This window comes from Nonomuraea sp. B19D2 (assembly GCF_040137845.1).
Taxonomy (GTDB): domain Bacteria; phylum Actinomycetota; class Actinomycetes; order Streptosporangiales; family Streptosporangiaceae; genus Nonomuraea.
Window position 1 is genome coordinate 220342 of the sequence record NZ_JBEFAK010000001.1, and the last position, 56526, is coordinate 276867.

The 56526-nt window shown below is 69.5% G+C and carries 53 protein-coding genes and 1 pseudogene (2 of these 54 cut by a window edge); 24 read left to right on the forward strand and 30 right to left on the reverse strand.

Going from position 1 to position 56526, the window contains the following annotated elements; all coding sequences use genetic code 11:
* The 3 genes from ABN273_RS01235 to ABN273_RS01245 form a co-directional block, all read right to left on the reverse strand.
* On the reverse strand, positions 1–1464 hold the 5' portion of the coding sequence (locus ABN273_RS01235; RefSeq protein ID WP_349446702.1) for a hypothetical protein. The gene continues 642 nt to the left of window position 1, outside the view; the window shows 1464 of its 2106 coding nt (coding positions 1–1464); its start codon is at positions 1462–1464; its stop codon lies off the left edge, out of view.
* A 105-nt stretch (positions 1465–1569) separates the two neighbouring features.
* Positions 1570–2691 carry a hypothetical protein gene (locus ABN273_RS01240; protein WP_349446703.1) on the reverse strand — a complete coding sequence of 374 codons (1122 nt, stop codon included), beginning with the start codon at positions 2689–2691 and terminating at the stop codon, positions 1570–1572.
* Between the two features lie 75 nt (positions 2692–2766).
* On the reverse strand, positions 2767–3447 hold the full coding sequence (locus tag ABN273_RS01245) for a CAP domain-containing protein (RefSeq protein ID WP_349446704.1): 681 nt from the start codon (positions 3445–3447) through the stop codon (positions 2767–2769).
* Between the two features lie 385 nt (positions 3448–3832).
* Here ABN273_RS01245 and rplM point away from each other — a divergent pair, with 385 nt between their 5' ends.
* From rplM to glmM, 3 genes are read left to right on the forward strand one after another with little or no spacing between them, the layout of a single operon-like run.
* A complete protein-coding gene (rplM, locus tag ABN273_RS01250) occupies positions 3833–4276 on the forward strand; it encodes a 50S ribosomal protein L13 (protein ID WP_349446705.1) in 444 nt (147 codons plus the stop codon).
* A gap of 26 nt (positions 4277–4302) precedes the next feature.
* Positions 4303–4827, forward strand: coding sequence for a 30S ribosomal protein S9 (gene rpsI / locus ABN273_RS01255; RefSeq protein ID WP_349446706.1), 525 nt, complete (start codon positions 4303–4305; stop codon positions 4825–4827).
* 1 nt (position 4828) lies between these two features.
* Complete coding sequence (glmM, locus tag ABN273_RS01260; protein ID WP_349446707.1) at positions 4829–6175, forward strand: phosphoglucosamine mutase; 1347 nt, start codon at positions 4829–4831, stop codon at positions 6173–6175.
* A 46-nt stretch (positions 6176–6221) separates the two neighbouring features.
* Here the strand turns inward: glmM and ABN273_RS01265 are convergent, their stop codons facing one another.
* From ABN273_RS01265 to coaA, 6 genes are read right to left on the reverse strand one after another with little or no spacing between them, the layout of a single operon-like run.
* A complete protein-coding gene (locus ABN273_RS01265) occupies positions 6222–6938 on the reverse strand; it encodes an ABC transporter permease (protein WP_349446708.1) in 717 nt (238 codons plus the stop codon).
* A gap of 49 nt (positions 6939–6987) precedes the next feature.
* Positions 6988–7902 carry an ABC transporter ATP-binding protein gene (locus tag ABN273_RS01270; RefSeq protein ID WP_349446709.1) on the reverse strand — a complete coding sequence of 305 codons (915 nt, stop codon included), beginning with the start codon at positions 7900–7902 and terminating at the stop codon, positions 6988–6990.
* The gene (locus ABN273_RS01275) at positions 7899–8759 is read right to left on the reverse strand and encodes an ABC-2 transporter permease (protein ID WP_349446710.1); all 861 of its coding nucleotides are present in this window, start codon (positions 8757–8759) and stop codon (positions 7899–7901) included. The genes ABN273_RS01270 and ABN273_RS01275 overlap by 4 nt, the downstream gene beginning before the upstream one ends.
* Entirely contained in the window at positions 8752–9660 is a 909-nt protein-coding gene (locus ABN273_RS01280) for an ABC transporter ATP-binding protein (protein ID WP_349446711.1), read from the reverse strand. The genes ABN273_RS01275 and ABN273_RS01280 overlap by 8 nt, the downstream gene beginning before the upstream one ends.
* 39 nt (positions 9661–9699) lie before the next feature.
* Complete coding sequence (locus ABN273_RS01285) at positions 9700–10626, reverse strand: DUF389 domain-containing protein (protein WP_349446712.1); 927 nt, start codon at positions 10624–10626, stop codon at positions 9700–9702.
* Positions 10627–10683: 57 nt separating this feature from the next.
* Complete coding sequence (gene coaA, locus ABN273_RS01290) at positions 10684–11586, reverse strand: type I pantothenate kinase (protein ID WP_349447165.1); 903 nt, start codon at positions 11584–11586, stop codon at positions 10684–10686.
* 195 nt (positions 11587–11781) lie between these two features.
* Between coaA and ABN273_RS01295 the strand changes: the two genes are divergently transcribed.
* From ABN273_RS01295 to nshR, 13 genes are all read left to right on the forward strand, one after another.
* Positions 11782–13185 (forward strand): alkaline phosphatase PhoX, encoded by a 1404-nt coding sequence (locus ABN273_RS01295; protein WP_349446713.1) that lies wholly within the window; start codon positions 11782–11784, stop codon positions 13183–13185.
* Between the two features lie 13 nt (positions 13186–13198).
* Entirely contained in the window at positions 13199–13549 is a 351-nt protein-coding gene (locus ABN273_RS01300) for a holo-ACP synthase (protein WP_349446714.1), read from the forward strand.
* A gap of 9 nt (positions 13550–13558) precedes the next feature.
* Positions 13559–15004, forward strand: a complete 1446-nt coding sequence (locus ABN273_RS01305) for an NAD(P)H-hydrate dehydratase (RefSeq protein WP_349446715.1) — start codon at positions 13559–13561, stop codon at positions 15002–15004.
* Positions 15005–15114: 110 nt separating this feature from the next.
* Entirely contained in the window at positions 15115–16248 is a 1134-nt protein-coding gene (gene alr / locus ABN273_RS01310) for an alanine racemase (protein ID WP_349447166.1), read from the forward strand.
* Between the two features lie 45 nt (positions 16249–16293).
* Positions 16294–17346 carry an alpha/beta fold hydrolase gene (locus ABN273_RS01315; protein WP_349446716.1) on the forward strand — a complete coding sequence of 351 codons (1053 nt, stop codon included), beginning with the start codon at positions 16294–16296 and terminating at the stop codon, positions 17344–17346.
* Entirely contained in the window at positions 17343–17801 is a 459-nt protein-coding gene (gene tsaE, locus ABN273_RS01320; RefSeq protein ID WP_349446717.1) for a tRNA (adenosine(37)-N6)-threonylcarbamoyltransferase complex ATPase subunit type 1 TsaE, read from the forward strand. The genes ABN273_RS01315 and tsaE overlap by 4 nt, the downstream gene beginning before the upstream one ends.
* Positions 17802–18011: 210 nt before the next feature.
* Positions 18012–18665, forward strand: a complete 654-nt coding sequence (locus tag ABN273_RS01325) for a hypothetical protein (RefSeq protein WP_349446718.1) — start codon at positions 18012–18014, stop codon at positions 18663–18665.
* A 3-nt stretch (positions 18666–18668) separates the two neighbouring features.
* Complete coding sequence (locus tag ABN273_RS01330) at positions 18669–19205, forward strand: class F sortase (RefSeq protein ID WP_349446719.1); 537 nt, start codon at positions 18669–18671, stop codon at positions 19203–19205.
* Between the two features lie 32 nt (positions 19206–19237).
* Positions 19238–20167, forward strand: coding sequence for an aminoglycoside phosphotransferase family protein (locus ABN273_RS01335; protein WP_349446720.1), 930 nt, complete (start codon positions 19238–19240; stop codon positions 20165–20167).
* Between the two features lie 27 nt (positions 20168–20194).
* Entirely contained in the window at positions 20195–20839 is a 645-nt protein-coding gene (tsaB, locus tag ABN273_RS01340) for a tRNA (adenosine(37)-N6)-threonylcarbamoyltransferase complex dimerization subunit type 1 TsaB (protein ID WP_349446721.1), read from the forward strand.
* A gap of 11 nt (positions 20840–20850) precedes the next feature.
* The gene (gene rimI, locus ABN273_RS01345) at positions 20851–21282 is read left to right on the forward strand and encodes a ribosomal protein S18-alanine N-acetyltransferase (protein WP_349447167.1); all 432 of its coding nucleotides are present in this window, start codon (positions 20851–20853) and stop codon (positions 21280–21282) included.
* Positions 21275–22306: a tRNA (adenosine(37)-N6)-threonylcarbamoyltransferase complex transferase subunit TsaD gene (gene tsaD, locus ABN273_RS01350; protein WP_349446722.1), complete on the forward strand. Its 1032-nt coding sequence runs from the start codon at positions 21275–21277 to the stop codon at positions 22304–22306. The genes rimI and tsaD overlap by 8 nt, the downstream gene beginning before the upstream one ends.
* Before the next feature lie 34 nt (positions 22307–22340).
* Positions 22341–23150 (forward strand): NshR/TsnR family 23S rRNA methyltransferase, encoded by an 810-nt coding sequence (gene nshR / locus ABN273_RS01355; RefSeq protein ID WP_349446723.1) that lies wholly within the window; start codon positions 22341–22343, stop codon positions 23148–23150.
* 12 nt (positions 23151–23162) lie between these two features.
* On the opposite strand, the pseudogene ABN273_RS59345 reads toward nshR, so the two are convergent.
* From ABN273_RS59345 to ABN273_RS01400, 9 genes and pseudogenes are all read right to left on the reverse strand, one after another.
* Positions 23163–23925: pseudogene (locus ABN273_RS59345) on the reverse strand (NAD(P)/FAD-dependent oxidoreductase).
* A gap of 178 nt (positions 23926–24103) precedes the next feature.
* Positions 24104–25084, reverse strand: coding sequence for a Gfo/Idh/MocA family protein (locus ABN273_RS01365; RefSeq protein WP_349446725.1), 981 nt, complete (start codon positions 25082–25084; stop codon positions 24104–24106).
* 4 nt (positions 25085–25088) lie between these two features.
* A complete protein-coding gene (locus ABN273_RS01370; protein WP_349446726.1) occupies positions 25089–26291 on the reverse strand; it encodes a methyltransferase domain-containing protein in 1203 nt (400 codons plus the stop codon).
* Between the two features lie 9 nt (positions 26292–26300).
* Positions 26301–27125, reverse strand: a complete 825-nt coding sequence (locus ABN273_RS01375) for a class I SAM-dependent methyltransferase (protein ID WP_349446727.1) — start codon at positions 27123–27125, stop codon at positions 26301–26303.
* Entirely contained in the window at positions 27118–28515 is a 1398-nt protein-coding gene (locus ABN273_RS01380) for an NDP-hexose 2,3-dehydratase family protein (protein WP_349446728.1), read from the reverse strand. The genes ABN273_RS01375 and ABN273_RS01380 overlap by 8 nt, the downstream gene beginning before the upstream one ends.
* Positions 28512–29651, reverse strand: coding sequence for a DegT/DnrJ/EryC1/StrS family aminotransferase (locus ABN273_RS01385; RefSeq protein ID WP_349446729.1), 1140 nt, complete (start codon positions 29649–29651; stop codon positions 28512–28514). The genes ABN273_RS01380 and ABN273_RS01385 overlap by 4 nt, the downstream gene beginning before the upstream one ends.
* Complete coding sequence (locus ABN273_RS01390; RefSeq protein WP_349446730.1) at positions 29648–30841, reverse strand: macrolide family glycosyltransferase; 1194 nt, start codon at positions 30839–30841, stop codon at positions 29648–29650. The genes ABN273_RS01385 and ABN273_RS01390 overlap by 4 nt, the downstream gene beginning before the upstream one ends.
* A gap of 14 nt (positions 30842–30855) precedes the next feature.
* Positions 30856–31998, reverse strand: coding sequence for a cytochrome P450 (locus tag ABN273_RS01395; RefSeq protein ID WP_349446731.1), 1143 nt, complete (start codon positions 31996–31998; stop codon positions 30856–30858).
* A complete protein-coding gene (locus ABN273_RS01400; RefSeq protein ID WP_349446732.1) occupies positions 31998–33104 on the reverse strand; it encodes a cytochrome P450 in 1107 nt (368 codons plus the stop codon). Before ABN273_RS01400 ends, ABN273_RS01395 begins: the two co-directional genes overlap by 1 nt.
* A 60-nt stretch (positions 33105–33164) precedes the next feature.
* Between ABN273_RS01400 and ABN273_RS01405 the strand changes: the two genes are divergently transcribed.
* Positions 33165–33644 (forward strand): hypothetical protein, encoded by a 480-nt coding sequence (locus ABN273_RS01405; protein WP_349446733.1) that lies wholly within the window; start codon positions 33165–33167, stop codon positions 33642–33644.
* Positions 33645–33912: 268 nt separating this feature from the next.
* Here the strand turns inward: ABN273_RS01405 and ABN273_RS01410 are convergent, their stop codons facing one another.
* From ABN273_RS01410 to nocL, 11 genes are read right to left on the reverse strand one after another with little or no spacing between them, the layout of a single operon-like run.
* The gene (locus tag ABN273_RS01410; RefSeq protein ID WP_349447168.1) at positions 33913–35553 is read right to left on the reverse strand and encodes a VOC family protein; all 1641 of its coding nucleotides are present in this window, start codon (positions 35551–35553) and stop codon (positions 33913–33915) included.
* Positions 35553–36776, reverse strand: a complete 1224-nt coding sequence (locus ABN273_RS01415; protein WP_349446734.1) for a cytochrome P450 — start codon at positions 36774–36776, stop codon at positions 35553–35555. Before ABN273_RS01415 ends, ABN273_RS01410 begins: the two co-directional genes overlap by 1 nt.
* Positions 36777–36791: 15 nt before the next feature.
* On the reverse strand, positions 36792–37781 hold the full coding sequence (locus ABN273_RS01420) for a thiopeptide-type bacteriocin biosynthesis protein (protein ID WP_349446735.1): 990 nt from the start codon (positions 37779–37781) through the stop codon (positions 36792–36794).
* Complete coding sequence (locus tag ABN273_RS01425; protein WP_349446736.1) at positions 37768–40365, reverse strand: lantibiotic dehydratase; 2598 nt, start codon at positions 40363–40365, stop codon at positions 37768–37770. Before ABN273_RS01425 ends, ABN273_RS01420 begins: the two co-directional genes overlap by 14 nt.
* Positions 40362–41822, reverse strand: coding sequence for a nitroreductase family protein (locus ABN273_RS01430; RefSeq protein WP_349446737.1), 1461 nt, complete (start codon positions 41820–41822; stop codon positions 40362–40364). The genes ABN273_RS01425 and ABN273_RS01430 overlap by 4 nt, the downstream gene beginning before the upstream one ends.
* Positions 41798–43633, reverse strand: a complete 1836-nt coding sequence (locus ABN273_RS01435; protein ID WP_349446738.1) for a TOMM precursor leader peptide-binding protein — start codon at positions 43631–43633, stop codon at positions 41798–41800. Before ABN273_RS01435 ends, ABN273_RS01430 begins: the two co-directional genes overlap by 25 nt.
* Positions 43630–45402, reverse strand: a complete 1773-nt coding sequence (locus ABN273_RS01440) for a hypothetical protein (RefSeq protein WP_349446739.1) — start codon at positions 45400–45402, stop codon at positions 43630–43632. Before ABN273_RS01440 ends, ABN273_RS01435 begins: the two co-directional genes overlap by 4 nt.
* 2 nt (positions 45403–45404) lie before the next feature.
* A complete protein-coding gene (locus ABN273_RS01445; protein WP_349446740.1) occupies positions 45405–46691 on the reverse strand; it encodes an AMP-binding protein in 1287 nt (428 codons plus the stop codon).
* On the reverse strand, positions 46661–46876 hold the full coding sequence (locus tag ABN273_RS01450) for a hypothetical protein (protein ID WP_349446741.1): 216 nt from the start codon (positions 46874–46876) through the stop codon (positions 46661–46663). The genes ABN273_RS01445 and ABN273_RS01450 overlap by 31 nt, the downstream gene beginning before the upstream one ends.
* Complete coding sequence (locus ABN273_RS01455) at positions 46873–47574, reverse strand: alpha/beta fold hydrolase (protein ID WP_349446742.1); 702 nt, start codon at positions 47572–47574, stop codon at positions 46873–46875. The genes ABN273_RS01450 and ABN273_RS01455 overlap by 4 nt, the downstream gene beginning before the upstream one ends.
* A 6-nt stretch (positions 47575–47580) precedes the next feature.
* The gene (gene nocL / locus ABN273_RS01460; protein WP_349446743.1) at positions 47581–48747 is read right to left on the reverse strand and encodes a 3-methyl-2-indolic acid synthase; all 1167 of its coding nucleotides are present in this window, start codon (positions 48745–48747) and stop codon (positions 47581–47583) included.
* 341 nt (positions 48748–49088) lie between these two features.
* Here nocL and ABN273_RS01465 point away from each other — a divergent pair, with 341 nt between their 5' ends.
* From ABN273_RS01465 to rfbA, 7 genes are all read left to right on the forward strand, one after another.
* Positions 49089–49238, forward strand: coding sequence for a thiocillin/thiostrepton family thiazolyl peptide (locus ABN273_RS01465; protein WP_349446744.1), 150 nt, complete (start codon positions 49089–49091; stop codon positions 49236–49238).
* Positions 49239–49380: 142 nt separating this feature from the next.
* Positions 49381–50619, forward strand: a complete 1239-nt coding sequence (locus tag ABN273_RS01470; protein ID WP_349446745.1) for a coproporphyrinogen-III oxidase family protein — start codon at positions 49381–49383, stop codon at positions 50617–50619.
* On the forward strand, positions 50616–51572 hold the full coding sequence (locus tag ABN273_RS01475; RefSeq protein ID WP_349446746.1) for a lantibiotic dehydratase C-terminal domain-containing protein: 957 nt from the start codon (positions 50616–50618) through the stop codon (positions 51570–51572). The genes ABN273_RS01470 and ABN273_RS01475 overlap by 4 nt, the downstream gene beginning before the upstream one ends.
* 17 nt (positions 51573–51589) lie before the next feature.
* Complete coding sequence (locus ABN273_RS01480; RefSeq protein ID WP_349446747.1) at positions 51590–52303, forward strand: class I SAM-dependent methyltransferase; 714 nt, start codon at positions 51590–51592, stop codon at positions 52301–52303.
* A 2-nt stretch (positions 52304–52305) separates the two neighbouring features.
* On the forward strand, positions 52306–53418 hold the full coding sequence (locus tag ABN273_RS01485) for a nucleotide disphospho-sugar-binding domain-containing protein (protein WP_349446748.1): 1113 nt from the start codon (positions 52306–52308) through the stop codon (positions 53416–53418).
* A gap of 513 nt (positions 53419–53931) precedes the next feature.
* Entirely contained in the window at positions 53932–54729 is a 798-nt protein-coding gene (locus ABN273_RS01490) for an AfsR/SARP family transcriptional regulator (protein WP_349447169.1), read from the forward strand.
* Between the two features lie 140 nt (positions 54730–54869).
* On the forward strand, positions 54870–55742 hold the full coding sequence (gene rfbA, locus ABN273_RS01495) for a glucose-1-phosphate thymidylyltransferase RfbA (protein ID WP_349446749.1): 873 nt from the start codon (positions 54870–54872) through the stop codon (positions 55740–55742).
* 164 nt (positions 55743–55906) lie between these two features.
* On the opposite strand, the gene ABN273_RS01500 is transcribed toward rfbA, so the two are convergent.
* Positions 55907–56526, reverse strand: partial view of an apolipoprotein A1/A4/E domain-containing protein gene (locus ABN273_RS01500; RefSeq protein ID WP_349446750.1) — the end only. Its footprint extends 1270 nt past the window's final position; 620 of the gene's 1890 nt are visible here — the last part of the coding sequence; its start codon lies off the right edge, out of view — the gene reads right to left on this strand; it ends in the stop codon at positions 55907–55909.

Here is a 56526-nt window from a genome sequence, read left to right on the forward strand (position 1 = left end):
GTAGGCGAAGAACCCGCCGGTGGCCACCCCGGCCAGGGCGAGGGCGCCCAACGTGACGAACAGGGCGCGCTTGCTCCTGCCGGGCGGTGCGGGCGGCGGGGGCGGGGTCTGGAACGGAGGCTGTTTGAACGCTCCAGTCGGGTACGCGGGGCCGCCACCTGGGGGAGGCGACTTCTGCCCCCAGGTGTCCCGGGGAAACGGGAGGTCGGGCAGTTTGGCCTCGTCGGGCGAGGTCGGCGGCCAGACGGCTACGTCGCCGGGCTCCGCCGGCCGGACCAGCGCGTTGGCCGGGTCGGAGAGCGAGATCGGCGGAGTGTCGCGTTTGGCGGCTTTGGGGTCGAAGTAGTGGGCCGGTTGCCTGGTGTTGTGGGGGGACTTCTCCGGTGGTCCTGCGGGGCCCTCGTGGGCCAGTGGCCGGGTCTCCTCCTGCGGCGGGGCGACCGGGGCGGCGAGGGGGACGCTGCTCGCCTGCTTGGACGGAGGGGCGTCGTCCGGCTTGGCGGCGCCGGAGGCGGGCGAGTGCTGAGTGCCTTCGGGCTGCTGCGGGGAGGCGGCTCCTGCGTTGGGAGCGGCTTCCTGAGCGGACGGCTGGGCGGACGCTTGCTGGGCGGACGCCTGTTGGGCCGCTTCCTGTCGCGCTGTTTCCGGGTCGGAGTAGTGGGCCGGGCCGGTGAAGCCCTCCGGGTTGGTGGCGTTCGGGTCGAAGAGGGCGCCCGGCTCGTCGTTGTCGGGCTCGGCCACCAGCTCGCCCGTTGCGGCGGGCCAGGGCGGCATGGCGTGCGGGTCGCTGATGGGCGCGGGCCATGCCGGCATGCCCGCCGCGGCGGCGGTGAACGCCGGCGGGGGCTCCCAGGGCGGCGCGCCGGGCACGATGGGCTCGCCTGGCCAGGCGCCGGGCTCCGCATCCGCCTCCGGCTCGGCCCACGGCCGGATCGTGCGTGCCTGGTCGGCCCTCTCCCGATCGACCGGCGGATGCTCCGACTGGCCGGAGGGCGTGCGACCTGGGCGGTCGGCTGGTGGGAGGCCTGGGCGGGCCTGGTCGGAGAGCGGGATGAACGGCCGTAGCCCGCCCGGCCGGGTGGGCTCGGCTTCGTCGGCGAACCAGTCGTACGGTGCGGCGTCGTCTGCCGAGATCTCCCACGGCTGCGTGCCGGGCGGCTCGTCCGGATCGGGCAGGTCCGGCGGCGGTCCCTGGAAGATGGGAATGGCAGGCCGCTCCCCGGCGTCCGGCGCCTTGCCGGGCGGGCTGGACGCCGCGTCGTCGGCGGAGTCACTTGCCGCGTCCTCGGCGGTACTACGCGCCGCGCCATCGGCGGAGCCGCGCGCTGCCTCGTCGGCAGGAGCGAACGCCGATGGCGTGTCTTGCCCGCTGGTCTGCCCGAAGCTCGGCGGTGGCGTCACTGGGGCGGCCGAGTCATCGGCTTCCCTGCGATCGTGCTCGGACCCGGGTTCCTGGCCACGCATAAGGGGGAGCCTAGCGAGAGTAGCGAGATCGTTATGTCGGTATGAGCGTTCCCAGAGGGATCCCGCATCCCGTTTGGCTGCCTAACGCGCTCAAAGACCGATTCGCTACAGGGGGCTTCCGGTCAGCGTTCGGTTGTCCAGGGCCTTGAAGACCGTCGCCTTGGTGATGTCGTTGATGGCGGCGAAGAGCTGCTTGGAGCCCTTCTTGTCCGGCTTTGTACCGTCCTTGTTCTGGAACCAGACCATGATCGCGTAGTGGCCGTGCGTCCAGATCTTGGCCCCGCCGGCACCCGAACCGAGCTGTTTGGTGACACTGTCCTTGCCTGCCAGCGGCTTCACGTAGTTGGTCGTGCTGCCGACCTTGGCCACCTTGGCCGCGGACTTGCTGGTCTTGAGGTTGGCCACGCCGATCGTGCCGATCACCTTGCCGGACTTGTCGCGGAAGCTCGCGCGTACGAGCTGGGTGCACTTGCCGGACTTGAGGGCCTTCTTCAGTGCGTCGCCCAGGGCGCCGTCACTGCACTTCTTGTCCTTGCTGGTGATCGTCATCTCGTACGCCCGGCCCGAGACGGTGAACTTCTTCTTCTTGCCGAAGATCTCCTTGACCGTGATCGGCTCGGGGTCCGTGGAGCGCTCGGCCGCGAAGCCGTACTTGCCGGGAGGGGCCGACGGGAGCGGCGCGGAGGTCTGGCGCGGGGTGGAGGTCTGGGCGGTGACGGGCCCGTCGGCGTTCCACATCAGCACGAGGCCGCCGCCGAGCAGGCCGAGCACGGCGATGCCGCCGATGGCGAACCACAGCGGGGCGCGCGAGCGCGGGCCCTCGTCGTACGGGCTCCAGCCGACCCGGCTCTGCGGCGCCTTGTCGGACCTGCTCTGAGACGTCTTCTCGGACTTGCTCTGAGGCGGCTCGTCGGAGTCACCGGCGGCGCGCTCCTTGCGGGAACGGCGGGAACGCTTCGGAGCTTCGGCGCCACCGGGAGCATCCGGCTCGCCGGGCCCGTCCAGCCAGCCCGGACCGTCCGGGCCACCGGGCGCGGGGGGACCGGCGTGCGAGCCTGGAGCTCCTGGGCCGCCGGGGCCGCCCGGGCCCTCAGGGCCGCCGGGAAAGCCGGGACCCCCCGGGCCCTCAGGGCCGCCGGGAAAGCCCTGAGCAGGGGGAACACCCGGACCGCCCGGCGTGCGGGGACCGCCTTGAGCGCCCCGGCCGTTGCCCGCAGGTTGGAACATGCTCCCCATCCCGTAGGGGGCGCCGTTTTCACGTCCTTCGGGAAAACCCATGCGGCGACATTACCGTGATGTTCGTCATCGGGTTCCGAAGTCCTGAGTCCACCATGGCCCGTCCGAGCCTGACGCGACGCCCACGCCGATGGCCTTCAGGTCGCAGTCGAGGATGTTCTTGCGGTGGTCACGGCTGTCGAGCCAGCCGCGCACCGCCTCTTCGGCGGTGCTGTATCCGGCGCCGATGTTCTCCGCGGCGCCCCAGTGGTATCCGGCGCGCTCCATCCGGTCCCACGGGGAGGAGCCGTCGGGGGAGTTGTGGCCGAGCTGCCTGGTGCTCGCCATCTCCAGCGAGTGCGTACGCGCGGAGCGGGTGAGCGCCGCGTCCACCCTGAGCGGCCCGCAGCCGTGCCTGGACCTGGCGGAGTTCGTGAGCGAGACGACCTTGGCCGCCAGTCCCGGCAGCACCTGCACGCCGGTGCTGCCGTCGCTGAGCATCGCCGGGTTGTCCTGGCTGTTGAACCCGGGGATCTGGCCCTCGGGCGTCCTGGTGACCCTGGGAGTGGTCCTGCCGTGCGGCGTGCTCTTGGTGGTGAGCTTCCTGGGGATCATCTCGGCCTGCTGCTGCGCCTTCTTGGCCGCCGTCGGCGCGGGGTTGACGGTGGCGGCGGCGGGCGGGATGGTCTCGTTGAGGTAGACGTGGCGGGCCGGGTCGGCGTCGTCGGTCAGCCGGCCGATCAGTACGCCCGTGAAGAGCACGGCCATGAGGCAGGCGAGCACCCCCAGGTGATTCCGGCGCCGAGCGCCTCGCTGGGTTGGCCGGGGGTGAGAGTTCTGCCACATACCGCCGCTAACGATAGGGATGTCTGGTCTTGGGAAAGAAGAGGTCCCAGGGAAACGAAACCGAACCGTTCTGCGGTCAGGTAAACTCACTCCGGGTTACCGGTCATTTTGACCTGCGCGCCTATGGGCGGGTAGCTTAGGTTCGTTGTGTGCATAGGTCCCGCGAGACCAATGCGCGGCGCGTCCGGCGTCATCTCCCGTGTTGCGGAGACGGAAGGTCCGGGCCGTCGTGTGCCCGCACCGACCGACCAATGTAGCTGTCACATCTGACAGCGCCGAAGACGCGAGCATAAAGAAGGCTACGACCGTGCGCACGTACTCACCGAAGCCCGCCGACGTCCAGCGTCAGTGGTACGTCATCGACGCGACCGATGTCGTGCTGGGCCGGCTGGCCAGCCACGTCGCGACCCTGCTCCGCGGCAAGCACAAGCCGATCTTCGCTCCCCACGTCGACACCGGTGACTTCGTCATCGTCATCAACGCGGACAAGATCGCGCTCAGTGGCAACAAGCTTGAGCAGAAGAAGGCGTACCGCCACTCGGGCTACCCGGGCGGTCTGCGTTCCGTCAGCTATGGCGAGCTCATGGAGAAGCGGCCGGACAAGGCCGTCGAGAAGGCCGTCAAGGGCATGCTTCCGAAGAACTCCCTCGGCCGGAAGATGGCGAAGAAGCTGAAGGTCTACGCGGGTTCCGAGCACCCGCACCAGGCCCAGCAGCCGGTGCAGTTCCAGATCACCCAGATCGCCCAGTAGTAGTTCGAAAGATTTAGAGGAGAACCGTGGCTGAGCCCACCGGTGTCGAGACGGCCGTCGTCGAGGCCGAGCTGGAGGAATTCTCCGGCGAGGACTTCCCGTCCGAGTACACCACCGAGTCCGCCGCCAGCGCCGACGCGCCCGTCCGCAAGCCCGTCACCACGGGCAACTCGTACGGCACCGGCCGCCGCAAGGAGGCGATCGCCCGCGTGCGCATCGTCCCCGGCACCGGCAAGTGGACGATCAACGGTCGTTCGCTGGACGTCTACTTCCCGAACAAGGTCCACCAGCAGATCGTCAACGAGCCCTTCGTGGTGCTCGGCGCCGAGGAGGCGTTCGACGTCATCGCGCGCATCGACGGCGGTGGCGTGACCGGCCAGGCCGGCGCGCTGCGCATGGGCCTGTCCCGCGCCCTGGCGATCCTGGACGTCGAGGTCAACCGTCCGCCGCTGAAGAAGGCCGGCTTCCTCACCCGTGACGCCCGCGCCACGGAGCGGAAGAAGTACGGCCTCAAGAAGGCCCGCAAGGCTCCGCAGTACAGCAAGCGCTAAATTGGCGCGCCTTTTCGGCACCGACGGGGTACGTGGGGTCGCCGGCCGCGACCTCACGGCGCAGCTCGCCATGGACCTTTCGGTCGCGGCGGCTCACGTCCTCGGCGATGCCGGCGCGTTCGCCGCCACCGGGCGCCGACCGGTGGCGGTCGTAGGCCGGGACCCGCGTGCCTCGGGAGAGTTTCTCGAGGCCGCCGTGGTCGCCGGCCTCGCGGCGTCTGGTGTGGACGTGCTACGCCTCGGCGTGCTGCCCACCCCGGCCGTCGCCCACCTCACCGCCGCGCTCGGCGCCGACCTCGGCGTCATGCTGTCGGCCTCGCACAATCCGGCGCCTGACAACGGCATCAAGTTCCTGGCCCGTGGCGGTTTCAAGCTGTCCGACGCGGTCGAGGACGAGATCGAGCGGCGGCTGGGCGATGAGTGGACCTTTCCCGTCGGCTCCGGCGTGGGCCGGGTGCGGGAGGCGTACGGTGAGGCCAACCGGTACATCTCTCACGTGCTGACCACGATGAGCGCCGCGCTCGACGGGCTCAGCATCGTGGTCGACTGCGCGCACGGGGCCGCGCACATGGTGGCTCCCGAGGCGCTGGTGCGCGCGGGCGCCAGGGTCGAGTCCATCGGCGCCCGGCCCGACGGCCTCAACATCAACGCCGGCCACGGCTCCACCCACCTGGACAAGCTCCAGCAGGTGGTCGTGTCGCGCGGAGCCGACCTCGGTGTGGCCTACGACGGCGACGCCGACCGCTGCCTGGCGGTCGACCACACGGGCGCGATCATCGACGGCGACCACATCATGGCCGTCCTCGCCGCCGCCATGCACGGCGAGGGCCTGCTGGCCAAGGACACCGTGGTGGCGACCGTGATGTCCAACCTGGGCTTCAAGCTGGCCATGCGCGAGGCGGGCATCACCGTGGTGGAGACCGCGGTGGGCGACCGTTACGTGCTTGAGCGCATGAAGTCCGAGGGCTACAACCTGGGCGGCGAGCAGTCGGGCCACGTCATCATGCTCGATCACGCGACCACCGGCGACGGCCTGCTCACCTCGCTCCACCTGCTGGGCGTGGTGGCCAAGTCGGGCGTGCCGCTGAAGGAGCTGGCCTCGGTGATGACGCCGATGCCGCAGATCCTGATCAACGTCAAGGGCGTGGACAAGGGCAAGGCCTCGGCGCCCGACCTCCTGGCCGCCGTCGCGGAGGCGGAGGCGGAGCTGGGGGAGACGGGCCGGGTCCTGATCAGGCCGAGCGGCACCGAGCCGATGATCCGCGTCATGGTGGAGGCCGCGTCGGAGGAGCACGCCACCCAGGTGGCGGACCGCCTCGCCGACGTCGTACGCAAGGTCTGCGCCTGAGCGTCTCTTCGTGACGGCCCGCGGGATGATCCCGCGGGCCGTTCGCTTATTCGTCTCCGGTGAGCGAGAAGACCCGCAACCGCTGGCCTGCCAGCAGGACGCCGACGACCGTGACGACGATGAGGGCGGGTACGGCGAAGCTCAGGGCGACGTCGGCCTGCAGGAAGGCCGAGTCGGAGAGCTGGTCGGCGATCGACTTCGCCCACTCCTGGATCGAGAACTTGCGGGCGCCCGGCATGAAGCCGCCCACCACGCTCTCCCAGACGAGGGCGTAGATGATGCCGATGGTCACCGCGTGCCGGGTGATGACGCCCAGCAGGAAGAAGACGGCGGCGTAGGCGACGCCGGCCACCAGGGCTCCCAGCGCGAAGCCCGGAGCGATGCCGTCCTCGTTGCTGACCAGCAGCCAGGCCGCGAGGTAGGTCGGCACGGCGCCGAACAGGGCCATCAGCGAGACCGCCACCAGGAACTTCGTCTGGACGATGACCGGGCGGGAGATCGGCTTGGACATCAGGTGGATGATCGTGCCGTCGTCGATCTCCGGGGCGATGACGCCCGTGCCCGCGATCAGGCCCAGCAGGGGCAGCATGGTGCCGATGCCGAAGCTCTGCACCAGTTGCACGGCCATCCTCTGGTCGTTCTCCCCGAGCACGCGGAACAGCACGGCCAGGCCGAGCAGCGCCAAGGGGAGCAGGAGCAGCAGGATGATCCGGCGGCGACCGAGCAACGCCCGGTACGTGATGCCCGCAACGACTGTGTTCATGGCCTCACTCCGTTCGGCGGCTCGGTCGCTGGTATCCGTCGCGGGTTCATCAGGTGCTCCGGTTGATCAGGTAGGAGAAGACGCTCTCCAGGTCCTCGTCCGCCGGGGAGACCTGGTGCAGGTGTACGCCCTCCGCCTGGGCCACCCGGGGGAGCAACCAGGCGAAGCGGCGGAACTCGGCGGCCTGGACCTCGATACCGTCGGGGCGGAGGGTGATGCCGCCCGTCGAGTGGTCGCGGATGAGGGCGGCGGCGAGCTTCCTGTCGTCGCTCGAACGGATCATGAACAGGTGGGGCCTGTCGGTCATCAGGCGCCGGATCTCGCGGAAGTTGCCCGACGCCGCGTGCCGCCCCGCCACCAGGACCTCGATGTGCTGGGCGACCCGTTCGACCTCCTCCAGGATGTGGGAGCTGAACAGGATCGTCTTGCCTGCCGTGCCCATGGCCCGGATCAGGTCCATGAGGTGGAGCCGCTGGCGGGGGTCCATGCCGTTGAACGGCTCGTCGAGCAGGAGCACCGGCGGGTCGTGGACGAGCGCCGCGGCCACCTTGACGCGCTGGCGCATGCCCTTTGAGTACGTCTCCACGCGCCGGTCCTTGGGCTCCTCCATCTCGACCGTCGCCAGGGCCTTGCGGGCCGCTTCGATCGGATTGCTCAGCCCGTGCAGGCGGGCGGCGGAGAGGACGAACTGCCACCCGGTGAGGAAGCCATACACGCCCTCCCGCTCCGGAACCAGACCGATATTTCGGTAGATGTGGTGGTTTTTCCAGACCTGAGTGCCGTCCAGCGTGACAGAGCCGCCTGACGGGGCCAGGAAGCCCGCCATCATGTGGAGGAGCGTGGACTTGCCTGCCCCGTTGGGGCCGAGCAGGCCCGTGACGCCAGGGCCGATCGTCATGGTGACGTCGTTGACCGCCACCACGTTGCCGTACCAGCGGGAAACCTGCGACAGCTCGATCTTCACCGCGAGGCCGCCTTCCTGTAGCGCAGCGCGAGGGCGACCAGGGCGAGCGCCACCAGCACCACGAGGATCGCGGCCGAGGCGGGCCCGCTCGGGTAGGCGGCGCTTTCGATGGAGTGCGGCGGGGTGCCGAACAGCCAGGACTGCACGGAGTCCACCAGCCAGAACGGGTTGGCCAGCCAGGCCCACGCGGCCGCGTCCTCGTAGCCCGAGCTGTAGAGCGTCCCGTAGATCATCGGCACCGAAGCCGACGACAGCAGGTAGACGGCGATCACCGAGGCCACCCCGAGCCCGCGCCGCGGCGTGAACGAGGCCAGCGCCAGCCCGAACGCCGACAGCAGCACGGCCAGCACCAGCGCCATGACCACCGAGCCGAGGTACTCCCCGGTGGCCGGCGGCCCGGGCATGTCCACCACCAGCTCGCCGACGTAGATCAAGGTCAGGGGCACCGCCACCAGCAGGAAGAGCGCCAGGGTCATCGCCGCGACCTTGGCGCCCACGTACTCGGCGATCGAGACCGGACGGGACAGGTAGAGCGGCAGCACGCGGTAGCGCAGGTCGGGCGCGACGACGGTGGGCGCCTGCGAGGCCAGGAAGACCGCCACCACAGCCTGCATGATGACGGCGAAGCCGCTGTAGGGGAGGATGCGCTGCTGGGCCAGGGCCATCGTCGCGATGGTCACGACGGCCGGCAGCAGCATGATGGTGAAGAGGGAGAACGGCATGATCTTGCTGCGGGCCGTGCGCCCGAGGCCGAAGATGCCGCGCAGGCTGTGGACGGTCAGCGCCCTGGTCGAGTAGCCGCGGCCGAGCCGGGGTCCATCGTAGTGGCGGTAGCCGATGTCGTAGATCTCAGACACCTGCGGCCTCCTCCCTGAAGACGTCCTCGATGCGGTGACGTCCCTGTTCGAGGCGGATGAGGCAGAGGTCCAGGTCGACGGCGGCGTCCCTGATCGCGTCGAACGTCTCTGTGCCGAGCACCTTGACCACCAGCAGGCGGCCCTGCTGGGAGACGGTCTGCCCGACCTCGGCCAGGCGGGCGGCCAGCGGCTCCAGGCCGTCCTCGACCTCGACCGTGACGGTCTGCGTAGCCTGGGTGAACTCGCCGATCGCCGACGAGCGCAGCAGCCGCCCGGCGTCGATGACGATCACGTGGTCGCAGATCCGCTCCAGCTCCCCCAGCAGGTGGGAGGTGACCAGCACACTGATGCCGAACTCGGTGCCGATGCGCCTGATCAGCGTCAGCATCTCGTCGCGGCCGCGCGGATCGAGGCCGTTGGTGGGCTCGTCGAGGAAGATCAGCTTGGGGTCGTGTACGAGAGCCTGGGCCAGCTTGACGCGCTGCTTCATGCCCGTGGAGTAGCCCCCGACGGCACGGTAGCGCTCTTCTGCCAGGCCGACGTGGCGCAGCACGTCGGCCGCGCGCTCGCGGGCGGCCGTGCGCGGCAGGCCGGACATCTGTGCGAGGTGGACGACCAACTCGGTGGCGGAGACGTCGGGCGGGAGGCACTCATGCTCGGGCATGTAGCCGACGAGCCTGCGGATCTCGGCGCCCTGCGCGGTCACGTCCAGATCGAGCACCTTGGCGGTGCCGCCGGTGGGCGGCAGCAGGCCGAGCAGGATCTTGATCAGTGTCGACTTGCCCGCGCCGTTCGCCCCGACCAGACCGGTGACCCCGGGCCCCACGGTGACCGTGAGTTGATCGACCGCGGTGACGGTGGGGAAGCGTTTGGTCAGCCCCTCGGTGGCGAGGATGTGCATGTGCCCGACCGTACCCGGCGGGCGGGGCCGCCGCCTCGTTCAGACGGATGAACGCCGTCCTACTTGAGGCCAGAATTTCCGCTGGACCAGCAGTGTGCCGGTGCCCGCGATGACCATGCCGAGGATGTTGACCGCCAGCTGCGACACCGAGCCGGCGACCTCCTTCCAGTCGGCGAGCGCCAGCGCGACGGCCACGTAGCCGGCCGCGGGCACCGTGGTGACCGAGATGAAGACGCCGACCAGGGCCGACGACTTGCCCGCCGTGATCGACAGCACCCCGGCCGCGCCGGCGAGCAGCGCCACGATGAACGACCACCGGTCGGGCTTGACGATGAACTGCACCTCCTCGTTCCTGACGAGGTGGCCGATGTCGATCCAGCCGAGCCAGTTCGAGACCAGCGCGCAGGCGAACGTGATCGCGATCGCCACCGTGAATCCGACGACCAGCGTCCTGAACGAGCCGATGACCAGGTGCCACCTGCGGTGCAGCAGCCCGAAGCAGATGGCCGCGACCGCGCCGAACTCCGGCCCGAGGACCATCGCGCCGACGATCAGGATGGGCGAGTTCTGCAGCACGCCGATGCCCGCGAGCTGGGTGGCGATGGCCAGGAACGTGAGGTACGCCCACGTGATGCGGGAGTCGGCGCGCACCTTGTGCGCCAGCTCCTCCCACACCACGGCGTCGTCGGGGTCGCCAGGCGCCTCGTCGACCGCGTCGGCCGCGGCCTTGGACAGCGACAGATCGACCTGCTCGATGGCGATGGAGCCCTCCGTCTCCAGCCACTTGAGCCTGTCCAGCACCTCGTTCGCCGACTCGCGGGCCGCGTCGCAGAGGATCACGTCGCCGACCGGCTCACGGGCCGCGCCGGGCAGGACGACGATGTTGGTGACGCCTGTGCAGTCCCCCAACACCGCCGTCGCCTCTTCGGTGCGTGCGGTGGGGCTGATCAGTCGAAGATGAAGCACGCAGGCCATTGTGGTCTATCTGAGGTTGACGCCGTCTTGTCCGAGTTCTCGGGGCGGTCAGGTCTGGCGGAGGCGTACTCGCCTGACCGAGTGGTCGGCGCCCTTCTGGAGCACGAGGTCGGCACGGCCCCTGGTGGGGGCGATGTTCTCGACCAGGTTGCGCTCGTTGATGTCGCGCCAGACGTTGACCGCGAAGGTGGTGGCCTCGTCGTAGGAAAGCTCCGCGATGTGCCGGAAGTACGACTTCGGGTCCTCGAAGGCGGTGCGGCGGAGCTTGTGGAAGCGGTCGACGTACCAGGTGCGGATGTCCTCGGCCTTGGCGTCCACGTAGATGGAGAAGTCGAAGTAGTCGTTGACCGCGAGGGCCGTGGGCGGGGCGGGTTGGAGGACGTTGAGCCCTTCGATGATCAAGATATCCGGATTTTTCACAACCTGAGTGGCGCCGGGCACTATGTCGTACTCCAGGTGGCTGTAGACCGGCGCGTGGGCCGCGGCCGTTCCTGCCTTCACCTCAGCCACGAACCTGACCAGCGCCCTGCGGTCATAGCTCTCCGGGAAGCCCTTGCGGTGCATGATGCCCTTGGACTCCAGCACCGCGTTCGGGTAGAGGAAGCTGTCGGTGGTGACCAACTCCACGTGCGGGTGCTCGGGCCAGCGGGCCAGCAGCGTGTGCAGCAGCCGCGCCGTCGTCGACTTGCCCACCGCGACGCTGCCCGCGATGCCCAGGATGTACGGGACGCGCTGCTCGGGATGGCCCAGGAACGCGCTCAGCACGCTGCTGCGCTGCTTGGACCCGGTGAAGTGCAGGTTGAGCAGCCGGGTGAGGGGGAGGTAGATGTCGGTGACTTCGGCGAGATCGATGGGATCATCGACGCCGCGAAGCTCTTCCAGCTCGTCTGCGGTGAGAGTCAAGGGCGTGTTCTTGCGGAGCTCGCTCCACTGCTCCCTGCTCAGTTCCACGTAGCCGTTGTTCACCTAGGCAGCGTAGCGATGAGCGACAAACCGGATCATGGCCGGGGCACTCCCCGCGAGATCCACAGCCTGTGGATAAAGACGGGGGATTACCGAGACTCAGTTCGGGGAAAGATGAGGCGTCTTGCTGAAAGACATATATGACGATGTGCCGGCGGCTACTGTTCGGGGCTGGGAGGTCTCATGGACCGTCGTCGCTTCATCGCCAATGTGATCGCCGTCGCCGGGCCTTTCGCCGGCGTCGCCTGCGCGGGCGCGCAGGGGGGCGTCAAGCCCGTGCCCGGGTACGGACGGCTGAAGCCGGTAGCCGACCTGCGTGACGGGAAGGTGCGGCTGCACCTGCCCGACGGGTTCAAGTACCGCTCGTTCAGCGCCGCGGGCGAGAAGTTCAGCGACGGCTCGGCCGTGCCCGGCAGGCACGACGGCATGGCGGCCTTCTCGGGGCCGGACGGCAGCGCCATCCTGATCCGCAACCACGAGGTCAACGGCCCCGTCGGCGCGTTCGGCGACAAGGCCAAGGCGTACGACCCGATGGCCGGGGGCGGCACCTCGACCCTGCGCGTCACCCGCTACGGCGAGGTGATCAAGAGCGCGCCCTCGCTGAACGGCACCATGATGAACTGCTCGGGCGGTCCCATGGCGTGGCGGGCCTGGGTGAGCTGCGAGGAGACGGTCAACGGCCCCGACGTGGCCGACGACTTCTCCGGCGGCGACAACTCCAAGCTCACGCAGAAGCACGGCTACCTCTTCGAGGTGCCGGTCAACCGGGCCGCCAGCGCCAGGCCGATCAGGTCGGCCGGTCGGTTCCCGCACGAGTCGGTGGCGTTCGACCCCTCGACGGGCGCGCTCTACATGACCGAGGACAACTTCTCCTTTCCCTCCGGGTTCTACCGGTACCTGCCGCCGAGGCACCCCGTCCAGGCCGGCCGGCTGCTCGACGGCGGCAGGCTGCAGATGCTCGCCGTCAAGGGCGCCAAGCGCAAGGACCTGTCCGCAGGGCAGCGGGCGGGTACGGCGTACGAGACGGTCTGGGTGGACATCGACGACCCCGACCCGGCCTTCACCGGCAAGCCGGCCAACGACGAGGCCGTACAGGCCGTGGGCCGGCAGGGGCGCGAGGAGGGGGCGGCCATCTTCTCCAGGCTGGAGGGGGCCGTCTTCCACCAGGGCGTCGTGTACTTCGTCTCCACCCAGGGCGGGGACACCGCACCGGGCGACACGCCGCCGTCCGGGTTCGGGAAGGGGCGGGGGCAGGTGTGGGCGTACGAGACGTCGAGCGGGCGGCTCAAGCTCGTCTACGAGTCGCCGCGCTCGGCCGCGCTCGACCTGCCGGACAACGTGACCGTCAGCAGGCGCGGCACGCTCGTGCTGTGCGAGGACGGCGACGGCGACAACTACCTTCGCGGGCTCACGAAGTCGGGGGAGATCTTCGACTTCTGCCGCCTGGAGCCGATCTCCGGCGATTCGGGGGCGGAGTTCGCGGGCTCGACGTTCGGGCCCGGCGGCCACACGCTGTACGTCAACGTGCAGGCCAAACAGGGCAGGTCCTTGGCCATCTGGGGGCCGTGGGAGCGGGGGCTGTTCTGAGTACGCTTGGGTGATGATCCTGGGCATCGGCGTGGACGTGGTGGACATCGCCCGCTTCGAGGCGACGCTGGAGCGCACTCCGAAGCTCAGGGAGCGGCTGTTCACCGAGGCCGAGCGGGGGCTGCCGGTGCAGTCGCTGGCGGCCAGGTTCGCCGCCAAGGAGGCCGTGGCCAAGGCGCTCGGCGCGCCGGCGGGGCTGGACCACCGGGAGGCCGAGGTGCGCCGCGGCGAAGCCGGCAAACCGGAGCTGCGGATCACCGGCAGAGCCGCGGAGGTCGCCTACGACCTCGGGGTCAAGCGGTGGCACATCTCCCTCAGCCATGACGCGGGTGTGGCCGTGGCCTATGTGATCGCGGAGGGATAGCTTCGGATCATGAGGACTGCCTACACCGCCGACCAGATCAGGGGCGCCGAGCACGAGTTGATGGCGCGGCTGCCCGAGGGCACGCTCATGCAACGGGCCGCCACCGGGCTCGCCGCCGTCTGCGCCGACCTCTTGGGCAGGGTGTACGGCAAGCGCGTCGTGCTCCTCGTCGGCAGCGGCGACAACGGCGGTGACGCGCTCTACGCGGGCGAGCGCCTGGCCAGGCGCGGCGCGTTGGTGGGCGCGATCCTGGCCGGGTCCAAGACGCATGAGGCGGGGCTGGCCGCGTTCCGCCAGGCCGGTGGGCGGGTCGCCGACCGGGCCTTTCTGGAGGGGGCGGACCTGATCATCGACGGGCTCGTCGGAATCGGGGCCTCCGGGGCGCTGCGGGAGCCGTACCGGGAGCTGGTCGAGGAGGCGAACGCCGCCCGCGGCCCGATCGTGGCGGTGGACGTGCCCAGCGGGGTGGACGCGAGCAGCGGGCGGGTGGACGGCGCGGCGGTGCGGGCGCGGGTGACCGTGACCATGGGGGCGTACAAGACGGGGCTGCTCGTCGATCCGGGCGCCGAGCACGCGGGCAGGGTCGAGCTGGTGGACATCGGGCTCGGGGCGTACCTGCCCGATCCCGACGTGGCGGCCCTGACCCCCGCAGACGTGGACGTTCTGCTGCCGCGGCCGGGCAAGGAGTCGGACAAGTACCGCAGGGGCGTGCTGGGCGTCGCCGCGGGGAGCGACCTGTTCACCGGCGCCGCCGTGCTGGCCGTGGGGGGCGCGCTGCGGGCCGGGGCGGGGATGGTGCGGTACGTGGGGCCGAGCGCGCCGGTCGCGCAGGTGCGTTCGCACTGGCCAGAGGCGGTGGTCACCGAGCTGGACCGGCCTTCGATCGACGACGTGGGGCGGGTGCAGGCGTGGGTGCTCGGGCCCGGCCTGGGCACCGGGGACTGGGCGCACGAGCTGGCCGCCGGCGTGCTCGCGTCCAACGTGCCCGTGCTGATCGACGCCGACGGGCTGACGCTGGTGGCCCGGGACCGGGCGCTGCTGAGGCGGTCCGCGCCTGTGTTGGTCACGCCGCACGCCGGGGAGCTGGCGCGGCTCACCGGCGCCGACCGCGACGACATCGAGGCGGCCCGGCTGGAGCACGCTCGGCGGGCCGCGGGCGAGCTGGGGGTGACCGTGCTGCTCAAGGGGTCCACCACGGTGGTGGCCGAGGACTCCCGGCCGGTACGCGTGAACGCCACCGGGACGTCCTGGCTGGCCACCGGAGGGACCGGGGACGTGCTGTCGGGGGTGGCGGGGGCGCTGCTCGCCCAGGGGTTGGGCTGTTACGACGCGGCGTCCTGCGGGGCGTACCTGCACGGGCTCGCCGGCCGCCTCGCGGCCGACGGCGCGCCGCTGGCCGCAGCCGACGTGGCCACGGCGATCCCCGCGGCGATCCGCGCGGTGAGCGGCACGTAAGCGCACGGCGCCGGGCGCCGGGGAATCGTTCGTCTTACGGGGTGGTCAGGGGGTGCGAATCGCGCTCGACCACGTGCGTGAGCTGCCACACTAGAAGGATGTACCACCCGATGGCCACCCCCGCCGAGGCGCGGGTCGACCTGGACACGATCAGGCGCAACGTGGCCCTGCTCAAAGAACGGGCCGGCGGCGCGGAGTTGATGGGCGCCGTCAAGGCCGACGCGTACGGGCACGGCCTGGTGCCGGCGTCCGAGGCCGTGCTGCAGGGAGGGGCGAGCCGGCTGGGCACCGCGTTCGTCAGGGAGGCGCTCGCGCTGCGGGAGGGCGGCGTGACCGCGCCGATCCTGGCGTGGCTCATCACCCCGGGCGAGCCACTGGACGAGGCGCTCGGCAACGACATCGAGCTGTCGGCCTCCGACGAGAAACTGCTCGAGGAGATCGCCGCGGCGGCACGGCGTACGGGACGCGTCGCCAAGCTGCATCTGGAGGCCGACACCGGCATGAGCAGGGGCGGCGCCCCGCTGGCCGGCTGGCCGGGGCTGCTGGATCGGGCGATGCGGTTGCGGGCCGAGGGCGTCATCGAGATCGTCGGGCTCTGGTCACACTTCGCCTGCGCCGACATTCCCGGCCACCCGTCGATCGGGCAGCAGCTGGAGGCGTACAAGACGGCGCTGAAGCTGGCCGAGCAGGCGGGCGCGGCGGGCTCCCACGTGATCAGGCATCTGGCCAACTCCGCCGCCATCGTGACCCTCCCCGAGGCGCACTACGACATGGTCAGGCCGGGCATCGCGATGTACGGCCTGAGCCCCATCCCGGAGCTGGGCGACTTCGGCCTCCGGCAGGCGATGACGCTGGTCGCACGGGTCGGGCTGGTCAAGCGGGTGCCGGAGGGTTCGGGGGTGTCATACGCTCACCTGTACGTCACCGAGCGCGAGACCACGCTCGGCCTTGTGCCGCTCGGATACGCGGACGGCATTCTCCGGCACGCGACGGGGCGGGCCGAGGTGCTGGCGGGCGGGCGGCGCAGGTTGATCGCCGGCCGGGTGTGCATGGACCAGTTCATGATCGACATGGGCGACGACGCGCTGTCGGCAGGGGACGAGGTCGTGCTGTTCGGGCCAGGTGACGGGGGCGAGCCGACCGCTCAGGAGTGGGCGGATAATCTCGGCACGATCACGCATGAGATCGTGACCAGGATCGGCTCGCGCGTGCCGCGGGTCTACGAGCACAGGCGTTCGGAGTGACGACGGGCACTTCCCGGCGGGCATGAGCGGAGAAGGATCGGGGACATGACGACGACAACACGGCGCAGGGTAGGAATCGCCGGCGCGCTCGTCGGTGCGGCTTCCGCCGGTGTCGCGGCGGCGGCGCTGGCGAAGCGCTACGCGGTCGGCCGGATCAGGCTGCGCCCCGACAATGAGGCCAGTGAGCCGTTCGGCGAGCTGCGGGGCCGGGAGCGCACGCTCATCACTTCCGATGGGAAGGCGCTGCATGTGGAGATCGACGGCCCCGAGGATGCGCCGCTGACCGTCGTGCTCTGTCACGGCTACTGCCTCAGCCTGGAGTCCTGGCACTACCAGCGCAAGGACCTGCGCGAAAACTACCGCGTCGTGCTGTGGGACCAGCGCTCCCACGGGCGCTCGCAGCGCGCGGGCGCCGACGGCAGCACGATCGACCGGCTGGGCGACGACCTGGCCGAGGTGATCGAGCGGTTCGTGCCCGGGCCGTGCGTGCTGGTCGGCCACTCCATGGGCGGCATGACGATCATGGCGCTGGCCGACCGCCATCCCGCGCTGTTCGAGGACAAGATCCGCGGGGTGGCGCTCATCGCGACCTCGGCGGGCAAGCTGGCCGAGCTCACGCTGGGCCTGCCCGCGATGGTGTCCAAGGCGGTGCACAAGATCGCGCCCACCACGGTCTCGATGCTGGGCAAGCGCGGCGCGCTGGCCGACCGCGCCCGCGACGCGGGCAGCGACATCGCGTTCCTGATCACCCGCTACATGGGCTTCGGCGACTCCAAGAACATCAGCCCGACCGTGGTCGACTTCGCCGAGTCGATGATCAGGGCGACGCCGACCGAGGTGTTCGCCGACTTCTACCCCGCGCTGATGAACCACGACAAGCTCTCCGCGCTCCACATGCTCGACCCGGTGCCCACCGCGATCCTGGTGGGCGAGCGCGACTGGCTGACCCCGCCCGACCACAGCAAGGCCATCGCGGCCGCGCTGCCGAAGGCACAGCTCACCGAGGTGCCCGACACGTCCCACCTGATCCAGTTGGAGCGGCCGGGCGTGGTGAATGACGCGCTGCGCGACCTGCTCAAGAGGGTGGAGCTGCAGTGAGGCTCGCGACCCCCGAAGACATGCGCGCGTACGGCGCCCGCCTGGCCGCGCTGCTGCGCCCAGGCGACCTGCTCGTCCTGTCGGGCGCGCTCGGCGCGGGCAAGACCACGCTCGTGCAGGGCATCGCCGAAGGGCTCAAGGTACGCGGCCCGATCACGTCGCCCACGTTCGTGATCGCCAGGGTGCATCCCTCGCTGCGCCAGGGGCCGCCGCTCGTGCACGTGGACGCGTACCGGCTGGGCGGCGACCTCGAGGTGGACGACCTCGACCTGGACGCCTCGCTGGAGGAGTCCATCACCGTCGTCGAATGGGGCGAGGGGCTGGTCGAGGGTCTGGCCGACGACCGGCTGGAGATCCACATCGACCGCGAGGCGGGCGAGGAGGCCCGTGTCGTGACCCTTCGAGGTGTGGGCCCCAGGTGGGCCGACACGCCGTCTGAACCGGCCGAAGATTAAAATCCCGGTCATTTTTCGGCAACACTGGCACCCTTGACGTACCAGGCCGACGGCATAAATCATGATCGTTGGTCAGGGATTGGCCCAGATTTTCTGGGTATCACGAGGGGCGACATCCATAGTTCTGATGGATGCTGGGTTGCAGGACGGCAAAGTGGGGTGCGGCCGGTGCTCGGGATCAGGCGAGTCGCTTACGCGGGAGCCATCGTCATGGTCGGTCTGACCGGCTGCACGGCCTCCGCCGAGACCAATCCGACGGGCACACCCACGTCCACCCCTACGTCCACCCTCACGCCCGGCGGCACGGCATCGCCGACCGGCACCGCGACGACCAGCCCGAAGCCGACCGCCACCCGGCAGACCATCTCGGTCCAGCTCAACCCCGACCGGGTCACCGCCGGCGAGACCTCCAAGGTCTGGATCCTGGCCAACTGCCCCGTCCCGACCGGCGGCCCCGCGCACACCGGCACCGGGACGTCCAGGGCGTTCGTCAACGGTGTCGTGCTCAACCCGGTCCCCGCGGCGTCGGCCACCGCCACCGCGACCGCCACGCCCGCCACCGGCGGGTCGCCCTGGGTGCGCGGCGAGGCGCAGGTCTCGGGCACGGTCCGGCGCGGCTCCTACCGGGTCGACGTCAAGTGCGACGGCACCAACGACATGGGCCGGGCCACGCTCAGGGTCGGCGCGGCCGAGCCGGTGCCGTCCACCGTGCCGAGCAAGGCGCCCAAGGCGGGCGGCGGCGGCACGTACGGGATGGACGCCACCGACGACTCCTCGATCCCGATCGGCCCCGCGGGTGTGCTCATCGGCCTGGCGCTGGCCGTGGGCATCGGCGTGGCGGTCAAGCGTCGCAGCCGGGCGTAGGCGATGGCCCGCCCTGGACGGGTGGTGCTCGCGGGTGCCGTCACGGGCCTGGTGCTGGTGGCGTTCGGCAAGGGCATGCAGACGGGCACCATCCCTGCCGCGGCCGTGGTGCCCAAGAGCATCGACATCCCCGCGATCGACCTCGAGGCGCCGCTGATGAAGCTCGGCCTGGCCAAGAACGGCGAGGTCGAGCTGCCACCGTACGAGAAGCCGAAGGTGGCCGGGTGGTACACCGGCAGCGCCGTGCCCGGCGAGAAGGGCGCCTCGGTGATCATCGGCCACGTCGACACCAAGTCGGCCCCCGCCGTGTTCTACCGGCTCAAGCAGTTACGCAAGGGCGAGACCGTCAAGGTCGAGCGCAGTGACGGCAAGGTCGTGAGCTTCAAGGTCGACTCGATCGAGCAGGTGCACAAGGACAGCTTCCCCGCCAGGCGCGTGTACGTCGAGGACGGGCTCAAGCTGGTCACCTGCGGCGGCAAGTTCGACTACGCCAAGGGCGAGTACCTGGACAACATCATCGTGTACGCCTCCCGCGCCTGAAAAACGGTTGCGCGTTCCGAGATCATGGAGGCATGAGCGCAGACACGAACCCGCCCGCGTCCGGCGTCCGGGTGCCCTGGCACGACGTGCACCCGCCGGCGCGCGCGGCGGTGGAGGAGTTCCTGGGCGGGCGCGTGGCCGAGGCGGTCACCCAGTCAGGAGGCTTCTCCCCGGCGGCCGCGGTACGACTTCGCACGGAGGACGGCAGGCGCGCCTTCGTCAAGGCCGTCGGCCCCGAGCCGAACCCCGACGCCGTCCGCATCTACCGCGCCGAGCTCGAGATCGCCGCCGCCCTGCCGGAGACCGCGCCCGCGCCCAGGCTGCTGACCGGCTTCGAGCTGGAGGGCTGGGTCGTGCTGGTCTTCGAGGACGTCGAGGGGGAGCATCCCGCGATGCCGTGGCGGCGTGACCAGCTCGACCGGGTGCTGACGGCCGTCGAGGAGATGTCGGCCGCGCTCACCCCGGCCCCGATCGACGCGCCGCCGGTCGGCGAGGTGTTCGGCTCGTCGTTCCACGGCTGGCGCGACCTGCTGGAGGAGGACACCGACGGGCTCGACCCGTGGGCGGTGCGCCACCTCGCCGAGCTGGCCGAGCTGGAGTCCGGGTGGACCGAGGCGGCGGCGGGTGACACCTTGCTCCACGCCGATGTGCGGGCCGACAACATCCTGCTCACCGATGACCGGGTCTACTTCGTGGACTGGCCGTGGGCCTGCGTGGGCGCCCCGTGGATCGACCGGTTGTGCATGTTGCCCTCGGTGGGCATGCAGGGCGGACCCGCGCCGCACGAGCTGTTCGCCGAGCCTGATCCGGCGGTGACCGCGGTGCTGGCCGCAGTCACCGGATATTTCGTGCGTCACGGCCGCCTGCCTGACCCGCCGGGGCTCCCGACGCTCAGGGCGTTCCAGCGTGCCCAGGGAGTGGTCGCGCTCGACTGGCTGAAAATCCGTACGGGCTGGGTCTGACCCGTTCGGCGGGTAGGCTAGACAGTCGTGCTGGTCCTGGCCTTTGATACCGCGACACCCGCCGTCACCGCCGCGCTCCACGACGGCGAGCGGGTGCTCGCCGAGCACACGACGATCGACGCCCGGCGCCACGGCGAGCTGCTCGTACCCACCATCGAGCGCGTCGTGAGCGAGGCGGGCGCGGCGCTGCGCGACGTGACCGCCATCGTGGCCGGCAGTGGCCCCGGCCCCTACACCGGGCTGCGCGTCGGGCTGATGACCGCGCAGGGCCTCGCCACCACGCTGGGCGTTCCCGCGTACGGCGTGTGCACCCTCGACGCGGTCGCCTACGGCAGCGGGCTTGCCGAGCCGTTCCTGGTGGCCACCGACGCGCGGCGCAAAGAGGTGTTCTGGGGGCGATACTCCGATATGCGCACCAGGCTCGACGGGCCCTTCGTCGACCGGCCCGCCGACGTGCCGGTGGAGGGGCTGCCGGTGGTGGGCGCCGGCGCCGCGCTCTACGCCGAGATCCTCGGGAAGAACGACGCGCCGCCATACCCCTACGCGGGAGCCCTGGCCGCGCTGGCCGCCGAGCGCCTCGCCGAGGGCACGCCGCTCGGCCCGCCGCGCCCGATCTACCTGCGCAGGCCCGACGCCGTGGTGCCCGGTGCGCCCAAGAAGGTGACGGCGTGAAACTCAGGCGGATGATCGAGGCCGACCTGCCGGCGGTCATGGCGATCGAACGGGCCACGTTCCCGCTCGACGCGTGGAGCGAGGGCATGATGCGCGGCGAGCTGGCCGACATGCCGCGCTCCCGCCACTACGTGGTGGCGGTCGTGGACGACGAGATCGTCGCGTACGCCGGGCTCGCCGCCGCGGCCGACCAGGCCGACGTGCAGACCATCGCGGTGCTCGAACAGCACCGGGGCACCGGCATCGGCGGCGCGTTGCTGACCGAGCTGCTGGCCGAGGCGAGCCGGAGGGGGGCGCGGGAGATCTTCCTCGAGGTACGCGCCGACAACCCGCAGGCGCAGGCGGTCTACCGGCATTACGGGTTCGAGGAGATCGGCACCCGCCGCCGCTACTACGACGACGGCACCGACGCGATCATGATGAGAAGGAAGCTTGGTGACTGACGCACCCCTGGTCCTGGGCATCGAGACCTCCTGCGACGAGACCGGCATCGGCATCGTCAGGGGCCACACCCTGCTGGCCAACACGATCGCCTCCAGCATGGACGAGCACGCGCGCTTCGGCGGCGTGGTGCCCGAGGTCGCCTCGCGCGCCCACCTGGAGGCCATGACGCCGACCGTCGAGGCCGCGCTGGCCGCGGCGGGCCTGAAGTTCTCCGACATCGACGCCATCGCCGTCACCGCGGGTCCGGGGCTGGCGGGCGCGCTGCTGGTGGGGGTGGCCGCGGCCAAGTCGTACGCGCTCGGCCTCGACGTACCCCTCTACGGCGTCAACCACCTGGCCGCCCACGTCGCCGTCGACCAGCTCGAACACGGGCCGCTGCCCAAGCCGTGCATCGCCCTGCTGGTGTCGGGCGGCCACTCGTCGCTGCTGCTCGTGCCCGACGTGGCCCAGGACGTGATCTCGCTCGGCTCGACGGTCGACGACGCGGCCGGCGAGGCGTTCGACAAGGTGGCCCGGGTGCTGGGGCTGCCGTTCCCCGGCGGCCCGCACATCGACAGGTCCGCCCGCGACGGCTCGGGCACGGCCATCACGTTCCCGCGCGGCAAGGTCGACGACGGCACGCTCGACTTCTCCTTCTCCGGGCTCAAGACGGCCGTGGCCCGCTGGGTCGAGGCCCGCGAGACGTCAGGGCAGTCCGTTCACGTGCCCGACGTGGCCGCCTCGTTCCAGGAGGCCGTGGTCGACGTGCTGACCCGCAAGGCGCTGCAGGCGTGCCGGAAGTACGACGTGCACGACCTGCTGATCGGCGGCGGCGTGGCGGCCAACTCACGGCTGCGCGCGCTGGCCCAGGAGCGGTGCGACGCGGCCGGCGTGCGCCTGCGGGTGCCCCGTCCGGGGCTGTGCACCGACAACGGCGCCATGGTCGCCGCCCTGGGCTCCGATCTGGTCGCCGCCGGGATCTCCCCGTCGACCCTCGAGATCCCCGCCGACTCGGCGCTGCCGATCACGACAGTCCACGTGTGAGCCCGTGGGGGCCCTGCAAGGCTAGAATCGACCCATGACAGATTTGGAAACTATTGTAAATATCTCTGACCCCGCGGTGCAAAGAATTATCGATGTCACCAAGCATTCGAGGTCCAGCATCAGGACCACGTTGATCGAGGACGTCGAGCCTCTCATGCAGTGCATCAGGACCGGGGTGGATTTCATTGAGATATACAGCAGCGACACCAGTCCGATCCCTGATGAGTTGCTCGAGCTGTGCAGGCGCCAGAAGATAGCGGTCCGCCTCATTGACTCGTCGATCGTCAATCAGTTGTTCAAGGCGGAGCGTAAGGCCAAGACGTTCGGCATCGCGCGTGTCCCCCGCCCCGCCAGATTCAGTGACATCGCAAAAGACGGTGGGGACGTCGTCGTTCTCGACGGAGTGAAGATCGTCGGGAACATCGGCGCGATAGTGCGGACGTCGCTCGCGCTCGGCGCTTCGGGGATCATACTTGTCGACAGCGATCTCACCAGCATCGCCGACCGGCGTCTGCTGAGAGCCAGCCGAGGCTATGTTTTTTCACTTCCCATAGTCCTCGCCAGCCGCGAGGACGCGATCGCCTTCATGCGAGACCGGGGCATGCCGTTGATGGTGTTCGATGCCGAAGGCGAACTCGAGGTGAACGACCTCGGTGACAACGAGGACCAGCTGGCTCTGGTGTTCGGCAGCGAAAAAGGCGGGCCGTCGGACCTGTTCAGTGAAGCGTCTTCTGCCTCGGTCTCGATTCCCATGATCAGCTCCACCGAGTCCCTCAATGTCTCGGTTTCGGTGGGGATTGCGCTACATGCTAGGATTCGCCGAAATTTCGCAGCCAATCGGTGACTAATTCGCGCATCAGGCGGTGACGCGCGGCATAAACGCCTTGATCACCTCGGACTCCGCGGTGAAGGAACCGCCGAACCTGCCGACCTGCCAGGCGTCGAGGGACTCCTGGTCCGCTGTGCCGTGGGCGATGAACTCGGCCAGCACCCTGGCATACCCCGGTCCGAAAGTGATGCCCTCCTCGTTGTCGCCGGTCAGCACGTGCAGTCCGGTGAAACCCGGGACCTGGCCGACGAGCGCGCGCCCGTCCGGGGTGTAGCAGGGCGCGCCGTGCTTGAGCCGTATGCTCGTGGCCTGCCCCAGGACCGGGATGAAGCTCGCCGCCTTCTCTCCGACCCGCCGCACCTGCATCACGCCGTCGAGGGGGATCTCGTCGAGACGGTCGGGGACCTCGGCATCGAGGAGGATGTCCCGTGGATAGCTCCTGTACGTGCCGCCCCACAGCAGTGCGCCGTCCTGTCCGCGGATCCAGGGGCAGGAAGGCGCCCAACGGTTTGAGCAGCTGGTTGCTCCAAGCTCCGGTCGCCAGGACCACGGAATCGCATTCCACGAGCCCGGTTGGAGTGTCGACGGCCACGACGCGTTCACCGTTGAGGCGCAGGCCGGTAACGGGTCTGCGGATGTCGATCACGCCACCCCGCGCGAGGAGGAGTTCGGCCAGAGCCGTGCCCAGCAAAGGAGGGTGAATCTGGGCGCCGTTCGGGTCGAGCAGACCTCCGACGACCCTGTCGCCGGCCACGAGGTCGTTCGTCAATTCCGCAGAAGTCCAGGGCATAACCGGCGGCGGCCGTCTCCGGCGGGTACGCCGCCCGCCCGAGAGAAAGCCGCCGCCCGCGGCACTGGTGCCCTGTCGGACATCGGCCTACTTCCTTCCCACGGTCCGCTTGATTGGCGCGCAAGGGGCGCATGGCCTGCATGCGCTCCGCGGCTGAATGGGCATTCCTGCAGTTCGATCACCCGCCACGGGACGGCTCTCCGTGGTCGGAGACCTGGTCGGCCAGCTCGGCCCGTCTCACGAGCAGCTCTCCGACCGAGGCATCCCCGCCGACCGGAGTCGCGGACGTGACCATGCCCGTGAAGTGCCGGAGAACGTTCCCCCACTGTTCGTCCGGTGCGACCGTCCTCCGCTCCAGCCGCCCCTTGCTCTCCAGCAGGATCACCGGCCGGTGCTCGGACGGAGTGGTGAACACGTGCTCCACGGTGAGCGATCCCCGGCTGCCCAGGAACTGGTACCCGGAGGCGTATCGCGTCGTCATGCCGAAGAGCAGCCGTACGTCCACATCGTCCGGTGTGGCCAGCCGCGCACCGCCGATCAGGTCCACCCCGAGGGTGTGGTCGTACCTCAGCACGGCGTCGGTCACCTTCAGGTCCGTGCCGAGGAAGTGAAGTGCCGCGCGGATGGGATAAACGCCGACGTCGAGCAATGCGCCTCCGCCGAGCTCGGGCTTGAGCCGGATGTCCCCCGGAGGGCGCGGCGGCACCGCGAAGGCGGCCGTGAACCCGCGTACCTCGCCGATCTCGCCCCCGGCCAGCAACCGACGCACCTCGGCATGTTGCGAGTGGTGAACGAAGGCGAAGTTCTCCATGAGCGTCAGCTTCCTGGCCCGTGCCAGTTTGACCAGCCGGTGAACCTCCTCGCCGCCAGTGGCCAGGGGCTTCTCGGCGAAGACGTGCTTGCCCGCCAGCAGGGCACGCTCGATCCACCGGGTGCGCAGTCCCGCGGGCAAGGGCACATAGACGGCGTCCACGTCGTCCCGCTCCAGCAGCCGCTCGTACCCCGTGACGGGCGTGCCCCCGAAGCGTTCGGCGAACGCCCGCGCTCTGGAGGGCGATCGGCTGGCCAGCGCCACCAGCTCGGCGCCCGCCACGCGGGCCAGCGCGGGCAGGAACCGGCGATCGGCGATGTCGGCGCAGCCGAGCACCCCGAAGCGCACGCTGTCAGACAATGTGGACCCCGGGCACGTACATGATCCACTGACCGCCGTGTTGCCTGAACGCCTGCTCCTTGGCCATGATCTCCTCGGCGTGGTTCCAGGCGAAGAGCAGGGCGTAGTCCGGGTAGGGGTCGGCGAAGCTCTCCGGAGCGAGCACGGGAATGTGGGACCCGGGAGTCAGCCGTCCCTGCTTGCCCGGCGTCGAATCGCAGATGTACGGGATCAGGTCAGGCCCGATGCCGCAGTAGTTCAGGATGGTCGCGCTCTTGGCCGTCGCGCCGTAGCCGACCACCCGGCGGCCCTCATCGCGGAGCCGGGCGAGCAGTGTCACCAACTCGTCACGGATGTCCGCGGCCCGCCGCGCGAAGTCATCGAAGACGGAGAAGTCGACGGGCTCCGACGCACGCAGCCTGCCCACCTCCGGGCCGACCACACGCCGGCCCGGGCGGCTGATCGTGTAGCGAATCGTGCCACCGTGCACGGGCAGGTGCTCGATGTCGGACAGCTCCAAGCCGTGCAGCTGCACCAGCGCCTGCACCGACCGGACCGAGAACAGGTAGAAGTGCTCGTCGTAGATCTGGTCGAAGGCGGTCTGCTCGAGGATGTCGCCCAGGTACCGGTCCTCGATCACGAAGACTCCGTTCTCGGCCAGGAGCTTGTCCACGCCGCGGAAGACGGAGTCGAGATACGAGATGTGGCTCACCGTGTTGGCCGAGTAGATGACGTCTGCCTGCCCGTCCCTGGCGAGGATGGTCCCGGCCGTCGTCTCGTCGAAGAAGTCGACCTGGACCCGCACTCCGCACTCGGCGGACGCCTCGGCGGCGCCGCCGGACGGATCGACTCCGAGGTGCCGGATCCCGGCCTCGCTGATCGTCTTCAGCATGACGCCGTCGTTGCTGCCGATCTCCACGATGAACGGATCGCGGCCGGACAGCTCGGTTGCCAGAAAGCGCCGGGCGACCGCCTCGAAATGCTTGCGCATGAGGGCCGACCCGGAGGATCGGTAGGGATAGTCGGCGTGGAACATCTTCTGCCGCGGGATCTCCTCCGCCTGCTGCACCATCATGCAGGACTCGCAGACCCCCACCTGTAGCCGATAGAGGAACTCGTTCTCACGCGCGGACGGTAGGAGGAAGGCGTCAGAGATGGGCTGAGGCCCCAAGTCGAAGAATTTGCTGACATTTCCGGAACAGATGCGGCATTTCACGACTGTCTCCTAGGAAAGCGCGAAGAGGTTGAGCTTGTAGCTGTCACGGTTCCTTCCGCCTCCCGCCAGCCCCCATCCGACCCGGTGCAGCGTCGGCAGCCTCTTGCTGACGGCCGGGGGCAACTGGGCCAGGTTGCACGATTCCAGCAGCGTGGCGCCGACATCCCACCGCTCCACCTCGGCGGGGTCGTCGCACACCCAGCTCATCGTGACGTTGGCCCGCCTGGCCACGTCGCGGGCGCCGAGGAATTCGACCATGGTGCGCCCGAACGTGTCCAGGGCGAACCGGGCGCCGGGAAAGCGCTCGCTCATCCGCCGCACCAGCGAGCGGACCTGCTCCTCCTCCAGGTAGACGAGCACCGCTTCCGAGACGAAGAAGTACGGCCCAGGCCGCTTCGCCACCTCCGCCAGCCACGAGTCGTCCAGCACGGAGGCGGCCACGAGCGCGCGCCGGTCGGACTCCTCGAAAAAGCGGCGGCGCAATGCCATCGAGTCGGGCAGATCCAGGTCGATCCAGTGCACGCTGCCGTTGTCCACCCGCTCGAACCGGGCGTTCAACCCGGCGCCGATCTCGACCACGGTGCCGGAAGGGTGCTCCTTGAGGAAGACTCCCACCCACTCGTCCAGGACGGCGGTACGAAGCGCGCAGGCGAACAGAGAGTGGGGATTGGCATCCAGACTGGCGAAGTCGTAGTCGATCGCCGCGACCATCTCCACTGCCTTGGGGTCGTGCAGAACACCGCGGGGTTTCGCGGTCTCCACGGCTCTGCCGTACAGGGGGATGAGCATGGTCTCCTGGATCGTGCTCAGCTTCACCAAGGTGTTCTCAGACATGGGAGAGCCTTTCGACGGAGCCCGACAGGCTGTGCAGGCATGCGACCAGACTGCGTGACTGGATGTTGAGGTAGTTGCTGTGCCGGAGGAGATCGACCAGTTGCGCCAGCGTCATCCAGCGGAAGGCCGGCCCTTCGAGGCCCTCGGCCGACGGCACCTCGACGACGAGGTAGCGCGTGCGGGTCTGATAGAAGCGCCCACCCTCCTCCGACAGCGTTACGTCGAGCCTGATCTGGTCGGGGTGGGTCGACAGCACCTCGGCGACGAACGGCGGCAGCCGCTCGTGGTTCCTGGGCGTGCATTGCACGGTCGGTGCCAGCTCGATCACGTCCACGTACCCGGGCTCGACCCGGGCCTGCATGAGGGCGTGCAGCACGCCGTCGATCCTGGTGACGATCAGCGCCGCCAGCCCCGGCTCGACAGCCGAGATCATGGGCTGCATCCACCGATCGACTTCGCGGCCGGCCGCGGTGACGTTCACCCCGACCACCTCGAAGAACAGGCCGCGCTCATGGGAGATACGCCCGTCGGTGCGGCGCCATTGCGTCAGCCGGTTGATGGGCACACGCCTCGCGGTGATCCGGGTGAGGGAGCGGAGTTCGGTGATCCAGCTCAGGATCGTGTTCGTGCCGTGCCGGCTGTGGGCGTCCCCGTCGTAGGAGCGGATCAGGGCATCCTGGAAGCTGTCGGCGGGCGGCGAGAACGAGGGCAGCAGGCCGGTCCCGGCGAACGGCAGGCAGGACAGCACCGTCCGCGTGTCCATGTTCACCAGATCATCTCTTCCGAGCAGCTGGTGCAGCTCGCCCAGGGTGAGCCAGTGGAACCCGTCCAGGACCTCGACGTCCTCGCGGACCTCCACCACCATGTTGCGGTTGCGCTTGTGGTAGAACCAGGCGCCCTGCTCGGACTGCCGGACGTCGGCGATGACGAGGTGACCCTCGGTCCTGCGGAAGTAGTCCAGGTAGGGCACCTCACGCCCGCCGTGTAACCGCGTGTAGTTGCTCCGAGTGGCCTGGACCGTGGGGGAGAGCTGGGTTCCGTTGTGGTTGCCCGGCTCGGCCTTGGCCTGCATCAGGCAGTGCAGGACCCCGTCGAACTCCTTGACCAGGATGCCGAGCACGCCGATCTCCGGCTGGTGGATGATCGGCTGGTCCCAGTGAGAGATCGGGCGATCGGGCACGTGGATGTCGAGGCCCTCGATGGTGTAGAAGCCGCCGCTCTCATGCCCGATGTTGCCGGTGACCGGATCGGTGTCCCACCCCTTCAGCTCTTCCAGCGGGATCGGCTCCACGTGCATGGAGCCGATCCGATGGCGGGCTTCGTACCAGCTGTGGAAGTCCTCCAGGTCCGACCGGGTGAGGACGGATTCGGCTATCCGCCGCGATATCACCGCGACCTCCTGGCGATGGATTCACGCAGCGCGGTGACGACCGTCTTCAGGTCTGTGTCGCTCAGGGCCTGGTGCAGCGGCAGGCAGAGGGTCCGGGCCGCGGCCTGCTCGGCCCCGGGCAGAGGCCGGTCGGCGCCGTAGATCGCGACCTTGTGGAGCAGCGGGTAGCGGAACGTCGTGTAGACGCCCCGCTCGTACAGGTCGCGGGCGACGGCGTCACGCAGTTCCGCGGGCAGCTGTACCCAGTAGAAGTAGTGGGAGCCCTCGTGCCCGGCCGGCAGCGGCGGGGGCAGCTCCAGCCCGTCGATGCCGGCCAGCTCGCGGTCGTAGTAGTCGACCACGAATCGGCGGCGGCGCAGGAAGTCGGGCAGTCTGCCCAGCTGGACCCCGCCGATCGCGGCAAGCACGTCGTTCATGATCGAACGGCGGGAGAAGGAGGAGACCTCGATCTCCCACCAGCGGTTGGCGCTCTTCTCCGCCTGGGAGAAGCCGGTGAAGTGCTCCAATCCGAGATAGGCCAGTTTCGCGGCGCGTTCGGCGAGCTCGGCGTCCCTCGCGTAGAGCATTCCGCCGTCCACCGCCACAGCGATCTTCCCGTGATCGAAGCTCCACAGCCCGATGTCGCCGAAGGTTCCGCAGGCTCGGCCGTCCACTCGGGAGGCGATGGCGTTGGCGGCGTCTTCGATGAGGTGGATTCCGCGCCGTCGGCACAGCTCGGCGATCGCCGCGATCTCGCCGGGATATCCGCCGAAGTGCAGCACCAGTACGGCCTTGGTGGCCGGGGTCAGCGCCGCTTCGATGTCCGCCACTGTCGGGTTGAGCGTCCGCTCCGCGACATCGCAGAAGACCGGACGGGCGCCGTGGGCGGCGATCGCGTTGGCCGCGCTGACGAAGCTCACCGTCGGCAGCACCACGTCGTCACCGGGGCCGAGCCCCAGCAGTTGCACGGCCAGAAAGGTCGCCTCGGTGCAGGAATTGACCGAGGTCACGTGTTCGGTGCCGACACCGATGTGTTCGGCGAAGGCCTGCTCGAACTGCTCCACTCTCCGGCCCTTGCCGATCCAGTTGCTCTCGAAGACCTCCTTGACCGCCGCGAGCTCCGCCTCGCCCAGCATCGGCTGAAAGACGTTGATCATTTTGCCTCCGCGAGCACCTTCTCGATCTGGTCGGCGGCGAGCTCACCGCCACCGGAGTCATGCAGGGCCTGCCGCATCGCCGCGGCACGTGCCGTGGTCTCCTCGTCGCCGAGCAGCCGCTCCACGGCCGCTCGCAGCAGGTCGCCCCGGATCTCCTCGGGTTCGAGCACGTAGCCGAGGCCCAGCTCCTTGACCCGCTGGTGGATGTCCACCAGCGGGGTGACGGGCGCCACCACGATCGGCCGTCCCCAGTGGAAGGCCTCCATCACGCTGCCCAGCCCGCCGTGGGTGACCAGCACGCGGGCGTGCTCCAGCACCCGCAGGTGCGGAACCCAGCGGTGCACCTCGACATTGGGCGGCAGCGGTCCGAGGGTGGCAGGGTCCACTCCCTCTCCCAGCGAGATCACCACGTGCAGCGGGGCGTCGGCGAACGCCTCGATGCAACCTCGGAAGAAGCCGGGGTGGGCGTTGTAGACGGTGCCGAGCGAGATCAGGATCACGGGCAGCCCGTTGCCCGGAGGCTGCCATTCGCCGAGGAAGGACCGTGTGCCCAGGCACGGCCCCACGAAAACGTAGCGGGGGTCCGCCTCGCCCTTGTGGAAGGAGCGGGGCAGGAAGACCAGGTTGTGCTCCTCCACCGGGGTCCTGAGGTAGTCCTCGATCGCCAGGTCGATCCCGTGGGCCCGCAACACCTCGGTCATCTTCGCCCGTGTGTCGGCGAAGGCCGAGGGCGCCGCCTGCCGGGTGCGGGGCCTGCCGCCGCTGGTGTTCTGCGCCCAGAACTGCCTGGCGTAGACGGGCGTGGGGATCGTCTGCACGGCGGGCACCGCCCAGGACCCGGCCAGCATCCGGCCGGGACCTGAGGCCATCTGGTCGTAGACCACCGCGTCCGGCGGGCCGCCGGGCAGCCCTTCCCGCGCCGCGGCCACGATGGCCGCGGTCTCGGTGACCATCAGCTCGAAACCCTTCATGGGGTCGGACTTGGCCAGCATCGCGGACAGGTCGCTGGCGGCCATCTCCGAGGGATAGCGGATGGGGTGTCCGCCCGCGCCCCGCACCGCCTCGGCGTACTTGTCGGCGATCAGATAGCTGACCCGGTGCCCCCGCCGGGCCAGCTCCTCCACCACTCCCAAGGTGGGAAGGACGTGGCCGTGCACAGGCATGGCCACGAAGGCGATGTGATGCCCCATCGGACTCTGTCTCCCTACCACGTGACCAACAGCTCGCGCGGGTACTGGTTGAAAAGATTGGCGTTCATCGGCACCTGCCCGACGTCCACGGCCGGGGCGAGGCCCGGCCATCGCGCCAGCAGCCGCCCGAAGCCCTCCTGCAGCTCCACCCGCGCCAGCGGGGCGCCCAGGCAGAAGTGCCGTCCGTAACCGAAGCTCAGGTGGTGCCGGGCCGCGCCGCGGCTGAGGTCGAACTCCTCCGGCCGTTCGAGGTGCGCCTCGTCACGGCCGGCGGAGTCGACCGAGATCAGTACGGCGGAGCCGGCCGGAATGGTGACTCCGCCCAGCTCGACGTCGGCGGTGGTGTACGTCTTGCCGGCGAACCCGGTCCCGGACTGGGCGTAGCGGAGGATCTCCTCCACCGCCGGCACGATGAGCGCGGGATCCTTGGCCAGCTTCGCCAGCTCATCCGGATGCTGGAACAGCGCCAGGAACCCGTTGCCGAACTGGACGGCCGCGGTCTCGTAGCCGGCGACGGTCATGAGCATGACGGTGGTGCACCGTTCCTTCTCGGACAGCCCGGCCTGCCGCAGGTCGGCGAGCGGACCCTCGTCGACTCGCGCGACCAGTTCGGACGCGGCGCCGTGCAGGTGCCGCATCGCCTCGCCGAAGGCGGCCATGGACGCTCCCGCTCCCCGCAGCGCGCGGGCCCAGGACTCGAATCCCGGCCGCAGGTCAGGCGGCACCCGGAACAGCCGCAGGATGACCTTGAGCGGCAGGTTGAAGGCGAACGCCGCCATCAGGTCCACGGGCGCGGGCAGCCCCGCCATCTCGTCGAGCACGTCCTCGACCAGCTCGCCGATGGGACCTCGCATGGTCTCGGCCTGTCCCGGGCTGAAGACGGCCCCGACCGTGCGCCGCCAGCGCAGGTGCGCCTCCGGGTCGGCGATGGACAGGCCGAAGTCGAACGGCCCGTCGCCGGCGGCCCGCTCGCGGTCCTCCCGGCGGCTGAAGCGCTCGTCGGCGAAGACCTGGCGCACGTCGTCGTGGCGGGTCACCAGCCAGGCGGTGGCGCCGTTCCGCAAGGCCACCTGGCTGACCGGCGCGTTGCGGCGCAGCCACACGAACTCCTCTGGCAGCTCGAAGGGGCATTTCCTGGCGAACGGATAAGAACGCATCAAGTCCTCCCGTGGTACTGCGTGTAGGGCAATCCGCTGACCGTCTGGGAGAAGGGGTCGCTGGTGACCCGCATCGCCGCGGCGTCGACGCGGAGAGGGTCGGCCGCCAGCGCGCCGAGCGCCTCCGCGATCTGATAGCGGGCGCTGGTCGCGCCGAGGCAATAGTGCGCGCCCTTGCCGAAGGTGAACGTGGTGGTCCTGCCGCGGGCCGGGCAGAAGCTCTCCGGGTCGGCCACGCCGGCGGGGTCGTTGTTGACGGCTTGGACGTCCACCACGATCGCGGTGCCGGGCTCGAGCCGTACGCCGAGGCAGTCGCAGTCCTCGGTGGTCCAGCCATGGATCGTCAGGAAGGGCGGATGGATCCGCATCGCCTCCTCGGCCACCTGCTCGACCGCGACCTCGCCCCGCGTGACCGTGTCCAGCACCTCGGGCCGGCCGAGCAGCGCGTGGCAGCCGACAGCGAGGCCGGTCGTCACCTGGGGTACCCCGGCCGCCAGCAGCTGACCGATGAGGGCGACCTCCGCCCACGGATACGCGGCGGGCGCGCGCAGGACCTTCATGAGGGGCACGTCCTGCGCTCGGCCGAGGGCGGACCGCAGGAACACCAGGGCGCTCTCGAACGCCTGCCCGGCCCGTTCCCCCAGCTCCCGCTCGCCGCGGAATCGCTTCCGAACGGCGAACATGAGCACGTGGTAGACCTTGGCCAGCGTCGCCCAGTCCTCCTCGGCGAAGCCCATGAGGGCGAAGGTGCTGTCCAGGCAGTAGGGCGCCACGAAATCCTCGACCAGATTCCCGCTGCCGAGCAGCCGGGCACGCCTTTCGGCGGCAATCTTGCCGAGGACCGGGCGGAAGCCGGCCAGCGGACCGGCGTTGTAGACCCTGCGGAGCTCTGGGGAGACTTCGGGGTGATTGGCCCCGCGCAGATACCACAGATTGAAGAACCGCGACACGGACGGGACCTCGTCCGTGTGATCGGTGTCCGCGACCCCGTTGGCGGGCAGCGTGCCGACGTGTGGATCTCGCAGCACGATGTCCGCGAGCGCCTGCGTGCGCACCAGCCACTGCCGGGTTTCCTGGTCCCACTCCAGCCCATCGGGCAGCGCCATCGCTCACGGCCTCCGCAGTTCTGCGGGCAATGGTGAATCCTCTCGTCATGAACTCGCCTGGTGACGTCGAAGGTGGCGACGTCCGGCCACTGCCGCTCGTCCCGGTTGGCCGACCCGACCATGAGCACCAGCAGGCTTCCGGCCGGCACGCGGGCGGCGCCGATCGTGGCCTCCTCCCTGACCAGCCGGCCCAGTGCCTGGGTGGAGGAGTCGTACCGCAGTCCCTCCTCGACGGCCCGCGGCACCAGGTCGCTCTCCTTGCGCAGGAGCGCGTACTGGTCCGGCCGGGTGAGCAGGGCGTTGGCCAGGGTGGAGAAGCTCAGCACGAGCCCCTGGTGGGGCACCATCGAGATCATCAGCGCCGCGCCGAGCACGGACTCCAGATGGCGCCTGAGGTCTTCCCGCATGGGGTTGGCGGCGAGATACCCCAGGAAGTCGTCCTTCGGCTCCCGCAGCCGGTCCACGGCACGCTGGGCGAACAGCCGGCGGATGTCCGCAGCGATGGCGCGCCGCCGTTCCTCGTCGAGGTCCTGCTCGTAGCCGCTGTCCACCCAGGCGCTGAAGACGGGCAGTTCCTGCGGGCTCACCCCCATCAGGCCGGCCAGCAGGCCGGTGACGACGGGCTTGGCGTAGTCGCCCACCAGATCGACGGGGCCGCCTCCGCCGGCCAGCGCCGCGGCGGTCTCCCGGCAGGAAGCCGCCTTCTTGATGGCTTCGGGCGAGAGGTCGACACCGGTAACCCGCCAACCCTGCTGAGCCATGTAGACCGCGTCGTACGTGGCCGAGACCAGCTTGGATGACTTGGCGGTCATGCCCCGGCGCCCCCATCGGACGCGCGGACGCTTTCCTTCAGCTCGGTCCAGGTCCGCGCCCGGTCGGCGACCGTGGTCAGCACGACCACGTACCCGTCGGGATCGGTCGCCTCGACGTCCACCGTGTTCCACGGAGTCGCCAGCGGGCCCTTGACGGTGCCTTGGGGCAGCTTCTCCAGCCGCTCGGCGATCTCCCGCATGGACGCCTCGGTCTCGGCGTTGACCGTGAAACTGAGGCGGACGCCGCGCCCGAGCGGCCCCGCCAGCGGCTCCCTGGCAGGGCGCAGCAGCATGTCCCGATACTGTGCGCGACGCAGGTGAACCACCGCGAGCTGCCCGTCGGGGCCTTCCACCTGCTTCTCGACCCAGAAGCCCAGGCCGTCGACGTACCACTCCAGCGACTTGCTCAGGTCGCTGACCACGAGGATGGCGAAGTTGGGCATGTCCGGGATCTCGTCCGGGTCCACGCCGGTCGGCTGTCCCTGGTGGCTGGGGTGGTTGGCGTGGCTCATCGGCCCTCCTTTCACGTAGGGGAGGGAGCGCACTTCTTTGAGGTTGTTCATCGTGTCGATGACCATCCGGTCCGCCTCGACGGCGATCGCGGGCTCGGCGGTCACGAGCCGGCGGACGGCGATGGAGATCTGCAGCCGGGCGCTGTTGGCGCCCAGGCAGTAGTGGAGGCCCTTGCCGAAAGTCAGCACGTCGCTGGAGCGCAGCGGGCAGCCCTGGCCGAGGGGGCGAGGAGGCACGCGCTCCTGGTTGATCGCGGCGACGTCGATGGCGAGGACCGTGCCGGGCGAGAGCGGCACGCCGAGGCAGTCACAGGGTTCGGCGACGAAACGGAAGATGTTCCCGAACGGCGGGTGGTGCCGCATGACCTCCTCGGCCACCTCCCCCGGATCGAGGGCGCCCGTGCGCAGCCCGGCCAGCAGGTCCGGATCGGACCAGATCCGCCGGCAGGTCACGCTCGCTCCCGTGATCATCGGTTCGATGCCCGCCATCAGCAGCTGGCCGATCAGCGCGGCGATCGGCCAGTTCCCGTCCTCCGCCCGCACCAGCCTTCTCGCCGCCTGCACGAAGGGGGTGTCGGCGGGCCCGGCCAGGAGCTCGTCGGTCAGCGCCTTGAGATAGGTCATCGCGATGGCGAACGCGGACCGCTCCTTCTCGGAAGGTTCCGTGTAGCCGCGAAGCTGCTGTTTGAACAGGTGGATGACCAGTTGGGAGACCTTGGCGAGCCGCGGCCACTCCTCTTCCGGCACGCCCAGCAGCAGGAAGGTGCTGTCCATGATGTACGGGCCGAGGTAGTCGGCCGCGAGATCGCCCTCGCCCGGGAGCCCGTCCAGACGCGAGTCGGCCAGCCTGGCCATACCGTCGGCGAACCGCTCCACAGCCCGCGTGGTGAAAGCCTTGCGGAGCTCACTGTTGAAGCGCGCATAGTCGTCGCCCACCGTGTACCACATCTCGAAGAAGCCGGCCACATCGGGCGCCTCGCCTTCCCGCGGCAGCCGCCCGGCGCCCTCGCCACGGCCGTGGCTCACCCCGGTGACGATGTGCGGATCCTTCAGCGCGACCTCGGCGAGCTCGGGGGAGAGCACCATCAGGCGGTTACGCGCGGAGTCCCAGCGAATCCCGTCCATCACCAGGCGACCATCAGCTCGCGGGGGTAGTAGGTGAACAGGTTGCTGGCCAGTACGACGTCCTCCAACGAGCCGGCGGGCCGCAGCCCGGGGAAACGGGCCAGGAGCCGGGAGATCCCCTCCTGGAGCTCGACCCGGGCGAGGGCCGCGCCCAGGCAGTAGTGCGGGCCCGCGCTGAAGGCGAGTTGCCGCTGGGCCGAGCGCCGCCCCAGGTCCAGCACCTCGGAGTCGGAGCCGAACAGCTCCTCGTCCCGGTTGGCCGAGCCCAGCGAGATGAAGACCGTCGAGCCCTCAGGGATCGTGGTCCCGGACAGCTCGATGTCCGTGGTGGCGAACTTCGCCACCGCGAAGCCGGTGCCCATCTGCGCGTACCGGAGAATCTCCTCGACCGCCGTCTCGATCAGCTCCGGCTCGCTCTTCAGCCGCTCCAACTGCCCGGGATTGTGGAACAGGGCGAAGAAGGCGTTGCCGAACTGCACCGCCGTGCTCTCGTAACCTGCGGTGAGCAGCAGGATCACGGTGGACACGAGCTCCTCGTTCGTCAGGGTGCTCTCGTCCTCGTCGTGCAGATCGATGAGCGTGCTGAGGAGGTCGTCGCCGCGGTTGCGGCGCTTGCGGGAGATCAGCGTGGCCGCGTACCGGCCGATGCCCTGCAGCGCCTCGCCGAAGGCCGCGTGTCCCGTCTTGAAGTCGCGGCGGGTCAGCTTGCTGGCCAAGGCGATGAACTCGTCATGTCCGTCCCGCGGGATCCCCAGCAGGTCGCAGATGACCCGGATCGGCAGCAGATAGGCGTAGTCGGCCATGAGGTCGGCCGGCGCGCCCTTGGCCGCCAGGTCCTCCAGGACCTCGTCGGCGTGCGCCGCGATGCTCTCCCGCATCCCGTCTGCCTGGCGCTGGGTGAAGGCCTTGTTCACGATGCGCCGCCAGCGCGTGTGTCCGGGAGGCATGGAGATCGAGCCGCCGAAGTTGAAGACCGGGCTGGATCTGCCCACGTTGAAGCCGGTGTTGACCCGGGCCGCGCCCTCTCTGTTGATCGTGCGGCTGAACCTCGGGTCGGCGAGCGCGGCCCGCACGTCCTCGTACCTGGTCACCAGCCAGGCGGGGTCCCCGCTGGCCAGCTTCACCTGGCTCACCGGGGCGTTCGACCGGAGCCAGCCGAACTCCTCCGGCATGTCGAAGGGGCGGTGCCGTTGGAAGGGGTAGGTCTTGGCCGTCACATCCATGTCAACCTCCACTGGTCAGTAGCTCGCGTACGCGCCCAGGCGGGACTCGCGGTGCCTGCGGACGCTCTCGATCAGGTCGCTCACCGGCGGCCGGCCGGCACACTCGCTGAGCACGTGGTGTCCCAGGAAGCCGAGGAACGCCTCCTGTTCCGGGATGAGCCCCAGCCGGTTGTTGTGGGTGTGCAGGTAGCTCGCCATGAGCACGCGCTCGCGGCGCTCTCTCGACGCGTCGGCCCCGGCCAGTACGACCTGGGGCAGGACGACCTCCGCCGCGTCCGTCACGCCGGCCCACGCGGTGGCGACCGCGGCGCCGAACGGATCGCCGCGCAGCTCCGCGGCGTGCGAGAGCAAGGTCTCCACGTGCGCGCGCGTCGCGTCGTGGCGCTCCTTCAGCAGGTCAGGCCAGGCCTCCAGGAACCGGGTGAAGACGTAGGGCGACCACAGGACGCAGTAATGGGCGAAGAAGCCGGCCATCGCCTCTGCGGTGAAGCCCGCGGCGCACAGCCCGCGGACCATCATGGACAGGCCGGTGCCCAGGCGGGCCGGTGATCTGCCGCCGACGTCGCGAAGCAGATCCAGCACGATCCTGCTGCTCGCGGCGAACAGCCGCTCGGCGATCGCCACTCCTTCGGGACCGCCGTACTTGTCATATTCCGGCTCGTACGGCACGCGGCGGATGGTGTCGCCGGGGTAGACCTCCTCGGTGTCGGCGCTCTCCAGCTCAGCCATGGTGGCCTGGGCCTGGCGGAATCCCTCGACGTCGAAATCGGCGACGGGCCGGGAGGCCAGGAAGCCGGCCAGCCGCTCGGAGAGCCGGTCGAGCGCCGGCTCGGCGATGTCGGCGTCGAGCTTCACCCGGACCCGGATGTGCGGGCCGCCCTGCCAGTAGCGCAGGAAGAAGAAGTCCTCGATGGAGGTCAGCGCGGGCGCCAGCCCGTCGACCAGGAGTTCGTCCTGGCGCTCGTGCCTGTACACGTGCAGCGCGTGCCACTCACCCGATGACATGGCCTGCTCCTCCCAGCGTGTATTCGATGAAGAACTCCTCGGCGCTGTGCGGCCCGCCCTGGCCGTACTCGGCCAGGGCGGGCAGGCACTCGTGGATCACGAGCGTGCCGCCGGGCGCCGCGGTGGCCTGCTTCGCGAGCACGTGCAGCAGGAGCGGTTGCCGGGCGTCCAGGAAGTGCGGTTTGTGCAGTCGCGCGCTCCTGGCCTCAAGGGCCCAGCGCCTGGTCTCCTCCAGGAAGTCGCCGGGCTCGACCGGCGGCTTGACCGGCCGCAGGATCCGGAAGAAGCCGTAGCGCGGGATGCCCGCCTGGCGCCGCCAGCGGTCGAAGCGATCGAGCGCCGCCGGCTCCCCGCGTTCGAGCCCGTCGAGCGCGGGCACCTCAGCCAAGGGGACGCACCACGAACGCCGGTCGAGTACGAGATCGCCGAGCACCACCCGGGGCCGGCCGGTCGGCGGGCCGAACCGGTCGCGCTGCTCCCACAGCCCGCCCCGGTAGGTCCTTGACGGCGCGAAGGCGCACAGGAAGCGATAGAGCGGCGGCGCGGCCGCGGGATAGAGGAAGTTGAGCGGGACCAGGTCAAGCGTCTCGCCGTCGATCTTGGAGACCAGGCGCAGGCGCCTCGTCGTCGCATCGGCCCGCACGGCGACGTCGCCGAGGGTGAGTGAGGGCCGGCCGTCATCGCGCGCGATCGCGCCGGGATAGACGAGTTCAAGATCCGTCAGCCGGGGATGCAGATTGAAGTTCAACGCGAGCACAGCGTTGAGGTCGACCTGGTGCGGGTTGGTCTCGGCGATCGTCCGGGCCAGCTCTTCCCCGAGATCCCAGCCGCCCGGCTCGGCGAGCAGATGGCAGTAACGCGAGAAGAACACACCGTGACCCGTCGTGACCCCGTTGACGACGGCCAGGCGGCGTCCCGCCGTACGGCTGAACTGCACCCGGTACGCGGCCGACCGCCAGGGCGGGAGCACGGCCGTGACTTCGTCGGCGAAGGCACGCAGCCGGTCGGGATCGATCCTGACCTCTTCGCGGGCGGGATCGTCGTCCAGCAGGTCGAAGAAGCGTTGGCGCAGGTGCAGAACCTGACGTGCCTTGGGGGAGCCGACGCCGCTCATGAGCTCGCCCGCCTGCTGGGGTGGCAGCGCGGCGAATGCCGCGTAGAAGTCGATGAGGTCCGCCTGTCCCTGATACCGCTCGGTGAAGAAGCGGTAGAGCGACTCCTTCTCCAGAGTCGAGCTGTCGAGGACGGGCAGGATCCGCTGGAACAACTCCAGGTGTTCGCCATTGGCCTCCAGCAGGTCCGGCTGCCAGACGGCCGGAGCCGATCCGGTGCCGACGTCCTCGTAGACGACGGCACGCAGCGCCTCCTCGCCGGGTGCCCGGCAGCCGAGGGTGGCGGCGTAGTTACGCACCAGGTCACGCAGTTCGGCCAGGAGTCCGGCGCGCTCTTCGGCCGTGGCCCGGCCGAACGAGTCCTCGATCCGCTGCAGCGACTCGAAGGTCTCGGCCAACGCGCTGCCCGCCTGCCTCAACAGCGCGGCCACTTCGCCGGCGAACCCGATCGTCTGGTCGGGCAATCCGATGCCGCGGTGGCACAGGCCCAGCCGGACGAGCTGATCGATCGTCGTGGTGGCCTGCTCGGGGGTGAGCCCGGCCTCGACGAGCCGCTCGCACAGCGCCCGCTGAGTCACCTCGCCCGCGCCGAGGGTCTCGACCAGCAGCCGTACGAGATCCGTCTCCTTTGCGTTGACGACCTGGTCCTGGGCGAAGGAGAAGACGTCCTCCTCGCCCTCCAGCGGCCTCCGGATGAAGACCGCGCGCTCGCCGTCGGTGCGCAGGCTGTTGTTCAGCCGCACCTTGAGCAGGTCCTGCCAACCCTCCGTCAGGTGGAGCCGATGTGCCATCCAGGCCAGCAACCCGGTGCTCAACCGCACCAGAGATCGGCGCCGGTCCGCACCCGTGCCGGTGGCCGACTCCCACGGTCCCGCTCCGATCTCCGTGAACGCGCCGAAGGGCGAGGGCTTGAAGACCACCCGGTAGGCGTAGCTGGTGATCGTGCTCTCCACGCGCCGGCGCTTGCTGGGCTTGCGCCCGTAGCCGAGCGGGTCGGCGGCGTAGGCCATGACCTCGCGGTAGACGTCCTCGCCGGACATCTGGATGCCCCGCTGCATGTTCTCGTCCCTGGCCACCTCGGCGAGCGTCTTCCGCGCGGCCTCCGACTCGGCCGCCAGCGTCTCCTCGACCTCGGCCAGGAGCGCCGCCTCCGCCTCGTGCTCCCGCTCCCACTCGGCCAGCAGGTCCCGGCAGTGCCCGGGCAGCCTCCCGTGGTCGAGCCGGACGCGCGGACGGCGGCCGTTGTGCAGGTCCCTGCGCATCCGGAGGAGCTCACGACGGTCCTCGGCGGGCATCGAGGGGATCACCTGGTAGAGCTCGTCGGCGAGCCGCTCGCCGACCGCGGCACGGCGGGTCCTGACGTGTTCGGCCTGCTCCAGCAGCGCCCAGGTCCGGACGGGGACCAGACCGTCAAGGGCGGAAATCCCCAGGGTGCCCCTGCGGAACAGGACATATGGACTGAATCTGTTCATCGCTGGGTCACCGAGATCTCCCACGTGACGGTGCGCCGTGTCGGCCCGGCGCATACCTGTGCCTGTACGGCCCGGTCATCCGGCAGGTCGTAGTGCTCGGCCACGCGGTTCACGTCGAAGCCGAGCAGGGTGTGGCTGCCGAGTCCGGCACTCGTCGCCGCCAGCGTCAGAGCATCGACGGCCACGCCCACACCCAGCTGCAGCTGCCGGTGGGCCCGCGCGCCGCCGAGCGGCCGGACGTCTGCGGGCGCGGCGATGTGCACGGTGAACGCGGCCAGCTCGACGTTGATGTTGTCGGCGAACACCGCCCGCTGCAGCTCGTGTGCGGGGTCGCCGTCCTCGGCGAGCGTGAGGCGCCCCTGGCGGTAGTGGTACCACCCGGGGGCCACCTCCTCGACCGCGCGGACGGCGCAGTGCAGCGTCACCAGGTCCGGCACGTCGCTGACGGCCCGCAGCTGCTCCAGCGCCTGCTCCGCCCGCAGCAACACGGTCAGCAGCGCCGCCCGGCCCGCGGTCCGGCCGTTGAACAGGCTGCCGTTCGAGGTGCGCCGCACCATGTCGGCCGGCGGCGGAGCGGCGGACCGGCCCGCGCTCTCCTCGCTGAAGTCCTTCGGGCTCGGCGGCTCCCGCCGCCGCGCCGCCGCCTGGATCGCCTCGAACACCGGCGACCTCTTGATCCGCCGGGAGCGCTCGATCAGGACGGGAGGCCGCTCCTGGTTCACGGCGGTGGCGGGCGAGGCCTGGGCCGGGCCCAGTCCGATCACGGCGTAGGCGCTCTCATCGCGGCCGTCCAGCCCGAGGCCGTCGTTGAGCACGGCGTCGGCGAACTCGGTACGCACGTCCACCGCGCCGTATTCGGCCCGGCCCAGCGTGACCAGCCTGCCCAGGGCCACTCCGGCGTCGATCGTGCCCAGCCGGTACGCGAACCCCCCGTACTTGTAGAAGTTCTTCCAGAACCGGCTGGTCAGGATGAGCACCGTCGTGGGCAGGAGGGCGCGGTCGTCCAGTCCCAGCGAGCGCCGGAGCGCGCTCGCCGCCTCCGGCCGCCCCAGGCCGGTGAGCTCGTGACGGTAGGGGTCGTAGTGCCAGGCGCGAGAGCCGGACTCGAGCACGTAGCACTCGGTCGGGTACATCGAGCCGCCGGACGGGATGGGCCGGCGCATGACCAGCCGCGGGCCCTGGGGCGCGGTGCTGCGGCCGGAGGGCGTCGGCGCGAGCCCGCCCGGGGCGAAGCGGACGCGGGTCACGGCCAGGCTCAGGTTGAGCAGCCTGCTCAGCCGTCCCGGCCTCAGCGGCACGCGCTCTCCTCGTGCGTACACCTTGATCGGCCAGGGACCGTCGGCCCAGTCGACCCGCCAGTCCGGCGGGTTCACCGAGGTGGGCTCGCGCAGGAGGGCGGTGAGATGCTCGTGGGCCTCGTCCGCGGTGAAGGTCAGGGGAACGGATGGGGAACGCATCCCACCTCCTCGTCCGGTTCCAGCCGGCCGGGGTAGGGCAGACCGGCGCCCTCCGTCAGCCGGGGCAGGCGGCGGGTGCGCCTGTTGCGGTGTCCGAAGGTCATCGGCACCAGGCCGGGGACGAGCACCCGTACGCAGGTGAGTCCGTTGCGCCGCAGCTCCGGCATGGTCTGGTCGACGACCAGCACGTCCATGCCGGCCTCGCGCAGCCCGCCCACCGCGACGTCGAGGTCCGCGCGCAGATCGGGTTCGTCCCGGCGGATCGTCGCGCAGACCTCCTCCAGGGGGATCCGCTCCCGCTGCTGCAGGAACGCGAAGCGGTCCCGCGCCTCGGGCAGCGCGGCGACCAGCGAATGGTCCTCCATCCGCCGGATCAGCGCCGGGTCCTCCAGCATGCGCAGCGCCTCCGGCCTGCGCTCCTCGTAGGAGTGCCGGGTCGCCAGGATGATGCCGACGAGCTCGTGCAGGCCACCGATGAGCGCCTGGACGGGATCGGGGTGGGCGCCCGATCCCGCGAAGGTCGCCGGTCCCCGGCCGGTGCGGTTCTCCGCCAGCAGCCAGAAGGACGGCATGCCGTACTCCATCGTGGTGGCGAAGGCGCGCAGGTCGAAGCCGGTGAACAGGCTCGCCTTACGCAGCAGGTCACCCAGCGGTCCGGTGACCTCGGTCAGATCGACCTCCGGCACGGCCAGCCGCCTGTACCAGGTGAGCAGGAACGAGTCGCGCTCGGCGACCTCTCGCAGGCCGTGCAGGACCGCTTCCGCCACGGAGGAGCCCAGGGCGCAGCCGTTGGAGGTGTCGTAGAAGAAGGAGGTCTCGCCATCGTGCCTGGGCCCCCAGAACGCCGCCCGTTCCGGCACCAGGACCGGGCCGTCCCGCTCGAACGAGTAGGCCTCCACCCAGTCCACCACGGTGTCGGGGTGGAACTCGCGATACCTGAACCCCTCGCTCCGGTAGCACTCCTCCGGGTGAACGCCCAGCTCCAGGGGGTTGAGCGCACGATCGGCGAGCTCCGCGTAGCTGGCGCGGACCGTCCGCCGCCCGCCGCCCCTGTGCAGCCCGGCGTAGCGTTCCAGGCCTTCGAGCACGGCGATGGCCCGGCTGTCGCGGTAGGTCGTGGCCCGGCCGATCGCGGGCTCCCGCCGGCCCCATTGGGTGGGCAGCTCGACCGAGCAGGCGCCGAACGGACTCTGCAGGTCCTGCTTGAGCTCCTTGAACAGGCCGAGGCCTGGGAAGAGGTAGTCCCGCGTGATCATGTCGGGGTCGATCCGCCTGACGCGCAGCGTGCCCGGGTCGCTCTTGGGCAAGGGATCGCCGGTCAGCTCCGGCAGGCTGCCCGCGCCGGTTTCGCCGCAGGTGGGACAGGTCGAGTCGGGAAGCAGGACCTGGAGCTCGGCGGTGCCCGCCGAGCCGTCCACCACCAGGACCTGCCCGTCGTCCAGCAACTGGCCGGCCAGCCCGCCGCGGACGCCGAGCAGGATCTGGTGGAACAGGCCCGGCCCGAGCACGGACGCGCCACGTCCCGATCGTGCCGGCCGGCTGAAGTCATCTCCTGACCTGTCCGGGCCGTAGGCGGAGTTGGCCACCCTGCTGACCAGGCACATCGGGCAGCCCGCGGTGCCCGGCCGCCAGATGGGGCCCACGTAGACGGTGGAGCGCCAGGTGCCGACGAAGCACACCGGGCGGCCGTCTCGCGTCGACTCCGCCAGCAGCGGCGTGAGATCGCCCAGCTCGGCCACCATGACCGTGGCGTCCGTGTCCAGCTCGCGGGCGAGGTGATCGGCGAGCAGTCCCGTTCCCTGCACGCTCATCCGGCCTCCCCAGCGGGCACGACCGCGATCAGGTGTGCCCGGCCGTCGAGGAAGGGCAGCAGGGCCCCGGCATCCAGGACGCGCAGGCCGCGGAGGTCCGCCTGCTTGGCGATGGCGGCGACCACGTCACCCCAAGTCGCCGTCGGTGGTGCGAGGTGCCCGGCCTCCTCCTCCGCCACGGCCCGCAGCAGCGCGTTGTCCACGGCGTGCTCCTCGTCGACGCCCAGGCCCCGTGCGGTCGCGTCGCCCGTGCGCACGTGTGCGGAGAACAGCCCGGTGGGCAGCCGCTCCACAGCCGTCGCCGACCACGGGCGGCCGCCGTCGCGCAGGGTGCCGGCGAGGAAGCGACGCACGGTGGCCTCTGCCGGTTGGGCGGCGGGCTCCCAGACGCGTACGTCACCGTCCAGGGCCGCGGAGGCGGCAAGCAACGCGCGGTAGGCGGCCTCCGCCGGGGTCCATCCGGCGCCGAAGTACGCCTTCCCCGGCCACTCGGGGGCGGATGACGCCTCCCCGTACCGTCCCGCCAGCCACTCCAGCGCGAGCAGCGCCACCTGGTTGCGTGCCTCGCGCGCCGAGATCGCCCGGCACACCACGTCCCTGGCGACATTCCCGTCGGAGACGCGGCACGCGCTGGCGGCCAGCGGCAGCTGCTGCTCGTCCTCCTCGCCCAGGGCCAGGAAGGGGCCGGTGACCCGGTCCAGCCACGAGGTGGTCACCGTGACGATCCGGTCATTGATCGCGACCAGCTCTTCGGGATCGTGGGAGGCGGGTATGTCGGGCCTGACCAGTTCCCCGTCGAGCGACTCCAGGTCGCCCGCCTCGCGCGGCGCGCCGTACTCGTGCCGGCGGCAGCCGGGGTGGCGCCGCCTGGCGTGTGAGCGCACCACGGGGGCGAGCGGTTCGACGGAGGTGATGGTGTCGCGGCCCCCCAGCACGACCTCGGCGGCCCGGGTGAAGGCGTTCTGAACCAGGTGGAGCGCGGCGATGGTGGCGGGGGCCGCGGCAGGCGGGAGCCCGGTCGGCTGGCCCGTGACGGGGGCGGAGAACCAACCCGTCACGCACTCCCAGCACCAGTCGGAGACCGAGGTCACGAACTCGCCGCACCGGCCCAGCACGCCCACGCTCTGCCCGCGGGATGACAACAGCTCCTGCGCGTCGGCCACATCGGCCGCGTCGCCCCCGTCCACGGCCAGCAGGACCTGTTGGGCCCGCCTGACTTCGGGATGCCGGGCCGCGGCGCTCAGTCCTGCCTCTTCCATGGCGAGTGTCCGCCACCCCTCCTCCAGCAGGTCGGAGAGCTCCGCCAGGTCCTCGGCGGCGCCGGCGACCAGCACGTCCGCGAAGCCGAACTCGGACAGGGCGCCGACCGCCGCACGCAGCGCGGCGCCCTCGCCGACGCAGGCGACGGGGGTGGAACGGGCCCGGAGGAACCGCGCGACGGGCCGGTCGGCGTGATGGTCCAGGTAGGCCAGATGTGCCTGGTACCGTTCGGCCATCCACTCGGGGACCTCTTCGGGAGCGTGCTCGACCTTCTTGATGAACCCATTGGCCTGAAGCTTCTCGATCAGCTGCGACACCGCGCGCTTGGCGCCGTCCGGCAGCGGCTCCAGGATCTCCTCGGCGTCGAGTCCCTCCTCAAGGGCGGTGAGCAGGGTGTGGACCAGCTCGTAGCTGTCCGCGCCGCGGACGGAGAACGAGCCGGTGTTGTTGCGCAGCCACACCCCTTCCTCGGTCCGTACGTAGAAGGCGTCAGCGGTGATCTTGAACATGCTCAGAGCTTTCCGTTGGCGCTGTAGACCGTCGCGGCCTGCTGTTCGGAGACGCATTCGATGCGGGTCGGGCGTTCGATCTCCGCCAGCGCGAGGCAGTGCTCACGGACCGCCGCCTCGGCGACCTCGCCCACCACCTTCGCCAGCAGATGCTCCAGGCCGGCCTCGGTCCGCTGGACCAGCACCCGGGCGTCGGCCACCCCGTCCAGCGTGAGGAGATGCCGCTCGATGGCACGCGGGTAGACGAGGATCCCCCTCAGCTTCTCTCCTCCGTCGACCCGGCCCTCCAGGCACAGGTTGCCCTCGTCGTCGAAGCGTCCGTAGTCGGTGCTCGCCACGCGGCCCGCGGTGGGCACGGGATCGTGCCCAGGCGTCCAGATGAACTGGCAGCAGTCGGGCGCGGCCACCGTGACCTTGCCCACCCCGTGCTCGCTGACCTCTTCGAGCCAGACGGCCTTGCCGGGGATGGGCCGGCCGACGTGCCGGTTGTGTCCCGGCCGGTAGTCCACGCTGATCGCGCCGGTCTCGGCCGTGCCGTACAGGTTGGCGATGGAGATCCCGGTGAAGTGCCGCTCGATGAGCCGGACCCGGCTCTCGCTGACGTGTCCGCCGCCGAGGAACAGCGCCGCCCTGGACATGTCCACCGGCTCGTCGGTGTTCAGGCACGCCGCGGCGGCGAGCGCGGGGACGCCGAGGACGAACACCTCGTGCTCCGACGCGACCTGCTGGACCGGGCGCCAGTTGTGCGCGGGGAAGATCAGCAGGTCCCGCTGGAGGAACATCGCGGGCAGGACGGTCATGAAGAACGCCGCGGAGAACTGCAGGGGCAGGCACGTGGCCAGCGTCGTGGGAGTGCCGCCGCCGAACGCCGGCCGGAACATGGCGCTCTCGTAGTGGAGCGCGATCAGTTCCCACACGTCCGCGTGGCCGATGGCCAGTTTGGGCGTACCGGAGCTGCCGGAGGTGGCCACGCCCCACATCGGCCGGTCGATGGGCCCGGGCAGCGGCGAGTCGACTTCGTACAGACCGGGGGCCAGCTCCTTACGGGGGATGCCGTCGGCCGCCGACCACAGCAAGATCGTGTCGGGCACGGTCGCCACCGCGAACAGGGAGATCAGCGCCTCCATGCCGATGCTGGGGTCGACGAGATAGCTGCCCTGCGGGCGCACCTGGCGGGAACGCTCCCGGCCCTGCGCCAGCAGCGTGCGCCAGGAGGCGGTCCGCTCGCCCCAGCGAACCGAGCCTTCGCGGTCTGTCGTCAGGAATCTGGTGAATGCCGGGCGACCCATGCAACCCACCCTTCGATCGTCTGGGGGCGTTCGACGGCATCGGCGCCGACGTCCAGCCGGTTCTTGTCGAGGTAGCTCAGGACCACGACGGTCTCCAGGGAGTCCAGAGGACGCTGCGGGTCGCTCTCCTGGAGCAGCTCGTGCAGGTCCTGGCGGACCTTCGTGGTGTCGGGGAACGGCTTCACCGTTCGGGGTCCTCCGTCCAGAACGCCTGCACCGCCGCGTTGAACGCCTCCGGAGCGTCGTGACCGGCGATGTGGCCCGCGCCTTCGAGCACGAGGCCGCGGATCTGGTCACCGAAGTCGGCCGCCTGCTCGGCGGTGATACGCTCGATCGACTTGAGAGACCCGTTGATGATGAAGGTCGGAACGCTGAGCTTGCCGAGTTGCTCCGCGCTCACCCCTATCCATTCGTCGTAGGCCAGAGCCGTGTGTGCGGTGAACGCGGCCAGCGTGTCTCTCCAGCGGGGGGTGTGCAGGCGCTCGAACTCCGCGACGAGCTCAGGGTTGTCCCTGGTCAGCCGGTGGAATCCCGCGACCTGGCCAAGGAACGCCTCTTTGTCCATGCCTGTGCCGAATCCGGTGAGGACCAGGGAGGAGACCAGGTCGGGCCGCTCGGCCGCGCATCGCACCGCGAGCGGCCCGCCCAGGTAGGAGGCGGCGACGAGCCGCCCCCTGCCGAAACGCTCCATCAACGCCAGGACGTAGGCGTAGGCGTCGTCGAAATAGTCCTCGCTCGCATGGAGCGGGCAGCGCCCGTGCCCCGGCAGATCGATGGGCACCAGATTGTGGTCCTGCCCCCATGCCTTGATCTGCTGGCCGAAGTGTCCGTATGCGGTGCCGAGCAGACCGTGCAGGATGTAGACGGGACGCTTGGGGAGCATGGCGGGTCAGCCGACGGGAGCGTTGACCGGGGCGTCGAAGTGGGCGACCTTGGTCCCGCGCTCCTCGATCCTGCTGAGGATGTGCCGCGGCCTGCGCAGGTCGGCGATGAGGAACTGGGAGCTCTTCTCGTCGTTGCGCGCCTGACCGTCGCGGCGGTACGGCGCCACGTCCGGACTGCCCGGGCTGATGACGCCGGCCAGGCCGATCGCCTGGTCCTGGAACTCCTGTGGCTCCCTGGTGGTCAGCACCAGGCGCTGCTCGGGACAGGTGAAGGCGATGACCGCCATCATCCGCAGGTAGTCGTCGTCCTTGACCCGCGTGGTGTCCTTGGACGACATCGCCGGCCGCATCCTGGGCAGGGACAGGTCGACGACAGCTCCGCGCTCGCGCAGGTGGGCCCCGTGCGCCACCAGCCGGACGATCTCCAGCTCCACCTCCTCGTGCAGCCCCACGAGCACGCCGGGGTTGACATACCGGTAACCGGCGTCCAGCCAGCGGTCGAAGGAGACGATCCGGCGGTCGTAGTCGGCCTTGGGCACGCCCATCGAGGTCTTGCCCATGAACTTGCGGTAGGACTCGCGGTGGTAGGTCTCCTGGAAGACGCACATCGTGACCGGCTCTTCCTTGCCGATCCAGTCGCCGAGCACGTCGATCTCGTCCGGCTCCATGCTGCCGATGTTGAAGTAGACCCGCTCGAAGCCCATGTCCAGCGCGGTGCGGATCGCCCAGCCGATGCGGAATGCGGTGGTCTGGCGAACGTACTTGTCCTCGTACTCGCCGGTCAGGAAGCCGACGCCGCGTACGCCCTCGTGGTGGTAGAGGATCTCGAGCTGCTCCTCGAGTTCGCGCTTGCCGGCGAACTTGCGCTCCAGGCGCGCGTTCCCCTTGCGCATCGAGCACATCTTGCACTCGGAGTCACAGTGGTTGGTCGTGTACAGCGGCACGAACGTGTGCAGCCGGGGCATCCGGGTGGCGACTCGCTGCTCGGCCGCGGCCTGCAACTCCGCGGTGCTGATCTCGCGGTCCTGCCACAGTGCGAGGGCGATGGCCGGCCTGGAGTGGGACGGTTCCTCGTCCGCCGCCGCGGCCAGCACGGCACGAGTGTCGATCGTGCTCGCTTCGGCCTGGATGTCCGCCAGCTCGGGCAGCACGAAATCGGTCGATCCTGTCATGGAGCGGCCCCTTCCAGAGGGAATGGCGCTGATCGATGAAGGGAGCCGACGGAAATTCGTCGACCGCAGGCTCACGGCCTCATTTCTACCTGCCCCGGCAAAGCAATGACAAGGAATTCAAGGCAATTCGGAAAACGTGCTCGACCTGCATTTTCGCAACTTTCCTGAGCGGTGCACGAGCGGTTCTCTAGTGGCTTTATAGTGACTTTTGAGGGTTCTTCTAGCACTTCTCTGGCGCTGCTATGGCGCTTGTCCACCCGATTTCCTTGACCTCAACCCGCTCCTTCATTAATTTCATCCCTCGGGGCCGCCGAGGAATAATAGGGGAAAGAAGGTGTTCCATGGCTTCCAACCTGGCCAGCCTGAACATTGAGGCGCTCGAGATCTCGGAGTTCCTGAACGACAACCACCTGCAGGACGGGGAGGTCGTCGCCAAGGTCATGTCAGCCTCCTGCACGACCTGCGAGTGCTGCTGCAGCTGCTCCTCCTGAGCATGGACCGCCGTAGAGCGGTCATCCACTGAGTAGTAAACAGCTCCACTGCGAAGACGCCTCTCGGCCTGAACGGCCCCCGGGCAAGAGGCGTCTTCGCGCGCTGCAACATTTCTGACACGCGCCTGCTGGGAGGACCACAATGCCCGCGACAGTTGACGTGCAACGGCTTGATCTGCCATCGAGCACGCCAGAGCAGCGCGCGCTCATGATTTACGTCCACGTGCCGTTCTGCCATTCCAAGTGCACCTTCTGTGACTGGGTCCAGGCCATCCCGACTGCTGATCTGCTGCGTAAGCCGGAAGATTCGGTGCGGCAGAACTACATTCGCGCCCTCTGCTCGGAAATCGAACTCCGCGGGGCCGAGCTCGCGGCGGCCGGCAGCCACGTTCCGTACGTGGTGTACTGGGGCGGCGGCACCGCGAGCAGCCTGACCGAGGATGAGTCGGCCGCGATCATGACGGCGCTGCGTGAGTCCTTCGACCTGAGCACGGTCAGGGAGGCGACGATCGAGTGCAGCCCCGACACCTTGGACGAGCGTAAGCTGCGCTTCTATCGAGAGCTCGGATTCAACCGCGTGTCCAGCGGGGTGCAGTCCTTCGACGACACCCGGCTGCGGCGGCTCGGCCGACGTCACAATTCCGGCCAGGCCGAGCGGGTGGTCCACGCGGCGCGCGAGGCCGGCTTCGACGAGGTCTCCATCGACATCATGTCCGGCTTCCCCGACCAGGAACTGGACGAGCTCAACCACACGGTGGAACGGGCCCTCGCGTTGCCGCTCAGCCATCTGTCCCTGTATTCCTACCGTCCCACGCCCGGCACCTTCATGCGTCGCAAGGTGGATGCCGCGGAGAAACGCGAGTACCTCAAGCGGCAGAAGATCCTGTTCACGGTCGCCAGGCGGCGTATCGAGGAGTCGGGACTCAGCGAATACGCCTCGGGCTATTTCGGCAAGGTCTCCCCGTTCGCGGCCATGTACTTCCAGCTGCGCGCCGACACCGTCGGCCTGGGCTCAGGCGCGATCTCCGTGGTGAACAAGCGCTTCCTCTCGCACACGAAGGGGCGTCTCCACGACTACATCGCCCGTCCGACGGGCTTCGACATCTCGGTCGATGCCGGGCAGGACCGGGTGCTCGTCTCCTTCCTGCAGGCCGGGCTGGCGATGTTCGACGGGATCCTGCGGACGGAATGGCAGATCACGACGGGAACCGAGCTGGGGGAGGTGCTCACCCGTCCGGCCATCGCCCCGCTCGTGGACTTCCTGCGCACCCGGGGCCTGGTCGAGGACGAGCGCGGCATCCGGCTGGACCCCAAGAGCGCCGGCCTGACCCTGATCGAGCTCGCCTTCGAGATGGCGATGTCGCAGCCGGAGCTGGCATGACCTGGGTCGAGTTCGAGCTGGAGGCGCCCGCGGCGCTCCACGACCGGGTCCTGATCGACGTCGTCGCCTCTCTGCCCGGCGCCGGATTCTTTCTGCGCAAGGACAACGCGGTGGCAGTCCAGGTCCCGGACCCGGGTGAAGAGATCAGAGCCCGGCTGAGGACGGCGGGCTTCAAGGAGTCCTCCTCGCCTGCCGGCGATCCGGTGACCGGACTGGTGTTCGAAGGCGCGCACCTGGCTCCGGTCACGCGCAGGTTCCTGTCCGAGGTCAGCCCCGCGCTCCTGGACCTGCTCCGCGCATCGACCGCCAACCGGTCCGACCGGCTGGCTGCCGCGCTTGACCTGATGGCCGCGCACCTCATGGCCGTCAGCGGCGCGCTGCGCATCGACGGGATACCCCTCGAGGTCCCCCTGGGCTTCCTCAGCTTCCGTTCGCACGCCGAGGCGTTCTTCGCGACGAGTGCGAATCCCGGGCTGACACGGGTGCGGATGGACGAACGGTTCGAAGCGAACCGCTCCGCCATCCAGGACCGGATCCTTGCCGTCTTTCAGCAGCTCAAGGGGGCGGGGCCGGAGGTCTCGGCCGAGGCCGGCGCGTGGTACGGGGCTGCGCGCGACACCAAACCCGTCATCGCCGAGCACATCAGGACCGGTGGCATCACCGCGGACACCGCCTACGTGGATGACCAACTGAGGGAGCGGGACGACTTCGCGGGCAGCGCCTTCCACACGGCGGCCGGGTCATCCGCGGAGCTGCAGCGCTTCCTCCGCAACGACCCGGCTTTTCTCGCCGGCCGGCTGCTCACCAGCATGCTCTATCTCAGCCTGCACGGCATGGGCGTCACCCTGGTGGAACGCTACTTCCTCTGTCACGCGATGAGCAGGGCCTGCGAATTGATCTTCGATGTGGACGCCATGGCGGTGCTCGGCAAGATCGCCGACAACGGGGTTTGAGGGGGAGGAACGACAGGGTGAGCTACAGCAACGAGCACGCGGAGCTTTACGACACTGTTTTCCTGAGCCGGGGGAAGAGCTGGGAAAAGGAGGCGGAGCTGCTCGGCCAGATGATCAAGTCACGGAACCCTGCGGCGGCGTCTCTGCTTGACGTGGCCTGCGGTACGGGAGCTCATCTGGAGCACTTCGTCAAGGCGTTCGCGCACGTGGAGGGGGTGGAGCCGGCCGAGGCGATGCGGGAGGAGGCCGAAGCGAGGCTGTCCGGCCCTTCGGTGCACGCGGGCGACATGCGCACGTTCGACCTGGGTCGCACCTTCGATGCGGTGACCTGTCTGGGATTCGCCGTGGGCTACATGACCTCCCAGGACGAACTGGACACCGCCATCTCCCGGATGGCCGCCCACCTGTCGCGGGACGGCGTGCTGATCGTCGAGCCGTGGTGGTCTCCCGAGCGCTTCATCGAAGGGTACGTCGGCGGCCACATGGTCCACGAGCCGAACCGGGTGATCTCCCGGATCACCCACTCCACCAGGCAGGGCAACGCCACCAAGATGACCATTCACTTCGTGGTGGCGGAGGCCTCGGGCATCCGCGAGTTCTCCGAGGTGGAGGTCGTCACCCTGTTCACCGACGACGAGTACACGGCCGCGTTCGAGCGCGCGGGCCTCGACGCCGAACGGCTGCCCGGCCCGGCGAACCACCCGGGCTACCTCGTCGGAAGGCGACGTTGACCATGCGCGTGCTGTTCTGCTGCACTCCCGGGACCAGCAAGCTGTTCTCGCTGGTCCCGCTCGCCTGGGCGGCACAGAGCGCCGGCCACGACGTTCTGGTGACCTTCGCCCAGCAGGCCGACGTCGCCGCGACGACGGGTCTCCAGGTCGTCGACGTCGCTCCCGGATTCGACTGGGCGGCCATGTTCCGCGGGCCCAAGGGCAGCGTCCCCCGGGAGAGCGTGACGTCCGCGCACGCGCCCATGGACCAGAACACCGCCTACGCGATGACGGTGGCCGCGATGAACCGGCCGCTCGTCGACCGGGCCGTGGAAACCGCCCGGCAATGGCGCCCTGACCTCGTCGTCTACGAGCAGACCGCGACGTACGGGCTCGTTGTGGCGGCTCATGTCGGAGTGCCTGCGGTGCAGCGCAACCTCGGCATCATCCGGACGAACGACCTGCATGCCACGACGGGTGAGATGCTCGGCGCTCCCGCACTGCCGCGGCCCGGGCTGATCCTTGAGTACGTGCCTCCCAGCATGCTGCCCTTTTCTGAGCCCGAGGGCGTCTTCATGCGATACCTGCCCTACGTCGGCGGTGGCATGACGGACCTGCCCGAACCGCGCCCCGACCGGCCGCGCGTCGTCATCACGATGGGCGCGACCAAATCGGTGGCACACCGCTTCCACGGGCTCTCGCAGACCCTCGCCGCCGCAGCAGAACTGGACGCCGAGTTCCTGCTCGCACTCGGCGGCGTCGACCCCGGCCAGTTGCCGCCGAATGTCCTTCCGATCGGATGGACGCCGATGAACCTCCTGCTCAGAACGTCCACGGCGGTCATCCACCACGGCGGCGGAGGCACCACGATGGCGGCCGTGGCAGCGGGGACACCTCAGTTGCTCGCGGGCGATCCCCGCTTCCTGGACAACCAGACCATGGGCGCCGCCGTACAGTCGTGTGGCATCGGCATTGTGGCGTCGCAGGACGAGGTCACGCCGGAAATGCTGACGCGGCTCATCACTGACGAGAAACTACGCAAGGCCACCATGGAAGTGCGTGAAGAGTGGGCGTCCCTGCCTTCTCCCGCGGAATTGCTCCCCCGACTGCTCGAACTCGCCCAGCCGGGCGGATGAGCCTGCTCTCCGCGCCATCGGAGGCTGCCGTCCGGAGCACGCCCATTTACCGCGGCGGTGGCTGACAGCCACCAGTTCGGCACTCCGCGTTGACCGACGCCACTCGTCTGACTGAACCTCATTCCGTCGCCGCCGGCCACATCGCCTGAGCCATTTGCGCATTTCCCGCGGTGCCGGCCCTGACCGCAAGACTCGTCACTTGTTGATATAACCGAAAAATCGGACAAAGCTTGCCATTTCGGCCCTCGACTGCGAAGGGCATTGTAGGCTGATCTCAGCGCCGCTCCTCGGGGTGTAGATGGGGGCGCGGCGCGAAGCACGGGGGATTCGGGTGGTACGCAGGCATCTGGTAAGGGGCGGAGTCATTGGGTCTGCGTTTTGCATCCGAGATATCCCTCGGGGTCGATTGACAAGGTGGACATTTCGGCTGATGATCAGTTAGCCTCATCCGAGACTCCCCCGAGGGCAAGAGGAACGGAATCGTTGGATATCAAGCTACTCGGACCGCTATCAGTGGCGCACAACGGGGAATCCATAACGCCTACCGCAGCAAAACCACGTACCGTGCTCGCAATGCTTGCGATGAACGCCGGCAGAGTAGTCCCCCTGGAATTACTCTCCGAAGAGCTGTGGGACCGCAGTCCGCCGAAAAGTGCCAAGACCACGATTCAAACCTACGTTATGCAGGTGCGTAAACTTGCCGAGTGCGCCATTCGGCGGCGGCCGGAGGGGGCCGGACAGGCCAAGGATATTCTGGTCACCCTGCCTGGCGGCTACCTGCTCAACGCCGAAACACACAATGTCGACATGTGGGACTTTGAACGGCTGGCGGAAGAGGGGCATCGCGCTCTGGAGACGGGGAATCTGCAGCTCGCGGCGGCAAAGTTCGCCGGCGCACTGGACAAGTGGCGCGGTCCTGTCCTCATGGACGTTCAACTCGGGCGACACCTCAAAGTCCACGTCCAACGGCTGCAAGAGGGTCTGCTCAGCGTGCTGCAGTGCCGCATCGACGCGGATCTGCGGCTGGGCCGGCATCACGAGCTCATCGGCGAGCTGATGCAGCTGGTCCAGGAATGCCCCACCCATGAGGGTTTCTACAAGAGTCTCATCATCGCTCTGCATCGATCCGGGCGTCGTCGGGAGGCCCTGAGTGCGTATCGGGAGCTGCACACCACGCTGACCAGAGAGCTCGGTCTCGAACCGTCACTCACGCTCCAGCGGCTGCACCAGTCCATTCTCCTGGCCGATCGGGAAACGGAAGAATTGGTGGACACCGCGTATTGGCTCAACACCGCGATGGCGTCGAAATAAACATATATCTCGCGGCCTGTCACTTCATCACGCTTTGACTGCCCGGCCTGCGGTAATCGCGTCCTGCTGGTGCAGCAGTCCCGCTTCTTCTCGGGATCTCGTACGGCGTGATCGCCGCCGGGGGAGCAACAGGGGGCACCATGAAGGGAATCGTCCTGGCGGGCGGTAGCGGAACACGCATGCAGCCGCTCACGCTGGCCACATCGAAGCAGTTGTTGCCGGTTTATGACAAGCCGATGATCTATTATCCGTTGGCCACGCTCATGCTGGCTGGCGTCCGGGACATCCTGGTCATCTCCACGCCCGCGTCGTTGCCGGACATCCAACGTCTCTTCGGCGACGGTTCACGTCTGGGCTTGTCGCTCAGTTACCGGGCACAGGCAGAGCCGCGAGGCATTGCCGACGCATACATCCTGGGCGCCTCCCATGTGGAGGGAGAACGGTCCGCGCTCATCCTGGGCGATAACTTCTTCCACGGCTCGGGGTTCCGCAGCCTGCTCCAGAGGGGCTGGGAGATTCTCGACGGATGCACGCTGTTCAGCTATCCGGTCACCGATCCCGAGCGTTATGCGGTTTGCGAGTTGGACGAGCACGGCAATCTGGTCGCCATCGAGGAGAAACCGGCGCGGCCCCTGTCCAAAAATGCTGTCACCGGACTGTACTTCTATGATTCCGATGTCACGGAGATCGCCCGGTTCCTGCAACCGTCGGAGCGCGGGGAGCTGGAGATCACCGATATCAACCAGACGTATCTCAAAGAAGGCCGGGCGAAGGTGATCGAACTGGGCAGGGGTTTCACGTGGCTGGACACGGGAACCCATCAGTCATTGCTGGAGGCGAGTGAATACGTCCGCATGCTGGAAAACCGGCAGGGCGTCCGGGTGGCCTGCATCGAGGAAATCGCGTTGCGGATAAATCTGATCGACGCCGACGCCTGTTATCGGCTGGGCGCGGAGATGAGCAATTCAGAATACGGAAAATACGTCATGAGCATCGCCGGCGCTTTAGCCTGAGGCGGCTTTCACCTGAGGTGGTTTTCGCCTGAGACGAAGCCTGGCGTGCGTCCGGAGACGCCGAACCCCAGCCGCTCGGGCCACCGCCCGGATGCCGCCCCATGTCCCAGCAGCACCCGGGCTCGGCCCGCATCAGCAACCGCCGCTACCGCTCATTCAAGCCCTCAGTCCTTGGACCGGCTCGGGCGCAGGAGGGCCTCGGCCAGGGCCAGCATGGTCTCCTCCAGGGCGCCCAGGCGCTTGGTGAGGTCGTCGGCCGCGGGCTGCACGATGCCGGTGACCGTCTCGGCGAGCTGGTCGCGGTCGGGGCGGGTCGTGACGAGCTCCGTGAGGGCGTCGGTGGCGGCGGCGAGGCGTTCTGCCTGGTCTCCCGCGTGCGTCTGGAGCAGCTCGCCCTGGGTGGCCAGGGTGGCGGGGAGCTGTCCCACGCGCTCGCTGACGGCCTCGATGCGGTCGCCCACGGACTCCAGGTGGGCGCCGGCCTGCTCGGCGCGGGCGGACAGGCCGTTCATGTGCGTGTCGAGCCCGTTGAAGCGGGTGTCGATGCTGTCGAAGCGGCTGCTCAGGTGCTCCTCGGCCTCGATCAGGCGCTCGTCGATGGCGTCGATCTGGGTGTCGAGCTTGTTGAAGCGGCCCTCGTTGCGGGTGGCCGTGTCGTTGAGGCGCTGGTCGGTCGTCGCCATGCGCTCGTCGAGCGAGGCGAAGCGGGCGTCGATGCGTACGTCGAGCGCGTCGAACCTGTCGTCGTGGCGGCCCAGGTGGCCGTCCACCGTGCCCAGCCGCT

Bases quoted from the DNA above. Each gene is read 5' to 3' on its own strand.
- ABN273_RS01280 (WP_349446711.1), bottom strand. From the start codon at position 9,660: ATGCACATCCTCGCCACCGAGGGGCTGACCAAACGCTTCCCCACCGTC.
- ABN273_RS01465 (WP_349446744.1), top strand. From the start codon at position 49,089: ATGGCTTCCAACCTGGCCAGCCTGAACATTGAGGCGCTCGAGATCTCG.
- ABN273_RS01295 (WP_349446713.1), top strand. From the start codon at position 11,782: ATGGACCGTCGTCGCTTCATCGCCAATGTGATCGCCGTCGCCGGGCCT.
- ABN273_RS01425 (WP_349446736.1), bottom strand. From the start codon at position 40,365: ATGAACAGATTCAGTCCATATGTCCTGTTCCGCAGGGGCACCCTGGGG.
- ABN273_RS01475 (WP_349446746.1), top strand. From the start codon at position 50,616: ATGACCTGGGTCGAGTTCGAGCTGGAGGCGCCCGCGGCGCTCCACGAC.
- ABN273_RS01315 (WP_349446716.1), top strand. From the start codon at position 16,294: ATGACGACGACAACACGGCGCAGGGTAGGAATCGCCGGCGCGCTCGTC.
- ABN273_RS01420 (WP_349446735.1), bottom strand. From the start codon at position 37,781: ATGTCATCGGGTGAGTGGCACGCGCTGCACGTGTACAGGCACGAGCGC.
- ABN273_RS01455 (WP_349446742.1), bottom strand. From the start codon at position 47,574: ATGCTCCCCAAGCGTCCCGTCTACATCCTGCACGGTCTGCTCGGCACC.
- ABN273_RS01335 (WP_349446720.1), top strand. From the start codon at position 19,238: ATGAGCGCAGACACGAACCCGCCCGCGTCCGGCGTCCGGGTGCCCTGG.
- ABN273_RS01265 (WP_349446708.1), bottom strand. From the start codon at position 6,938: ATGAACACAGTCGTTGCGGGCATCACGTACCGGGCGTTGCTCGGTCGC.
- ABN273_RS01430 (WP_349446737.1), bottom strand. From the start codon at position 41,822: ATGCGTTCCCCATCCGTTCCCCTGACCTTCACCGCGGACGAGGCCCAC.
- ABN273_RS01415 (WP_349446734.1), bottom strand. From the start codon at position 36,776: ATGGATGTGACGGCCAAGACCTACCCCTTCCAACGGCACCGCCCCTTC.
- ABN273_RS01385 (WP_349446729.1), bottom strand. From the start codon at position 29,651: ATGATCAACGTCTTTCAGCCGATGCTGGGCGAGGCGGAGCTCGCGGCG.
- rimI (WP_349447167.1), top strand. From the start codon at position 20,851: ATGATCGAGGCCGACCTGCCGGCGGTCATGGCGATCGAACGGGCCACG.
- ABN273_RS01470 (WP_349446745.1), top strand. From the start codon at position 49,381: ATGCCCGCGACAGTTGACGTGCAACGGCTTGATCTGCCATCGAGCACG.
- ABN273_RS01435 (WP_349446738.1), bottom strand. From the start codon at position 43,633: ATGAGCGTGCAGGGAACGGGACTGCTCGCCGATCACCTCGCCCGCGAG.
- ABN273_RS01400 (WP_349446732.1), bottom strand. From the start codon at position 33,104: ATGGCGCTGCCCGATGGGCTGGAGTGGGACCAGGAAACCCGGCAGTGG.
- ABN273_RS01375 (WP_349446727.1), bottom strand. From the start codon at position 27,125: ATGTCTGAGAACACCTTGGTGAAGCTGAGCACGATCCAGGAGACCATG.
- nshR (WP_349446723.1), top strand. From the start codon at position 22,341: ATGACAGATTTGGAAACTATTGTAAATATCTCTGACCCCGCGGTGCAA.
- ABN273_RS01485 (WP_349446748.1), top strand. From the start codon at position 52,306: ATGCGCGTGCTGTTCTGCTGCACTCCCGGGACCAGCAAGCTGTTCTCG.
- ABN273_RS01410 (WP_349447168.1), bottom strand. From the start codon at position 35,553: ATGGACGGGATTCGCTGGGACTCCGCGCGTAACCGCCTGATGGTGCTC.
- ABN273_RS01300 (WP_349446714.1), top strand. From the start codon at position 13,199: ATGATCCTGGGCATCGGCGTGGACGTGGTGGACATCGCCCGCTTCGAG.
- ABN273_RS01325 (WP_349446718.1), top strand. From the start codon at position 18,012: ATGGTCGGTCTGACCGGCTGCACGGCCTCCGCCGAGACCAATCCGACG.
- alr (WP_349447166.1), top strand. From the start codon at position 15,115: ATGGCCACCCCCGCCGAGGCGCGGGTCGACCTGGACACGATCAGGCGC.
- ABN273_RS01330 (WP_349446719.1), top strand. From the start codon at position 18,669: ATGGCCCGCCCTGGACGGGTGGTGCTCGCGGGTGCCGTCACGGGCCTG.
- ABN273_RS01305 (WP_349446715.1), top strand. From the start codon at position 13,559: ATGAGGACTGCCTACACCGCCGACCAGATCAGGGGCGCCGAGCACGAG.
- ABN273_RS01240 (WP_349446703.1), bottom strand. From the start codon at position 2,691: ATGTTCCAACCTGCGGGCAACGGCCGGGGCGCTCAAGGCGGTCCCCGC.
- ABN273_RS01395 (WP_349446731.1), bottom strand. From the start codon at position 31,998: ATGCGTTCTTATCCGTTCGCCAGGAAATGCCCCTTCGAGCTGCCAGAG.
- ABN273_RS01445 (WP_349446740.1), bottom strand. From the start codon at position 46,691: ATGGGTCGCCCGGCATTCACCAGATTCCTGACGACAGACCGCGAAGGC.
- nocL (WP_349446743.1), bottom strand. From the start codon at position 48,747: ATGACAGGATCGACCGATTTCGTGCTGCCCGAGCTGGCGGACATCCAG.
- rfbA (WP_349446749.1), top strand. From the start codon at position 54,870: ATGAAGGGAATCGTCCTGGCGGGCGGTAGCGGAACACGCATGCAGCCG.
- ABN273_RS01440 (WP_349446739.1), bottom strand. From the start codon at position 45,402: ATGTTCAAGATCACCGCTGACGCCTTCTACGTACGGACCGAGGAAGGG.
- ABN273_RS01390 (WP_349446730.1), bottom strand. From the start codon at position 30,841: ATGGGGCATCACATCGCCTTCGTGGCCATGCCTGTGCACGGCCACGTC.
- ABN273_RS01245 (WP_349446704.1), bottom strand. From the start codon at position 3,447: ATGGCCGTGCTCTTCACGGGCGTACTGATCGGCCGGCTGACCGACGAC.